General features: G+C 69.1%; 44 protein-coding genes. 18 read left to right on the forward strand and 26 right to left on the reverse strand.

Translation table 11 applies throughout. The features are described 5' to 3' along the window. Positions 1–348: 348 nt before the first annotated feature. Positions 349–564, reverse strand: coding sequence for a hypothetical protein (locus HXX10_RS25990; RefSeq protein ID WP_296526220.1), 216 nt, complete (start codon positions 562–564; stop codon positions 349–351). Positions 565–975: 411 nt separating this feature from the next. Here HXX10_RS25990 and HXX10_RS25995 point away from each other — a divergent pair, with 411 nt between their 5' ends. Further along, positions 976–1,473: a peptide deformylase gene (locus HXX10_RS25995; protein ID WP_296526221.1), complete on the forward strand. Its 498-nt coding sequence runs from the start codon at positions 976–978 to the stop codon at positions 1,471–1,473. 158 nt (positions 1,474–1,631) lie between these two features. Then, positions 1,632–2,135 carry a YgjV family protein gene (locus HXX10_RS26000; protein ID WP_296526222.1) on the forward strand — a complete coding sequence of 168 codons (504 nt, stop codon included), beginning with the start codon at positions 1,632–1,634 and terminating at the stop codon, positions 2,133–2,135. A 380-nt stretch (positions 2,136–2,515) separates the two neighbouring features. On the opposite strand, the gene HXX10_RS26005 is transcribed toward HXX10_RS26000, so the two are convergent. Then, complete coding sequence (locus HXX10_RS26005; RefSeq protein WP_296526223.1) at positions 2,516–2,878, reverse strand: ArsC family reductase; 363 nt, start codon at positions 2,876–2,878, stop codon at positions 2,516–2,518. Positions 2,879–2,892: 14 nt separating this feature from the next. After that, positions 2,893–3,318, reverse strand: coding sequence for a helix-turn-helix domain-containing protein (locus tag HXX10_RS26010; protein ID WP_296526224.1), 426 nt, complete (start codon positions 3,316–3,318; stop codon positions 2,893–2,895). Between the two features lie 110 nt (positions 3,319–3,428). Here HXX10_RS26010 and HXX10_RS26015 point away from each other — a divergent pair, with 110 nt between their 5' ends. After that, positions 3,429–4,442: a zinc-binding alcohol dehydrogenase family protein gene (locus HXX10_RS26015; protein ID WP_296526225.1), complete on the forward strand. Its 1,014-nt coding sequence runs from the start codon at positions 3,429–3,431 to the stop codon at positions 4,440–4,442. A gap of 15 nt (positions 4,443–4,457) precedes the next feature. Here the strand turns inward: HXX10_RS26015 and fabF are convergent, their stop codons facing one another. Together fabF and HXX10_RS26025 are read right to left on the reverse strand one after the other, a co-directional pair. Continuing rightward, positions 4,458–5,720, reverse strand: coding sequence for a beta-ketoacyl-ACP synthase II (gene fabF / locus HXX10_RS26020; protein ID WP_296526226.1), 1,263 nt, complete (start codon positions 5,718–5,720; stop codon positions 4,458–4,460). 6 nt (positions 5,721–5,726) lie between these two features. Beyond that, positions 5,727–6,272, reverse strand: coding sequence for a helix-turn-helix domain-containing protein (locus HXX10_RS26025; protein WP_296526227.1), 546 nt, complete (start codon positions 6,270–6,272; stop codon positions 5,727–5,729). Positions 6,273–6,703: 431 nt separating this feature from the next. Here HXX10_RS26025 and HXX10_RS26030 point away from each other — a divergent pair, with 431 nt between their 5' ends. After that, positions 6,704–8,338, forward strand: a complete 1,635-nt coding sequence (locus HXX10_RS26030) for a Na+/H+ antiporter (protein ID WP_296526228.1) — start codon at positions 6,704–6,706, stop codon at positions 8,336–8,338. Between the two features lie 97 nt (positions 8,339–8,435). On the opposite strand, the gene HXX10_RS26035 is transcribed toward HXX10_RS26030, so the two are convergent. From HXX10_RS26035 to HXX10_RS26060, 6 genes are all read right to left on the reverse strand, one after another. Further along, on the reverse strand, positions 8,436–9,716 hold the full coding sequence (locus HXX10_RS26035) for an amidase (RefSeq protein WP_296526229.1): 1,281 nt from the start codon (positions 9,714–9,716) through the stop codon (positions 8,436–8,438). Between the two features lie 5 nt (positions 9,717–9,721). Further along, positions 9,722–11,287, reverse strand: coding sequence for a TRAP transporter large permease subunit (locus HXX10_RS26040; RefSeq protein ID WP_296526230.1), 1,566 nt, complete (start codon positions 11,285–11,287; stop codon positions 9,722–9,724). Positions 11,288–11,290: 3 nt separating this feature from the next. Next, the gene (locus HXX10_RS26045; protein WP_296526232.1) at positions 11,291–11,821 is read right to left on the reverse strand and encodes a hypothetical protein; all 531 of its coding nucleotides are present in this window, start codon (positions 11,819–11,821) and stop codon (positions 11,291–11,293) included. A gap of 93 nt (positions 11,822–11,914) precedes the next feature. Next, positions 11,915–13,009, reverse strand: a complete 1,095-nt coding sequence (locus HXX10_RS26050) for a TRAP transporter substrate-binding protein (protein ID WP_296526233.1) — start codon at positions 13,007–13,009, stop codon at positions 11,915–11,917. A 382-nt stretch (positions 13,010–13,391) separates the two neighbouring features. Beyond that, entirely contained in the window at positions 13,392–14,939 is a 1,548-nt protein-coding gene (locus HXX10_RS26055) for an NAD(P)H-dependent oxidoreductase (protein ID WP_296526234.1), read from the reverse strand. 706 nt (positions 14,940–15,645) lie between these two features. Next, the gene (locus HXX10_RS26060; RefSeq protein WP_296526236.1) at positions 15,646–16,947 is read right to left on the reverse strand and encodes an MFS transporter; all 1,302 of its coding nucleotides are present in this window, start codon (positions 16,945–16,947) and stop codon (positions 15,646–15,648) included. Between the two features lie 621 nt (positions 16,948–17,568). On the opposite strand from HXX10_RS26060, the gene HXX10_RS26065 reads away from it, so the two are divergent. The 4 genes from HXX10_RS26065 to HXX10_RS26080 all read left to right on the forward strand — a co-directional run bounded on the left by HXX10_RS26065 (position 17,569) and on the right by HXX10_RS26080 (position 20,030). Continuing rightward, positions 17,569–18,684: an isocitrate/isopropylmalate family dehydrogenase gene (locus tag HXX10_RS26065; RefSeq protein ID WP_296526237.1), complete on the forward strand. Its 1,116-nt coding sequence runs from the start codon at positions 17,569–17,571 to the stop codon at positions 18,682–18,684. A 135-nt stretch (positions 18,685–18,819) separates the two neighbouring features. Beyond that, entirely contained in the window at positions 18,820–19,110 is a 291-nt protein-coding gene (locus HXX10_RS26070; RefSeq protein WP_296526239.1) for a putative quinol monooxygenase, read from the forward strand. After that, entirely contained in the window at positions 19,103–19,882 is a 780-nt protein-coding gene (locus HXX10_RS26075) for a GntR family transcriptional regulator (protein ID WP_296526240.1), read from the forward strand. The genes HXX10_RS26070 and HXX10_RS26075 overlap by 8 nt, the downstream gene beginning before the upstream one ends. 25 nt (positions 19,883–19,907) lie before the next feature. Continuing rightward, positions 19,908–20,030 carry a hypothetical protein gene (locus tag HXX10_RS26080; protein ID WP_296526241.1) on the forward strand — a complete coding sequence of 41 codons (123 nt, stop codon included), beginning with the start codon at positions 19,908–19,910 and terminating at the stop codon, positions 20,028–20,030. Between the two features lie 39 nt (positions 20,031–20,069). On the opposite strand, the gene HXX10_RS26085 is transcribed toward HXX10_RS26080, so the two are convergent. From HXX10_RS26085 to HXX10_RS26100, 4 genes are all read right to left on the reverse strand, one after another. Then, the gene (locus tag HXX10_RS26085) at positions 20,070–20,288 is read right to left on the reverse strand and encodes a type II toxin-antitoxin system HicB family antitoxin (protein WP_296526242.1); all 219 of its coding nucleotides are present in this window, start codon (positions 20,286–20,288) and stop codon (positions 20,070–20,072) included. A gap of 119 nt (positions 20,289–20,407) precedes the next feature. Beyond that, positions 20,408–20,911, reverse strand: a complete 504-nt coding sequence (locus HXX10_RS26090; protein WP_296526243.1) for a hypothetical protein — start codon at positions 20,909–20,911, stop codon at positions 20,408–20,410. 56 nt (positions 20,912–20,967) lie between these two features. After that, positions 20,968–22,518 carry a glutamine-hydrolyzing GMP synthase gene (guaA, locus tag HXX10_RS26095; protein WP_296526244.1) on the reverse strand — a complete coding sequence of 517 codons (1,551 nt, stop codon included), beginning with the start codon at positions 22,516–22,518 and terminating at the stop codon, positions 20,968–20,970. A gap of 210 nt (positions 22,519–22,728) precedes the next feature. Next, positions 22,729–24,036: an RsmB/NOP family class I SAM-dependent RNA methyltransferase gene (locus tag HXX10_RS26100; RefSeq protein ID WP_296526245.1), complete on the reverse strand. Its 1,308-nt coding sequence runs from the start codon at positions 24,034–24,036 to the stop codon at positions 22,729–22,731. A 139-nt stretch (positions 24,037–24,175) separates the two neighbouring features. Between HXX10_RS26100 and HXX10_RS26105 the strand changes: the two genes are divergently transcribed. Beyond that, a complete protein-coding gene (locus HXX10_RS26105) occupies positions 24,176–24,652 on the forward strand; it encodes a MarR family transcriptional regulator (RefSeq protein WP_296526246.1) in 477 nt (158 codons plus the stop codon). A 39-nt stretch (positions 24,653–24,691) separates the two neighbouring features. Then, positions 24,692–25,168, forward strand: coding sequence for a hypothetical protein (locus HXX10_RS26110; protein ID WP_296526248.1), 477 nt, complete (start codon positions 24,692–24,694; stop codon positions 25,166–25,168). A 56-nt stretch (positions 25,169–25,224) separates the two neighbouring features. On the opposite strand, the gene HXX10_RS26115 is transcribed toward HXX10_RS26110, so the two are convergent. Next, a complete protein-coding gene (locus HXX10_RS26115; protein WP_296526249.1) occupies positions 25,225–27,096 on the reverse strand; it encodes a hypothetical protein in 1,872 nt (623 codons plus the stop codon). A 65-nt stretch (positions 27,097–27,161) separates the two neighbouring features. Then, on the reverse strand, positions 27,162–27,545 hold the full coding sequence (locus HXX10_RS26120; RefSeq protein ID WP_296526250.1) for a hypothetical protein: 384 nt from the start codon (positions 27,543–27,545) through the stop codon (positions 27,162–27,164). A gap of 299 nt (positions 27,546–27,844) precedes the next feature. On the opposite strand from HXX10_RS26120, the gene HXX10_RS26125 reads away from it, so the two are divergent. Next, positions 27,845–29,038, forward strand: a complete 1,194-nt coding sequence (locus HXX10_RS26125; protein WP_296526251.1) for an amidase — start codon at positions 27,845–27,847, stop codon at positions 29,036–29,038. Positions 29,039–29,368: 330 nt separating this feature from the next. Then, on the forward strand, positions 29,369–29,545 hold the full coding sequence (locus HXX10_RS26130; RefSeq protein WP_296526252.1) for a hypothetical protein: 177 nt from the start codon (positions 29,369–29,371) through the stop codon (positions 29,543–29,545). A gap of 275 nt (positions 29,546–29,820) precedes the next feature. On the opposite strand, the gene ppk2 is transcribed toward HXX10_RS26130, so the two are convergent. The 6 genes from ppk2 to HXX10_RS26160 all read right to left on the reverse strand — a co-directional run bounded on the left by ppk2 (position 29,821) and on the right by HXX10_RS26160 (position 34,051). Next, on the reverse strand, positions 29,821–30,741 hold the full coding sequence (ppk2, locus tag HXX10_RS26135; RefSeq protein ID WP_296526253.1) for a polyphosphate kinase 2: 921 nt from the start codon (positions 30,739–30,741) through the stop codon (positions 29,821–29,823). Between the two features lie 154 nt (positions 30,742–30,895). Then, on the reverse strand, positions 30,896–32,386 hold the full coding sequence (gene guaB, locus HXX10_RS26140; protein ID WP_296526254.1) for an IMP dehydrogenase: 1,491 nt from the start codon (positions 32,384–32,386) through the stop codon (positions 30,896–30,898). Positions 32,387–32,670: 284 nt separating this feature from the next. Beyond that, complete coding sequence (locus tag HXX10_RS26145) at positions 32,671–33,060, reverse strand: hypothetical protein (protein ID WP_296526255.1); 390 nt, start codon at positions 33,058–33,060, stop codon at positions 32,671–32,673. 41 nt (positions 33,061–33,101) lie between these two features. Beyond that, positions 33,102–33,395 (reverse strand): hypothetical protein, encoded by a 294-nt coding sequence (locus HXX10_RS26150; RefSeq protein WP_296526256.1) that lies wholly within the window; start codon positions 33,393–33,395, stop codon positions 33,102–33,104. A 131-nt stretch (positions 33,396–33,526) separates the two neighbouring features. Further along, positions 33,527–33,703, reverse strand: coding sequence for a hypothetical protein (locus tag HXX10_RS26155; protein WP_296526257.1), 177 nt, complete (start codon positions 33,701–33,703; stop codon positions 33,527–33,529). 87 nt (positions 33,704–33,790) lie between these two features. Further along, a complete protein-coding gene (locus tag HXX10_RS26160) occupies positions 33,791–34,051 on the reverse strand; it encodes a hypothetical protein (protein ID WP_296526258.1) in 261 nt (86 codons plus the stop codon). Positions 34,052–34,273: 222 nt separating this feature from the next. Here HXX10_RS26160 and HXX10_RS26165 point away from each other — a divergent pair, with 222 nt between their 5' ends. Both HXX10_RS26165 and HXX10_RS26170 read left to right on the forward strand, forming a co-directional pair. Then, positions 34,274–35,662: a DHA2 family efflux MFS transporter permease subunit gene (locus HXX10_RS26165; RefSeq protein ID WP_296526267.1), complete on the forward strand. Its 1,389-nt coding sequence runs from the start codon at positions 34,274–34,276 to the stop codon at positions 35,660–35,662. Positions 35,663–35,836: 174 nt separating this feature from the next. After that, on the forward strand, positions 35,837–36,289 hold the full coding sequence (locus tag HXX10_RS26170; RefSeq protein ID WP_296526259.1) for a hypothetical protein: 453 nt from the start codon (positions 35,837–35,839) through the stop codon (positions 36,287–36,289). A 135-nt stretch (positions 36,290–36,424) separates the two neighbouring features. On the opposite strand, the gene HXX10_RS26175 is transcribed toward HXX10_RS26170, so the two are convergent. The 3 genes from HXX10_RS26175 to HXX10_RS26185 form a co-directional block, all read right to left on the reverse strand. Then, positions 36,425–37,114, reverse strand: coding sequence for an RlmE family RNA methyltransferase (locus HXX10_RS26175; RefSeq protein WP_296526260.1), 690 nt, complete (start codon positions 37,112–37,114; stop codon positions 36,425–36,427). 132 nt (positions 37,115–37,246) lie between these two features. Then, positions 37,247–38,053, reverse strand: coding sequence for a fumarylacetoacetate hydrolase family protein (locus HXX10_RS26180; protein WP_296526261.1), 807 nt, complete (start codon positions 38,051–38,053; stop codon positions 37,247–37,249). 148 nt (positions 38,054–38,201) lie between these two features. Further along, positions 38,202–39,308, reverse strand: coding sequence for a Ppx/GppA phosphatase family protein (locus tag HXX10_RS26185; RefSeq protein WP_296526262.1), 1,107 nt, complete (start codon positions 39,306–39,308; stop codon positions 38,202–38,204). A 258-nt stretch (positions 39,309–39,566) separates the two neighbouring features. Between HXX10_RS26185 and HXX10_RS26190 the strand changes: the two genes are divergently transcribed. From HXX10_RS26190 to HXX10_RS26205, 4 genes are all read left to right on the forward strand, one after another. Further along, on the forward strand, positions 39,567–41,936 hold the full coding sequence (locus HXX10_RS26190; protein WP_296526263.1) for a xanthine dehydrogenase family protein molybdopterin-binding subunit: 2,370 nt from the start codon (positions 39,567–39,569) through the stop codon (positions 41,934–41,936). Between the two features lie 227 nt (positions 41,937–42,163). Then, positions 42,164–43,384, forward strand: coding sequence for an MFS transporter (locus HXX10_RS26195; protein WP_296526264.1), 1,221 nt, complete (start codon positions 42,164–42,166; stop codon positions 43,382–43,384). 429 nt (positions 43,385–43,813) lie between these two features. Beyond that, positions 43,814–44,287, forward strand: coding sequence for a DUF992 domain-containing protein (locus tag HXX10_RS26200; RefSeq protein WP_296526265.1), 474 nt, complete (start codon positions 43,814–43,816; stop codon positions 44,285–44,287). A gap of 296 nt (positions 44,288–44,583) precedes the next feature. Further along, positions 44,584–45,779, forward strand: a 1,196-nt coding sequence (locus HXX10_RS26205; RefSeq protein ID WP_296526266.1) for a DUF3300 domain-containing protein, incomplete at its 3' end; no start/stop codon positions are given.

Here is a 45,779-nt window from a genome sequence, read left to right on the forward strand (position 1 = left end):
ACATCGCGGTGCGATGTCCCTCATACGCAAAGGGACATCGCGGTGCGATGTCCCTCATACGCAAAGGGACATCGCGGTGCGATGTCCCTTGGTCCCCGCCGCCCGGAGCTGACCCGCAACCACCGTCGGCTTTCGCCTGGGGCTCGGGTCGGTTCGGACAGCGGGTCGAACAAAATAATACCGCCGAACTGCAGTCCGCACAGCCGCGGTTTCACGGAGGGGGTTTTGCGGACCTCGTTCGAAAATTGTCTCACGGCAATAAAAACGCGGCTGTCGACAAGATTACAAACAACATGAGAAGCGGGCTGCTCCGGCTAACCCGGAGCAGCCCGCGCTTGTGTCGACAGATCACGCGACCTGCAGGCCGTCCCGGCCGCCGCGCGCGGGCTTGACCGGCTCGGCCACCCAGGCCTCCTTGGCGAACCACTCGTGCGTGACCCGGCAGTGCGGGCAGAATGTTCGGCTGAAGAAGACCGGCATCGCAGCGAACGCCTCACGGCTCACAGGAATGTCGGTCGAGATGGCTCGCCCGGTCTCGGGGCAACGGATCATCAGCCTGCTCATCGCGAATCCTTTGTCTTGCGGGGGAAGCGACCAAGTACACGGCGCTTGCGAAGGAGAGACGAAAACCCCGTGACCATTTCGCGGCGTTGCGGCGGCAGGTGGCAGACGCCCCGATCGACACGGCGCGGCAGCAACGCCGCGCCGCGCCGGTGGCGCATCGATCATCGCCTTCATGGGTCGACAGGAATGACGGCGAAGCACCTGACGCGACCCGCCCGGTCGTGAGAACCGCGACCGAAAGAAGGCTCGGTTGCGCTGCTCGTGTGACGGCGCGCGGATCCGCGCGAGAAAGTGAGCGCCGGAAGCCTCGCCGAGACACCACGACGCGCGGCGGCGGCGACACCGAACTTTGTTCGATGCCTGCGCCGGCGGTAGAGTCGTTCGCGACTCGACTCCCTGCGAGGTGATGCCGTGACGGTGCGGCCGATCGTAAAATTCCCAGATTCGCGGCTTCGTGCCCGTGCCACGGATGTCGAAGCGTTCGACGACGATCTCCGCATTCTCGCGGCCGATCTCACCGACACCATGCGGGCGGCGCCCGGCATCGGCATCACGGCGCCCCATGTCGGCGTCCTGCAGCGCGTCGTGGTGCTCGAGCTGTCGGCCGCCGACGGCGTTCGCATCTACGTCAATCCGGTGATCCTGTGGTCGTCGCCGGAGACACGTCCGTACATGGAAGGCAGCGTCTCCATGCCGGGCGTCAGCGAGGAGATCGAGCGGCCGGTCCGCGTAAAAGTGCGCTGGCAGGACCTCGACGGCGCCTCGCGGACCGAGGAGGCCGATGGCCTCCTCGCCGTATGCCTGCAGCACGAGATCGATCAGCTCGACGGGCGCTTCTGGATCGACCGACTGTCGCGGCTGAAGCGCGAGCGCGTCGTCAAGCGATACGAGAAGCTGCAGAAGCGCTGACGCGGACACAGCCAGGCGATGCATCCGTCGGAGACGATCATCCGGCCGTGCGAACGCCGGCCAGCCATTCGCCCCCGCCGTGTTGACCCGACCGGATGCCGGACTATGGTGCGGCGCACCGCAACCGATGCGCGGCACCCGTCACCCGGATCTCCGACATGGACTACCTCTCGCCCGCTCAGTTGGCCGGATACGTCGCGTTCGTCTTCGGAATCGCCGCTTTTTCGCAGAAGGTGGATCGCCGCCTGAAGGTCCTCAACGGGGCCCAGTGCGTCGCCTACGCGCTGCATTTCATGCTGCTCGGCAACGTCCCGGCGTCGGCGATCTCGGCCGTCGCGGCGGCTCGCTCGTTTCTCGCTTTGCGCTTTTCCTCGCCGCTGCTGGCGGGCGCGATCGTCGCCGTCAATCTGGCGATCGGCGCCCAGGTCGTGACGAGCTGGACCGGCTGGCTGCCGGTCGCGGCCTCGAGCCTGGGGACGGTCGCGTTCGTCATGATGCGCGGCATCCCGATGCGGGTCGTGATGCTGATCTGCTGCCTGATGTGGCTCGCCAACAACATCCTGTCCGGGTCGATCGGCGGCACCATGCTCGAGAGCGCCATCGCGCTCGCCATGATCTCGACCATCGTCCGCATGGCGAGGACGCCGGCGCCGGCGACGTGACGCCTGATGCCAGTCTTCGTCGGCTTCGGCCTTCATCGTCATCGCCGGGCCTTGACCCCATAGGCGCTGACTTGACGAGTGAGGCGATGTCCCCCGGTCTTGGTCGTTCCGGGGCGCGGCCGGCAGGCCGCGAGCCCGGAACCCATAACCCCGGTCTGTGTGTATGGATTCCGGGCTCGCCGCTGCGCGGCGCCCCGGAATGACGGAGAATTGGCGGCTCGCAGAACCTTGACTTAGCGCCTATGGGGGCATGACCCGGCAATCCATCGAACTTCGAAAGAAGATCTTTTCAGGCGATGGATGCGCGGGTCGATCCGGCGCATGACGAGTCGGAGCTTGTGAAGACTGGAATGAAGCGACGCGCCGCGCCGACCGGGTGTTCAGCGCAGCGTCGTCTCGTACGCCTCGGGCTTGAAGCCGACCAGCAGCGTGGCGCCGGTATCGAGCACCGGGCGCTTGATCATCGACGGCTGCGCCAGCATCAGGCCGATGGCCTTCGCTTCGGTCAGGCCGATCTTGTCGGCGTCGGGCAGCTTGCGGAACGTCGTGCCGGCGCGGTTGAGCAGCGTTTCCCAGCCGACCGTCGCGGCCCAGCCGGCGAGCGTCGCGCGATCGATGCCCTTCGCCTTGTAGTCGTGGAACGCGTAGGCGACGCCGCGCCGGTCGAGCCAGGCACGCGCCTTCTTCATCGTCTCGCACGCCTTGATGCCGTAGAGCGTGATGGGTCGCGATATGCCGGCCATGGACCCCGACCTCGTCATGCGACGGCGCGCTTCGGCGAGTGCGCGGAACGCTTCGGCGGCGTGCCGGCCCCCTTCGCCACGGCACCTTTCGCCACGGCACCTTTCACCACGACATGGGCGTCACCCCACGCCTTCAGCGCGCGGATGACCGGCTCCAGGCTGCGGCCACGCGCCGACAGCCGGTATTCCACCTTGGGCGGAATCTCCGGATAGATCTTTCGCAGGACGAAGCCGTCCGCCTCCAATTCGCGGAGCTGGCTGGTGAGCATGCGCTGGGTGACGTTGGGAAGCCGGCGCCGCATCTCGTTGAAGCGCAGCACCTCCTCCTCGAACAGGTGATAGAGCACGAGCCCCTTCCACTTGCCGCCGATGAGGGCGAGCGTCGCCTCCACCGGACAGCCCGGACTGCAGTCCAGCGACACGTGATGGATGCGCGGCATGGCGGGCTCCCGACGGTATACTTTTCGACACTATGGGCAATTTATGTGCGTTCTTGCGGGCAGGATCAATAGGTGTCACATCGTCGCCACCATCGAGCAGGAGATGCACCATGCGCGCGATCGTCTCGAACAAACCCGCCCCGATCGAGAGCCCGGAGGCTCTGGTCGACATCGAGCTGCCGCGTCCGGTTCCGGGACCGCGGGACCTGCTGGTGAAGATCGAGGCCATCTCGGTCAATCCGGTCGACACCAAGGTGCGCCTCCGCCCCCGCGCGTCCGCCGGGCCGCTGGTCCTCGGCTGGGACGCCGCGGGCGTCGTGGTCGGCGTCGGCGCCGAGGTGGTGCGCTTCAAGGAGGGTGACCAGGTCTTCTATGCGGGCGACATCACGCGCCCCGGCACCAACGCCGAGTTTCACGTCGTCGACGAGCGGATCGTCGGGCACAAGCCGCGCTCGCTCGGCTGGGCCGAGGCGGCGGCGCTGCCGCTGACCTCGATCACGGCCTGGGAAATGCTGTTCGACCGGCTCGACGTGAAACGGCCCGTGCCCGGCGCCTCCGGCATCCTGATCATCGGCGGCGCCGGCGGAGTCGCGTCGATCGCCGTCCAGCTCGCCCGCCGGCTGACCGACCTCGGCGTGATCGCCACCGCGTCGCGGCCGGAGACCCGCGCCTGGATCGCCGAGCTCGGCGCCCACCACGTGCTCGACCATTCGCGGCCGCTGTCCGAACAGATCGCCGCCGCCGGGCTCGCGCCTCCGGGCTTCGTCTTCTCGACCACCCACACGGATGCCCATATCCGCGACATCGTCGCGCTGATCGCGCCGCAAGGGCGCTTCGGCCTGATCGACGATCCGCCGACGCTCGACATCATGCCGTTCAAGCGCAAGGCCGTGTCGGCGCATTGGGAGTCGATGTTCACGCGACCGATTTTCTCCACCGCCGACATCGACCAGCAGGGCGTGCTGCTCGACGAGGTGGCGCGCCTGGTCGACGCCGGCACGCTGCGGACCACGCTGGCCGAACGGTTCGGAACCATCGACGCCGCAAACCTGCGGCGGGCTCACGCCCTGCTCGAGAGCGGCCAGGCGCGCGGCAAGATCGTGCTCGAAGGCTTTCCGGCCTGATCGCGGCCACGGCCGTCAGTTCCAGCGACGGAACACGACGCTGGCATTGACGCCGCCGAAACCGAGGCCGTTGGAGATCGCGTGCTCCATCGGCATGCGCCGCGCTTCGCTCCCGACCAGATCGACACCGTCCGCCGCCTCGTCGGGATGGTCCAGATTGAGGGTCGGCGGCGCCACCTGATCGCGCAGCGCCAGGATCGTGAACACGGCTTCCAGCCCACCGGCGGCGCCGAGCAGGTGGCCGGTCGCCGACTTGGTGGCGCTGACCGCGATGCCGCCGTCGCGGCCGAACAGCGCCGTCACGGCGGCGAGCTCGCCATGATCGCCGACCGGCGTCGAGGTCGCGTGGGCGTTGAGATGCTGGATATCGCCCGGCGCCAGCCCGGCCTGCCGCAGCGCCACCGCCATGGCGCGCCGCGCGCCCTCGCCGTCCTCCGGACCCGACGTCATGTGATAGGCGTCGGCCGTGGTGCCGTACCCCAGAAGCTCGGCGAGCGGCGTGGCGCCGCGGGCGCGCGCATGCTCCAGCGCCTCGATCACCAGGACGCCGGCGCCCTCCCCCATGACGAAGCCGTCGCGGTCGCGGTCGAACGGCCGCGACGCGTGCGACGGCGTCTCGTTGAAGCCGGTCGACAGCGCCCGGGCAGCCGCGAAGCTGCCGAGGCTGACGAGATCGATGCAGGCCTCCGCGCCGCCGCACACCGCGACATCCGCCTCGCCGGCGCGGACGAGCCGTGCGGCGTCGCCGATCGCCTGGACGCCCGCCGCGCAGGCCGTGACGGGCGCGCCGATCGGCCCCTTGAAGCCGTGCCTCATGGTGACATGGCCGGCCGCGAGATTGGGCAGGAAGGACGGCACCGTGAAGGGCGACAGCCGGCGCACGCCGCGCCGATCGGTGGTGCGCACCGCCTCGACGATCGCCGGGAAGCCACCGATGCCCGAGGCGATGATGGTCGCGGTCCGTTCGGCGGCGTGCGCATCGGCCGGCGCCCAGCCGGCCTGGGTGACCGCCTCGGCCGCGGCGACCAGCGCGAACAGGATGAAGCGATCCATCTTGCGCTGCTCCTTCGCCGGTGCCCCGAGGCCGGGATCGAAGCCGCCCTCGGCATCCTCCGCCTTGCCGGGCACGATGCCGGCGACCCTGGCCGGCAGCGCCGCCGCCCAGGCCGGCAGCGCCGCGAGGCCCGAGCGGCCGGCCAGCAGGCGCGACCACGCGGTCTCGACGCCGCAGCCGAGCGGCGACACCACTCCGAGGCCGGTGACGACGATGCGGCGCATGGCGATCTATCCTTCTGCGGGGATCGGTTCTGCGGGGGAGGGGTCCGGGCGCAGCGCCCGGATGGTGGCGAGGCGCTCGCGCATCTTTCGGCTGGCGCGCGGGCCGGGAACGAGCGCGACATTTTGGGGCGTCAGCAGCATGAGGCTCGCGGCGTCGACCACGATCGGATCGAGCGGCCGCGCGGTGTCGTGGTCGGCGAGCAGGAGGCGCTTGCCGTCCGGCGTGAGGTGCTTGTTGCCCCAGGCGAACATCGCCACCAGGACCGGGAAGAAGTCGCGGCCCTTCTCGGTGAGGACGTAGTCGTGGCGCGGCGGCCGCTCGCTGTAGCGGCGGCGCGCGAACAGCCCGGCCTCGGTGAGATGCGCGAGGCGGCGCGACAGCATGTTCGGCGCGATGCCGAGGCTCTTCTGGAACTCGTCGAAGCGCGTGAAGCCCTGGAAGGCGTCGCGCAGGATGAGGATGCTCCACCACTCGCCGACGCATTCGATCGCGCGGGCGGCCGGGCATTCCGGGCTCGCTTGCTTTTTCGGCTGCGGTGTCTTGGCTCGCATGGCGACAGTGATCTAGCTTTGTCACTATTGTTTTGCAAGTTACTTCGATCCGCCCGACCTTCAGGGCAGCCCCGCCGCCGACTCGCCCACGAGGGCGCCCGAAGCCGTCGATGCTCGTCCTGGTCGAACCGGCGCCGCCGCACCATCGTCCCTGCCCGGTTCCCGTTCGTTCGTCGCACCCTCAGCATCGACCTGTGCGCCTGACCGAGCGTCCCGGTACGGCGGTGCCCACTCCCTGCCCTTATCGGCGGCAAAACTCGTTTGACGCTTCCCAGCGGTTCCGTGCTCGTGGCACATCGAGGGGCCGGGGCGGACGTGTCCGGCGATGTCCGGCCGCCACCGCCGGCAGGCGACCGGAACCTCCCGTGACGGCGACCCCGCCGTGCCGGTCGGCCCGGACGACGATCGGAGAGCGAGCGAGGCCACCCGGATTGAGTGCCGTCACCACCGTTCTGATTCTCCTGCTCGTCGTCGTGGTCTCCAGCGGCGCCTCGCGCATGCTGCCGATCGCCGTCCCGCGGCCGCTCGTGCAGATCGCCTTCGGCGCCGCCATCGGGCTGGCCTCGGACATTCGCGTCGAGTTCGACCCCGAGCTGTTCTTTCTGCTGCTCCTCCCGCCCCTGCTGTTCCTGGACGGATGGCGGATCCCGAACGACGAGCTGTTCAAGGACCGCAGCGCCGTTCTCGAGCTGGCCCTCGGCCTCGTGGTGTTCACGGTGCTGGGCATGGGCCTGCTCATCAACTGGATGATCCCGGCGATGCCGCTCGGCGTCGCCTTCGCGCTCGCGGCCGTGCTGTCCCCCACGGATCCCATCGCCGTGTCGGCTATCGCCCGGCGGGTGCCGATCCCCCGGCGCATGAGGCACATCCTCGAAGGCGAATCGCTGCTCAACGACGCCTCGGGCCTGGTGTGCTTCCGGTTCGCCGTCGCCGCCGTCGTGACCGGCACGTTCTCGCTGGCCGACGCGGCCCTCACCTTCATGTGGATGGCGGCAGGCGGCCTGCTCATCGGCGTCAGCGTCACCATGGCGATCATGCGGACCAAGGAGCATATCGGCCGCCGCTTCGGCGAGGACTCCGGCTCCAACATCCTGGTCAGCCTGCTGATTCCGTTCGCCGCCTATCTCGCCTCGGAGGAGGCGGGATGCTCCGGCATTCTCGCCGCGGTCGGCGCCGGCGTCACGATGAGCTTCGCCGAGGCCACCGGCCAGGCGCTGGCCGCGACGCGGGTTCGCCGTCGCGCCGTGTGGGACATGATCCAGTTCGCCTCCAACGGCGTCGTCTTCGTGCTGCTCGGCGAGCAGCTCCCGGCCATCCTGCCGAAGGCGCAGGCCACGGTGGGGCTCACCGGCCATTCGAGCCCGCTCTGGCTCGCCGGCTACGTGCTGGCGATCGCCGCCGCGCTCACGGTGCTGCGCTTCGTCTGGGCGGGGCTTTCGCTGAGCCTCACCTGGTTCCGGGCGTGGCGTCGCCAGGGCATTCCGGTGCATCCGAGCCTGTTCAGGCTGGTCCTCGCCATGTCGTGCGCCGGCGCCCGCGGCGCCGTGACGCTGGCCGGCGTGCTGACGCTGCCCCTGGCACTGCCCGGCGGCGAGCCGTTTCCGGCCCGCGACCTCGCCATCTTCCTGGCCATGGGCGTGATCGTCGCCTCCCTGCTCATCGCCAGCATCGGCCTGCCGCTGGCACTGCGCGGCCTCGAGCTGCCGACCGAGCCCTCGCGCGACGCCGAGGACGACCTCGCCCGGGTCGCCGCCGCGGAGGCCGCGATCGCCCGCATCGAGGAGGTGCAGCACGCCATGGCGGAGGGCCGGCCGGACGCCGACCGCTATGTCGAGATCGCCTCGCGCATCATGGACATCTACCGCACCCGCATCGAGACCCGATCCGGAGACGACACCGCGCGGGCTCGCGAGGACGAGGCGATCGAGAATCGCATGCGGGTGGCGGCCGTGCGGGCCTCGCGCGACGCCGTGCTCGGGCTCTTGCGCGAACGAAAGATCGGCAGCGTGGTCGCCGACAAGCTCGTCCACGAGCTCGATCTGCTCGAGGCGCGCTATGTCGCGTGACGGTTCTTGCGGCCGACGTTACCGGCGTGCGGGACATGGTCCCGGCACGGCCCTCGCACAGGCCCTGATCGCGCGGCTGCGCTGAGGCTGTTTCGCACTAGACGCGCCACCCTTCGAAGAGTCGCGCACAGGCGAGCAGCAGCGGATCGTTTCCGCGCGCCGCGATCACCTGGACGCCGATCGGCAGACCGCTCGGGCCCCTCAGAAGCGGCAGCGCCACGGTCGGCAGGCCGCACAGGCTCCACGGCATGGTGAGGACGCCGGACCCGGGCCCCTCCTCCAGGCGCGTCGCCTCGCCGAGCGCCGCCAGCGTGACCAGCACGTCGTGGTCCGCGAACAGGCGGTCCGCAGCGTCGCGGATGGCGTCCGCGGCCCGATCGAGCTCGTCCACGGTCGACGGCGCCAGGCGCTGCCCCCGCTCGATGCAACTCCGGAGCGGCGCGCAGAGCATCGCGATCTCGCCCTCCGGGAGACTGCCGAAGCGGCGCGCCATATGAGCGTCGAGCAGGCCCGTGACGGTCGCGATGCTGCGCTCGAACACCGGCGGCAGGCGCAGCTCGGTCGAGGCGATCGGCAACCGGTCGAGCCAGCGGTCGAACGCCGCCGCTGCGGCTGCCGAAACCTCGTGCCATCCTGGCCCGCGCACCACGGCCACACGCAGCACCGGCGGCGGCGCCAAAAGGGCCAGCCGCGGATCGAACACACTCGCGACCAGCGCGACGTCGTCCACGGTCCGCGCCAGCAGGCCGAGCTGGGCGAGGCGCGGCACCAGGATGTTCGAGCCCGCCATGTCGGCGGTGCCGAACGACGGCTTGAACCCGACGGCACCGCAGAACGAGGCCGGCAACAGGGTCGAGGCCGTGTGCTGGGTGCCGATGCCGAGCGGCACCATGGCGTCGACCACCGCGGCGGCGGAGCCGGAGGACGACACGCCCGGCGATCGGTCCAGATCCAGCGGATTGCGCGTCGGGCTCGGGTGATACATGCCGAACTCGGAGGTCGCGGTCTTGCCGAGCACGATGGCGCCCGCCTCGCGCAGGCGGGCGACGACGGCGGCGTCGGTCGCGGGCCGCCGGCCGTGGTGGAGCGTGCTGCCGAACGCGGTCGGCATGTCGGCCGTGTCGAAGACGTCCTTCACGCCCACCGGAAGGCCGTGCAGCGGTCCCGTGACCGCGCCGGCGGTCCGCCGCGCGTCGGCCGCCCGTGCCGCCGCCCGCGCGCCGTCCGGATCGAGATGCGCCCAGGCCCGCACCGTGTCGTCCCGCAACGCGATGCGGGCGAGGCAGGCCTCCACGAGCGCGGCCGAGGTGAGCCGGCCGTCGCGGAGCGCAGCGGCCAGCGCGCATGCGGTCGGGAGGTCTTCGGCGGGGCCGAGCATGTCCGTCACCGCGGCAGCAGGCTGGGCAGCCAGGTCGACAGCCGCGGCTCGATCAGGAGGATCGCCATCACGACGAGCTGGATGCCCAGGAACGGCAGCGCCCCCCGCCAGATCGTCGCCGTGGTGATCGACGGCGGCACCACGTTGCGCAGATAGAACAGGGCGAAGCCGACCGGCGGCGAGATGTAGGAGGTCTGCAGGTTGACGGCCGTCACCACCCCGAACCAGATGGGATCGACGGTCTGCAGCAGGCTCGGTGCCAGGATCGGCACCGCGATCGAGATGATCTCGGTGTTCTCGAGCGGGAACCCGAGCACGAAGATCACCGCCTGGACGAAGATCATGCCGCCGAACGATCCGCCCGGCACCAGCTTGAACAGATCGGCGACCAGACGGTCGCCGCCCAGCCCGTAGAAGACCAGCGAAAAGAACGACGCGCCGAGCAGGATGCCATAGACCATGCCGGTGATCTCGATGGTCTGCAGCACGGCCGGCCGCAGCAGACCGCGCCGCGCGATCTCGACGACACCGCGCCCGAACGCCCAGGCGAAGGCGGCGACGCAAAGTCCCGTCGTGGCGATCGCCCCGACATCCACGCTGCTCCATGCCGCCCGGGTGATCCGCACATCGAAGACGTTGACGACGACCAGGGCCGAGGTGACGCCGGCGAGGCCGGCGCCGACCGCCCGCCGAAAGCCCGAGCCCTCCTTCAGCCCGGCCAGCACCACGGCCCCGGCGACGCCGATCCCGGCCCCTTCGGTCGGGGTCGCGACACCGAAGACGATCGAGCCGAGCACCGCCACCAGCAGCAGCAGCGGCGCCACCATGGCGTGCCAGATCTCGCGGGCCGTCGGCCGCCGGGCGGTGTCGACGCCCGCCGCCGGCACGAACCTGTCGCGGCGGACGACCGCATAGACCATCACGTAAGCGGCATAGCTGCCGGCGAGGAGCAGACCGGGGATCATCGCGCCGGCATAGAGGTCGACGACCGACACGGGCGACGCAGACCAGTTGCCGATCATCCGCTGCGCCTCCGCATAGGCGTTGCCGATCTGGTCGCCGAGCAGGATCAGCACGGTCGCGGGCGGGATCACCTGGGTGAGCGCGCCCGACGCGCAGATCAGCCCGCAGGCCAGCGCCGGCGGATAGCCGTGCCGCAGCATGGTCGGCAACGAGATGAGCGCCATGGTCACGACGGTGGCGCCGATGACGCCGGTCGCCGCGCCCAGCAGCGCGCCGACCAGGCACACCGAGACGCCGACGCCGCCGGGGATGCGGCCGAAGGCACGGCCCATGGTCTCCAGCAGCTCGCTGGCGATCCGGGTGCGGTCCAGGATCGTGCCCATCAGCACGAACAGCGGGATCGAGATCAGCGTATCGTCGGCGAACAGAGAGTAGATGCGGGACGGCATGGCGAGCAGCAGCCGCGGCTCGAAGGCGCCGGCGAGCGAGGCCGCGCCGGCGAACAGCAGCGAGCCACCGGCGAGCGTGAACGCCACCGGCCAGCCGGCGAACAACGCGCCGAACACCGCGAGCAGAAACAGGATGGGAAGCAGCGACACCATGTCCATGGTCTATCCGTCCACCGGTCCTTCGGCACCGTGCGGGTAGGGATCGGTCCGCAGCACGGCGACGCGGATCAGGACGGCCACCGCCTGGAGAACCAGGACGACCGCCATCAGCAGGAGCACGCTCTTGACGAGGTAGATGCCGCCGAGCCCGCCGACATTGCGGGAGCCCTCCAGCGTCGCCCAGGCCTGCGTCGCATACGGGGTGGTGGCGAGGACGAGGAAGACGGCGGTCGGCAGCAGCAGGACGAGCGCCCCGAGCGCCTCCCAGGCGGCGCCGGCGGAGTCCGACCACCCGGCGCCGACGATGTCGACGCGGGTGTGGACGTTGCGAAGCACGCCGAAACACACGGCGAGCGCGACGACGACGACATTGAGATTGAGGATCGCCTCCTGGAGGAGGATCGAGCCGTACGAGAAGAAGTATCGCATCAGCGACACGCAGACCTGAATCGCCGCGATCGCCAGCACCAGATGGCCGGCGAGCAGTCCGGCTCGCTGCACGGCGGCGTCGATCGCGTCGCAGAATTGGCGCATGGCAGGCGTCGTCCGAGGATGGGTCGTCCAAAGAGAAGTCGTCCGGAACTTCGTGCCGGCGCCGATCAGGGCGCCGGCCGTGCCGGCGCCGGATCAGGCCTCGTAGGCCAAGGAACGGGCCCGCAGATAGGCGAGGTCGCTCGCCTCGGTGACCCGTCGCACGCGCTCGTGGAAGCCCATGTAGCTGTCGTGCACCCGGCGGGTGAGCGGATCCTTCTGGCCCGCCTCGGCCACCACCTCGCGGGAGGCACGGCCGAGCGCGCGCAGGACGTCGTCCGAGAAGACGCGAAGCTGAACGCCGTGCTCGCGCACCAGCTTGTCGAGCGCGATCGTGTCGTTGAACTTGAACTCGCTCTCCATCACGTCGTTCTCGGCGTGGCACGCCGTCTTGATGATCTCGCGGTCGCTCGCCGAGAGCGTGCTCCAGACCTTCAGACCGATGCCGGCGCTGCAGTTCGACGAGGGCTCGTGCCAACCGGGTGCGTAATAGAACTTGGCGACGCGATAGAAGCCCATCGCGAGATCGTTCCACGGCCCGACCCATTCGGTCGCGTCGATGGTGCCGGACTGCAGGGCCGGAAAGATGTCGCCGCCCGGCAACAGCACGGCGCTGGCGCCGACGCGGCGCAGCACCTCGCCGCCGAAGCCACCCATCCGCATCTTGACGCCGCGGAAGTCGTCGAGCGAACTGATCTCGCGGCGGAACCAGCCGCCGGCCTGGACACCCGGATTACCGACCAGGAACGACTTGACGCCGTATTGGGCCGCGAGCTCGTCCCACAGCGCCTGGCCGCCGCCGAACTCCACCCAGGTCTTGATCTCGGTGGGGGTGAGACCGAACGGCGTCGTGGTGTAGAAATTGAAGGCGGGCGACTTGCCCTGCCACCAGAACTCGACGCCGTGATACATGTCGGCCACCCCGTTGGCGACCGCGTCGTAGATCTCGAACGCCGGCACCAGCTCGCCGGCGGCGAAGACCCGCACCGTGATGCGGCCGTCCGTCATGTCGGAGATGCGTTTCGCCAGCCGCTCGACCGCGGTGCCGAAACCCGGAAAATTGCGGGCCCAGCCGCTGGCGAGCCGAAGCTCGCGCCGGTTCTGCGCGATCGCCGGCGCCGCCGGTCCGGCCGCCGCCAGTCCGACCGCGGCCGCAGCCGATGCGAGCAAGCGTTTACGGGTCAGCAGCATGACGCTCTCCGTTGGTGGACCGGTCGCGATGTCCGTGGCGGCGCGACGCCGGCCGCCGGCCAGGGAGATCGAGCCCGAGACGGCGCGCCGACGGGTACATTTGTGCCCGCACGAACACAGATGAGCTTTCGTAGCACCCGTTCATTTCATCGGTGTGACAGCACGCGCTGCCCGGCCGGCATCGCGCCCGGGTATCGATCGCTGCGGATCGCCGCGGATCGCTGGGGGGGGGGGGGGGGGGGGGGGGGGGGGGGGTGGAAACGGGCGGGACCGCCCCCGTCCCGCGCAGGGCGGGCGAGGACGGCAGGACCCGGCGCCGGCACCGCCGACACGGGCGGGCAGCCCAGGATGCGCCTGGGCGAGGCGGCTGTGCGCGAGCCGATCAGCCGGCTTCGGTGTTGCTCACCATGGGCTCGGCGTCGGATGTCTCGGCCATCAGCCGCGTGCGCGCCTCGGCGAGCAGATGACGGGTGCGGTCTTCCATCATGTCGTGATGCTGCCGCGCCTTGCGGTCGCCCGCATCCTTGGCGGCGCTCAGAATGTAGCCGACCGGATTGTAGCTCGTGTCGTGGCGCCGCGCGTCGACCAGCCGGCCCGCGGTGGCGCGCTCCGCCACCGACAGGAACGACCCGAGATCGGCGAGGAGCTCGTCCGCATTGCCCAAGACGCCGCCGACCAGATGGCCGACCAGCGGCTTGGTCATGATGGTGTGATGGCGCAGGAACGAGGTCAGCATGCGGATCGGATAGGAGTCGAAGCCGGCCTGGTCGACGAAGCTCAGCGGCGCGACGACGAGATCGGACCAGACATAGTCGCCGCGGCGCAGATAGCGGCTGCGCTCGATGAAGGTCTGGTAGTTGCCGACAATGCGCGCGCGGTCGCGCGGCGAGGCGACGACCGGCACCAGGGCGTCGTGGTGCAGCAGCGCCGGATGCAGGTCCGCCATGGCGTCGCCGCTGGCGCTGATGACGCAGCGATAGACGTCGTCGCGGTCGACCGCCTTCGGACAGATATCGCAGGCGATGCAGCGCTTGATGGTCTCGTCGCTGACGTCGAGGATGGTCGCGGCGATGCGCGGCCCGAGCCGGGCGACGATCGCCTTCGTCTCGCGCAGCGCCACGCCGTCGGCATCCTGCAGAATCAGGAACAGCACGTGCGGCACGTCGGCGAGCTTCGGCGCGTCCGCGAGCGCGCCCAACACCTTGGCCATGCGCCGGCCGACCCCCATCGAGGTGTCGATGCCGTACTTGTCCTTGTGCATGGTGCCGACATCGCCGGCGTGTCCGGTGCCGCCGTACTGGGCCGTGGTCTCGCTGTCGTTGCCGACCGCGATCAGGCCGAGGCCGAGCATGTCGATCATCTGATAGATCAGCGTCGTCTCCTGCCCACCGTTGCGCTTGGCGCCGACCGAGATGCCGCCGTAGAGCCGACCCGTCAGCGCGGCGCGCAGATCCGCGTCCGTGGCGATGAGCTGGACGAGGCTTTCGGCGAGACTGCCGCGGTCGCCGAAATAGACCGGGCCGGAGACCAGCAGGCCATCGGCCGCGACCAGCTTGGCGCGCAGCTCGTCGCCACGCCGCAGATCGCCGTTCGCGGAAAAGTATTCCGAGAGCGAGAGATGATCGACCGCGACGCCGTCCTTCTCGGCGGCCCACAGGGCGGCGGCGAGCGCCACCTCGGAGTTGCTGAGACCCACCTCGCCATTGGATTTCTTGAGGTTGCGATAGATCTCGTCGAACGCCTTGCCGTCGCGCCGGCCGGCCTGGATGAAGTTCTCGAGATGCAGCTCGGACTCGCGGGCCAGGAACGCATCGAGCGCCGGCCGATCGGGCAGCGCCGCGAGCGCCTCGATCAGCAGGCGGTTGCCGGCGCCCCAGCGGGCATTGCGAAGGCTCGCGGCGATGCCGAGAAGTCTTGGACGTGATGCCATGCGGTGATCTCCGGCTGAACGTCAGACGCGTGAGGCGACGTGTTCACGCCGCGTGGGCGCAACGCCGTACGCTGCGCCGGCGCGGCGACACGCCCGGCGACATTTGCAGACGTTTGGATCGTGCGACGATCTCGGTCGTGCGGCCGCCTTGCCGACGGCCTGGCGCCAAGCGTGCAGCGCGTTCGCATCCCCGATCGGCAACGCGATTCGCCGCCCTCGAAACAGCATCGGATCGACGCGAGCGCGGCGGACCTGTCACGTCCCCGCCAGCGGTCGGCGCGCACGATGGCCCGCACCCGTATGGTCGCGGCAAAACGGCGATACGCTAGTCCAGTCGCCTGCGTCGACCCCCCGGGTCATGCCGACCGCCGGCGACGTGCCTCGATAGAAATCCATTATAGGAGAAACCGCCGGCACCACCAGAGGGTAGTTCTTCGTACAGTTTACAGCTTCAGATAGCATTTATGCACTTCCTGGGAAATCATCGCGTCGGACGCCGGTCGGAGCCCGTGGTGGCGGCGCGATCTCGTGTGGCGCCCGCGCTTGCGAAAATGCTCGCCGATCCCCCGCAGGCGCCTTCACGCGTCCGCGCGAGCGACCCTGTCCGCGGCTCCCGCGCGATCGCGACGGCGTCGGGCGTTGCGAGGGCTCGCTGTCACCAAGATGTCCTGTCCGAGGCGGGCGCGCCCGCCTCGGACACGATCGATCAGGCCGCCACGGCCGGGGCCCTGGCCCCACGCTTGTGCCGATATCCGAGAACGAGCACCACGATGCAGCCGACGAATTCGAGCACCACGAGCGGCAGCACGGCCAGCGGGTAGCTCCCGGTCGCATCGCGAATGACGCCGATCAGGTAGGTGCCGCCGAAGCCACCCAGATTGCCGATGGCATTGATCTGCGCCAGCCCCGCCGCCGCCGCGCCGACCGAGAGCGTCTCGGTGGACAAGGCCCAGAACGGCGCCTTGAACGAGTAGGTCCCGATCAGCGTCAGGCTCAACAACATGACGGTCGGCAGCAACGAGGTGGTGAACAGGCAGGAGCCCAGCGCCACCGCCGACAGCCCGAGCGGCAGCGTGGTGCTCCAGATCCGTTCGCGGTGCGAGTCGGAATAGCGGCCCCACAGGATCATCACGACGCAGGCGAGCGCGAACGGCACGGAGTTCACGAGTCCGACCTGCATGTTGGTCAGGCCGAAGCTCTTGAGGATCTGGGGCTGCCACAGCGACAGACCATTGCTGGCGGCGGAACTGCCGGCATAGACCATGGCGAGAAGCAGCACCTGGGGATGGAACAGCACACGCCAAATCCGGACAGCCTGGACCGGGCGGGCCTGCCGCGCCTCGTCGGCGAGGCGCTGGGTCAGCCAGGCACGCTGCTCGGCGGACAGCCAACGGGCTCCCTCCGGGCGATCAGGCAGCGCCAGCAACGTGGCGAATCCGAGCAGCACCGCCGGCGCACCTTCGATCAGGAACACCCACTGCCAGCCGTGCAGTCCGAGCCAGCCCTCGAGCTCGAGCAGCGAGGCCGATATCGGCGAGCCGACGAAACTGGACAGCGGAACCGCGATGTAGAACATGCTGACGATGCGGGCCCGATACTCGGCCGGAAACCAGTATGTCAGATAGAGGATGACGCCGGGAAAGAACCCGGCTTCGGCAGCGCCCAGAACCAGTCGCACGCTGTAGAACGACCATGGCCCCACGACGAACGCGGTGCAGGCCGAAACCAGCCCCCAACTGATCATGATGCGGGCCAGCCATCGGCGCGCACCAAAGCGCTCCAGAGCCAGGTTGCTGGGCACCTCGAATATAAAGTAAGTCAGGAAGAACAACCCGCTGCCGAGCCCGAAGACCGAGGCGGTCAGGCCGAGATCCTTGTTCATCTGAAACGCCGCGAACCCGACATTGACGCGGTCGATGAACGAGACGAGGTAGCAAATCATCAGAAACGGGACGAGGACCATCATGGTCCGCCGGATCGTGCCGGTTTCAATGGCCGATTTATCCATCACACCCCCCTCGGCGTGTCACGCAGGAGATACGAATTCATCAGCGTCCGCATTGGAGTATCGATTAATGAATGCATTATGAACCGAGTCAAGGCCGAATATTTGCGCCATTCTGCGGGAGACCGGCCGGTCTGCGCGGATCGGATCGAGAACGCCTGCACGGCGCCTTCCGTGGCCGGATCGACGGGCGACCAGACGATCGGATAATCCAGTTATAATTGGTTTTTGTCACGCTCGGGGGCCCGTCCCACTTCCGCCGAGGACCGACGATCGGGCCGAAGGCGATGTCGGACAGCGTCGGTTGCGCCCCGATCCCTTGACATCATCGGCCATTGCGAATTTATTATTGCATACGATAATGGCTGGATATCGAGGTCCACAATTGCCGTCGTCAGCAGCCAGAATGGTGGCCCGAGAGATGCTTGAGGATGGTCATCCCGCGCGTCCGGGTCGGATCGGACGGACCGTCATGAGCGGCAGGCTGCAATCGCGCCGATCCGAACCGAATCGGCAGGCCGTCCCGATCGTCGGCCGAGCGGACGCACCAGTGCGCGCGCCTCGGCAGTCCACGCCTGCCGCCGGCCGCCCCTTCCCGCAAACTCCGAGATCATGGATACGCGCATGAGCAAGCATCTCTTCCAGGTCGCCGTGCTTCCCGGCGACGGCATCGGCACCGAGATCATGGATGCCTGTCTTCGCGTGCTCGATCGTCTGCTGGCCGACGAGCCGGCGTTCGGGCTGAGCTACGTGCGTTGTGCCGGCGGTGCTCAGCACTATGCCGACACCGGGATCGCGCTGCCCGACGCCACCATGCGGGCCTGCGAGAGCGCCGACGCGATCCTGTTCGGCTCCATGGGCCTGCCCCACATCCGCTATCCGGACGGAACGGAAATCAATCCCCAGGTGGGCCTGCGCAAGGAACTGGATCTGTATGCGGGCATCCGACCGATCCGCTCCATCCCCGGAGTGCCTTCGGTTCTTGCCGATCCCCGCGCGACCCAGATCGACTTCGTTCTGGTCCGGGAGCAGTCCGAAGGACTTTTCTACGGCTGCCTCAATCCGGACAAGCAGCCGCCCGCCAACGATCACGAAGCGTTCGACCTCGGTCGGGTCACGCGGAGCGGATCGGAGCGGCTCTTCGATTTCGCCTTCCGGCTGGCGCGGCAGCGGCGCGAGCACAACCCCGCCAAGGGGCGCGTGACCTGCGTCGACAAGGCCAATGTGCTGACCAGCATGGCCTTCTTCCACAAGATCTACTGGGAGCGCGCCAGGCTCAATCCCGACATCCCGGCCGACCATTGCTACGTGGACGCGATGGCGTTGAACCTGGTCAAGCGCCCGTGGGAGTACGACGTCGTCCCGACCGAGAACCAGTTCGGCGACATCCTTTCGGATCTCGGCGGTGGGCTGATCGGTGGCCTGGGGATGGCGCCGTCGGGCGACATCGGCGACTCGCATGCGCTGTTCCAGCCGAGCCACGGCACGGCGCCCGACATCGCCGGCCAGGGAAAGGCCAACCCGACCGCCATGATCCTGTCCGCCGCCATGATGCTGGACTGGCTCGGGCAGCGGCACGGATTGCCGGCGGCGACCGCGGCCGGCGACCGCATCACCCGCGCCGTCGACAACGCGTTCGGCAGCCGCCGGATCCGCACCTGCGAGATCGGCGGCAACGACGGCTCGGCCGCGGTCACGACGGCTATTCTGGACGTCCTGACCAAAGCCGACGCGGCCTGAAGCGGTGGGGTCGGCGCCGCGCCGCCATGCGATCGGCCAGGGCGATGCCCTGTCACCGCCGCGGTCGTCCAGCGTCGCCGAGACCCGGTCTGTTCGCCGTCCACGCCGCCTCCCAGCCAGCCAGAGCCGCATCCCATGTACGTCGTCCTCGTCGACTTCACGATTCGCCCCGCACACCTCGCCGCCTTCACGCCGCTGATGATCGAGAATGCGCGGATGTCGCTGGAGAGCGAGCCCGGATGCCGCCAGTTCGACGTCTGTCGTGATCCGGCGCACCCGGAGCTGATCTCGCTCTACGAGGTCTACGACAGCCCCGCCGCCTTTCAGCAGCATCTGGACAGCCGGCATTTCCGGGCGTTCGACCATGCGGTGCGTGATATGATCGCGGCCAAGCAGGTTCGCACCCTCGAGCGCCTCGATGAATGACGACCCCGACGCCTCCGCTGCCGTCAACGATGCCGATGTGACGACGCCGCCCGCCGGACGGTCGCCGCGTCCGCGCGTCCGGCGTGCGTCGACGTCGACCGAACGGCGCAAGGGCCGCAAGTCGCTGGCCGAGGGCGCCTACGCCAATCTGCGGGCCCGCATCCTCGACAACCGCATGATGCCCGGCGATCAGTTCACCGAGGGGGAGCTGGCGTCGATCCTGAACATGAGCCGCACGCCGATCCGCGAGGCCATGCTGCGGCTCGCCAGCGAAGGGCTGGTCGAGGTTCGTCCGCGCCACGGCATGCGGGTCAAGCCGATATCCGTGACCGACATGCGCGAGATCTACGACGTGCTGATGGCGCTGGAATCGGAAGCTGCCGCGCTCGCCGCCCTGCGCGAGGATCGCGGCGACGCCATCGAGCGCATGCGCGAGGCGATCCGGGACATGGACCGGGCGTTGGAGCGCGACGATCGCAAGGCCTGGGCGGCGGCGGACGAGCGCTTCCACATGCTGCTGGTGGAGGCCGGCGGCAATTCGCGCATCCGCGATCTGGTGCAGACCTTCGTGGGCCAGTCCCATCGCGTGCGGATGCTGACGCTGTCGCTGCGCCCGCTGCCGACCGCCTCCACCCGCGATCACGAGGCGGTGGTCGACGCCGTCGCGGCCCGCGACCCCGAGCGTGCCCGACACATTCATCATGAGCATCGCCGCACGAGCGGCCAGTTGCTGGTGGACCTGCTGGCCCACCACGGCCTGATCCGCCTGTGACGGCGGCGGCCCGACCGCCGGCGACATGCCCGACACGCCCTGCCCGCCGCCCCTGCTCCGCTCGATCGTGCCGGGCGTCCCGCTCGTCACGGCGTCGTCGACGCGGCTGACGCACTTCGCCTCGTCGACCATGCAGGTGGCGGCGTGACGGTCCGTCCCGGCCCGGACCATGAGGACGAAGTCGGTGCTACTCCGCAGCCGCCGTTCCCGGCCGGTAGCGCGCCGGCGGGATGGGCAGGCCGCTCTCGCGCGCCACGGCGAGCCATGCCTGCATGGCGACGCGCAGTTCCGCGACGGCCGCCTCCGGCGTCGGGCCGTGCGCTGCGCACGGGTCGAGGTCCGGCGCCTCGGCGATCCAGACGCCGTCCTCGTCCGACCAGGTGACGACGATGGCGTAGGTGTTCATTCGCGCGGGCTCAGGGTGAGAGATCGTAGGGCGGGTTAGCGTGTCAGCGCGTAACCCGCCGTTCGGAAGCTCGGCGGATTACGGCGCTGCGCGCCTGATCCACCCTACGTGTGCAATAACTAATCAAGGCCCTTCGGGTTATCGAGACTGATAACACACCCGGTCCCTGTTTCTTCGAACGTCAGCGGCCCAGATGCCGTGCTGTCTCTCCCTTTCGAGAGGACACATGCGCCGCCAAAAAGCGCCAATATGTCGTTTTCCTTCTGTGTCTTCACGATTGTGGTGGACAGGAAAAAGGCATTTATAGCTCGACCAATATCTTTCTCGTTTTTTATTTTTTCACGCGAAAGTATTAATTGAACTTGGAAAATCCTATTTTTCTTCGTCAGCACGGAAAAGAATATACCATCAACAAATTTCCCGATACATTGCCTCGCCGACCCAAATGCCGAGCACGTAATTTCGTGAACGCCTATCTTTGCATCGACTTCGAACTTATCTTGCTTCAAGGCAGCGATTTTCTCAATCTTCCGCAGCGCGTCTTCGCCCAATTCAGCAAGAGAAATTCCAACGCTGCCCAGCAAGAAAAATAAAGCTAGGGATACTCGGCCGACGCCGTTCACGTGACATATCTTCATTCGGATGCTTTCAAGCATAGGAAGGATAAATAGATTTCCCCCTACTCCCACTCGATCGTGCCGGGCGGCTTCGACGTCACGTCGTAGACCACCCGGTTCACGCCCTTCACCTCGTTGATGATGCGGGTGGCGGCGTGGCCGAGGAATTTCATGTCGAAGGGGTAGAAGTCGGCCGTCATGCCGTCCGTCGAGGTGACGGCGCGCAGCGCGACGACGTAGTCGTAGGTGCGGCTGTCGCCCATCACGCCGACGGTCTTGACCGGCAGCAGCACGGCAAAAGCCTGCCAGATGTCGTCGTAGAGGCCGGCGCGGCGGATTTCCTCGATGTAGATCTCGTCGGCGTAGCGCAGGATCTCCAGCTTCTCGGCCGTGATGGCGCCCGGGCAGCGGATGGCGAGGCCGGGCCCCGGGAACGGGTGGCGGCCGACGAACGCGTCGGGCAGGCCGAGCTCGCGGCCGAGCGCCCGCACCTCGTCCTTGAACAGCTCGCGCAGCGGCTCGACGAGCTTCATGTTCATGCGCTCGGGCAGGCCGCCGACATTGTGGTGCGACTTGATCGTCACCGAGGGGCCACCGGTCGCCGAGATGCTCTCGATCACGTCCGGATAGAGCGTGCCCTGCGCCAGATACTCGGCGCCGCCGAGCTTCTTGGCCTCCTCCTCGAAGATGTCGATGAAGGCCTTGCCGATGATCTTGCGCTTGTCCTCGGGGTCGGAGACGCCGTCGAGCGCGGTCAAAAACTGCTCGCGGGCCTTCACGTGCACCAGCGGGATGTTGTAGCTGCCGCGGAACAGCGCGATGACGCGCTTGGCCTCGCCGCGGCGCAGCAGGCCGTGGTCGACGAACACGCAGGTGAGCTGGTTGCCGATCGCCTCGTGCAGCAGCACGGCGGCGACGGCGGAATCGACGCCGCCCGACAGCCCGCAGACCACCTTGGCCGAGCCGATCTGGGCGCGCAGCTTCTCGATCGCCTCCTCCTTGAAGGTGCGCATCGTCCAGTCGCCCTGGCAGCCCGCCACCTTGCGGACGAAGTTGCGCAGCAGCAGCGCGCCGTGCGGCGTGTGCATCACCTCGAGGTGGAACTGGGTGCCGTAGAAGTGCCGCGTCTCGTCGGCGATGATCGAGATCGGCGCATTGGCCGAGGTCCCGACCACCCGAAAGCCGTCCGGCACCTTGGTGACCCGGTCGCCGTGGCTCATCCACACCGGGTACTTTTCGCCGACGGCCCAGATGCCGTCGAACAGCAGGCTCTCGTCGGTGACCTGCACCTCGGCGCTGCCGTACTCGCCGGCATGGCCGCCCTCGACCTCGCCGCCGAGCTGCTTGGCCATCGCCTGCTCGCCGTAGCAGATGCCGAGAATCGGCACGCCGGCCTCGTAGAGCGATTTCGGCGGCAGCGGCGCCCCGGGCTCCAGCACCGAAGCCGGGCCGCCCGACAGGATCACGCCCTTCGGCCGCATGGCCGCGTAGGCCTCGGCGGCTTTCTGGTAGGGCACGATCTCGGAGTAGACCCCCTCTTCCCGGACGCGGCGGGCGATGAGCTGGGTGACTTGCGAACCGAAGTCGACGATGAGGATTTTGTCGTGTTTCATGCGCCCGGGGTTAGCGGATCGCGCGCCTCGCTGCAATCCGGAGGGCCCGCAACCCACGCTGAAATCGGCAGCGACCGCCGGTCGCGGGGTCGACACCGGCCGCGCCGGCCGCGGCCCCTCGCCGGCGGATACCCCGCGCCGCCGGGCGCAACTGGAGGCCCGGGTCATCCGCCTGCCCGGGCGACCCCGGCACCAGAGGTCCGCGCGCCCTCACCCGTCCGCGCGGCGCAGCACGGCGACGTAAAAGCCGTCCGTGCCGGTGCGGCGCGGGGTCATCAACAGGCCTTCGGGGAAGACCAGCACCGAGTCGAGAAACGCCGGCGCCGCGTCGCCGAGCACGGCGGCCACCTCGGCGGGCGGCACCGGGGCGAAGCCGGCATGGCGGGCGACAAAAGCCTGGACCTGGTCGGCGTTCTCGTCGGCGAGCAGCGAGCAGGTGACGTAGACGATGCGGCCGCCGGGCCGCACCAGGTCGGCGGCGCGGTCCAGCACGATCGCCTGCTGGGACAGGCGCTCGGCCAGCGAGCCGGGACGGATCCGCCACTTGGCGTCCGGGTTGCGGCGCCAGGTGCCCGTGCCGGTGCAGGGTGCATCGACCAGAACGAGATCGGCGCGGCCGGTGAGGTCGGCCAGCACGTCTGTATCGCGGCCGGGGGTGCGGATCTGGACGTTGCGGACGCCGGCCCGCTCCAGCCGGGCGTGGATCGGGGCGAGGCGGCGCTTGTCGAGGTCGGTGGCGTAGAGCTGGCCCTTGTTCTCCATGCTGGCGGCGAGCGCCAGGGTCTTGCCGCCGCCGCCGGCGCACAGATCGATCACCTGCTCGCCCGGACGGGCCGCCGCCATCAGCGACGCGACCTGCGAGCCCTCGTCCTGGATCTCGATCTGGCCCTTGATGTAGGCCGGCTCGGCATGGACGGGCGGGCTTTTGCCCTCCGCCCCGATCGTCACGCGCAGCCCGGACGGTGACCAGCGGGTCGACTCCGGATGCAGGTGCGACAGCCCGGCTGCGACCTTGTCGCGGTCCGTGCCGGCCAGCGTGTTGACCCGCAGGTCGAGCGGGGCACGGTGCGCCAGGGCGCGGCCCTCCTCGACCCGGTCGTCGCCGAAAACCCGGGCGAGCGGCAGGTCGAGCCACTCCGGATAGTCGCCGGCGATATGGGCAGGCGCCTCCTCGCGACCTTCGGCGGCCAGCGCGGCACGTTCTTTCTCGGTCAGAGGATCCGGGGCGAAACGGCTGCCATCGAACAGCTTTTCGATCTGGTCGGCGGCCAGGCCGCGGTCGAGCGCCAGCATGCCCAGCAGCACGGCCCGCGGCGTCGCCTCACCCAAAAGATGCGCGGCCGAGGCCTTGCGGCGCAGGGCGTCGTAGACGAGGCCGGCGATGGCGGCGCGGTCGCCCGAGCCGGCGAAGCGGCGGGAGAGGCCCCAGTCCTTGAGGGCGTCGGTGGCGGGGCGGCGGCGGGCCTCGATGTCGGCGAGGACCTCGATGGCGGCGGACAGGCGGGCGGAGGGAGTCATGCGCCCCTGTCCCACACCGGCGCCGGAATATCCAGCGCCGGCTCTGCCCCCGCCCGTCCGGCGGCTGCAGGCGGTGGGTTTCCGCGGTGGGTTTCACACATGAATTGACAGTACACTGTCATTATGGCTCAATGCTGTCATGTCAGGACGAATTCACGAGACCCAGACGGCTGCCGGCGACGCCCTCACCGCGCTGATGCTGGAGACCTTCCGGCTCAACGGCCGCCTGCTCGCCGCCGGCGACCGGCTGGTGGCGCCGCTCGGCCTCACCAGCGCGCGCTGGCAGGTTTTGGGCGCCATCGCCATGGCGGGCCGCGCCGAGCCGGTCGCCCATATCGCCCGCGACATGGGCCTCACCCGCCAGTCGGTGCAGCGGGTCGTCGACGCCATGGCGGCCGAGAACCTGGTCGCCTTCGCCGACAACCCGCACCACCGCCGCGCCAAGCTGGTGGCCCTGACGGAGCGCGGCCGCGCCGCCTACGACGCCGCCATCCTGCAGCATGTCGGCTGGTCGAACGCGCTCGCCGAAACCCTGGCGCCCGACGAGATCGCCCGCGCCACCGCGGTGATGCGGGCGCTGCGGGGAAAGCTCGAAACCGCCGCCGAGACCGACTGACGGACCGGCCGTCCGCCCCCACCCGTTCGGAGAGCCGCGATGAGCGCGACCACAGCCCGCCCCGCCCGCACCGTGCCGCCCCTCGTCCACGGGATCGCCGGCACCACGGCCTTCGTCACCATCCTGGCATTCTGGACGTCGACGGTCGTCTCCGAGCTGCTCGCCGACGCCGCCACGGTGGCGGCCGTGAAGCTCACGATCGCCTGGGGCCTCCTGCTGCTGGTCCCTGCCCTCGCCGTCACGGGCCTGACCGGGTTCCGGCTCGCCGGCGGCAGCGCCGCGCCACTCGTCGCCGGCAAGAAACGCCGCATGCCGGTCATCGCCGCCAACGGCATCCTGGTTCTGGTGCCGTGCGCCCTCACGCTCGCGGTGCTGTCCGCCCGCGGCGACTACGGGCCCACCTTCCAGGCCGTGCAGACGCTGGAGCTGATCGCGGGGCTGACCAATCTGGTGCTGATCGGCAAAAACATCCGCGACGGCCTCACCCTCGCCGGACGGCTCGCCGCGACGGGATGAGGCGGAACGCTGTTTGCGCGCCGAAGCCGGCTCGGCGAACACAATCTCCGCGGTCGTTACAGCTCCGCGCGCAGCGTCGGACCAAAAATTCGTCGCCACGTCTCGGCGACCTCGTGGTCGATTTCGGTCCACCGGTCCTCGAGCTGCGCTCGGACAAAAATGCCGCGCTCACGCTCCCGCTCCAACAGAACCCAGTGGAGCTGCGGCAGCAGATACCGGAAAAAGGCGAGCCACTGGGCGTAGTTCAAGGCGAGAGGATTCCCGGTGACCGCCACTTTGCCGGCATTGACGGCCGAGGCGACACCATGGGCAAGGAACAGCGTCGTACGCAGGCGAGGCTTGGCGCCGACCGGCAGAGCTTGGCGTATCGGCTTGCCATCCGAGATCTCGCCGGCGAGCCACGCGGTCCGGACGATCGCCTCTATCGCGGCGACGCAAACGCCCCCAGCCAGGAAATGGCGAAAGTCGTAGCCGCCGAGATACATGTCACGCGCGATGCTCGCGATGCTCTGTCCGTCGACGACTTCGGCCTGCAGCGTCTGAAGCGCGCCGAACAAGGGAGGAGGCAAGCCCGTCGCGGTCGACATGTCCGAGACCATGTGCCCACCGACCGAGCAGAACGCGCCGGCCAACCGAGCAAAAACGCCTATGCCCCATTCGGGATCGCCACCCCCGAAAATGGTCCTTTGAACGACATAGGATCCGTCCGCACCAATCGTGGACAACTGCCCACCCAAAATATCTCGAACTCCGAAAAACCATCCGAGAATTGGGTCGTGGCCGAGGGAATGGAGGCGGTGCGTCCACGGATTCAGTCCGACGACGGCCTCATCGAGCATAAAATTCGTCGAAGCGTCGTAGGGGACCTTGTAGGCCTGTTCCAGCCTCTGGACCGTGTCGGCAGGCAGGAGCCTGTCGAAACCGTCATTCAAGACGTTCGACAGCCAGCCGCCTTCGCTGGTGGCCGAGCCGAGATATTGCGAATGCCCCGGGACTTTGACCAATAGGATGTCAGCGAGAGCGCCGAGAATTCCCGCCACGCCGGCGACCGCATAATCATAGCTGGTGAGGCGATGGAGCGCTGCGAACTCGTCGTCCCAGCCCGAAAGCCTCGACGAGACGGCGCGCTGTTCCTGCTCTGACAGGACCCGACCGAACGACACCGCCTCGCCGTCACAATCGTTCTTTGCCTCCGACAGAATCTCGTCCCACGGCCTGAGCACCGGCGGCCCAAAGCATACCGATCGGGTGGATGTAGGCCCGGCGTCACGTCGGGCAGCCAGCCCGGCGAGAAGCGCCGTCGCCTTGGCGATATTGGCATCGGCGTGCCCAGCCGCTTGCTCGGTCATCCGAAGCTCGACGTCGAGCCGCTGTCGTTGGGCCGCGAGGACGACGAGGTGGTCCGGGTGGCTCGGCTGCTCGTCCGCGACGAGCCCGCTCATTGCACCTTCGAGCCGGACAAGAAGCTCGTGAAGGTACGCCAGCCGTTCGGAGGACGCCGCGTTCCTGTCCTGAAGCTCACGGATGAGCGCGTCGTGCTTCCGGAGCGCATCCTGCAGCAATGCCTCGGTTTCGGTAGAAGAGCGTCCGCGAACTCCGGACACGAGCGAGTCCCCGTAGCGAGCGATCTCCTCGGCCTGCGATCCGAACCACGACCACCCGAGACGAACGCCATCACGGCCGAGCCGCCCGGCCGTTGCGACGCCGGTCCAGACTGCATCGACCGCAGCGCTGCCGCCGACCGTCAAGGCTCCGAGGCCGACCTGTGTCGGAAGAGAATTTCCGACCTTCCCGGCAATCGCACGAATGGTGTCGGGCACAGTCGACGATGAGAGGGTGCGAGTCCTGTCGAGGATTGCTTCGCCGGCCTCGGACAGGAGGTCCTGCATGGCCTGCAGCGGAGATGGCGAGGTGTTGTCGACTGGCATGCGGGCGACCCATGGATGCACCCGCAAAAGTAGCAGCCCATCACCTCCGGCGTCTACCGGCCCACTCAGAACCCCAGCAGAATCCGCACGGCAAAAACGCCCCAGGCGACGGCGAGAACCAGGGCGCTCGCCACATGCAGCATGGCCGGCGAGGTGCCGCCGCGGCCGCTCACCAGCGCCAGCGCATGGAGCACGCGGAGCGCCACGAACACGAAGGCGAGCAGCACGAAGATCAGATCGGCGTGGCGGGTGGCGAGCGACAGCACGGTCAGCACGTAGAACAGGACCGGCAGCCCATACTGCTCCTGCAGGGCCGCGGCGCAGCCGCTCTGCGACACGGCGGCGCCCCGCTCTCCCACCGCCCCGGAGCGCGAGCCGGCACACAGCATCAGCAGGAAGGCGAGCGCCACCAGCACGAACAGCGGGGTCAGCACCAGAGGGTACGACATGGTCGGCTCCCAACGCGCCGGACCGCCCGGCGCCGTAGTGGTAACCCGGGACGCCCGGCCGTGGTTCCCGCCCGGTGCGGCTCCGGGCCGAGCGGCAGCATGCTGCGCCCTCCCTCTCCCCGGCCGAGAGGGTGCGAGATGATCGCGGCGGCGCCGAGAACCCGAGCCGGATAGCCCGATCCCGGCGGCACGGGCCGCTGCGTTTGCACGGATGCAATGCGGCCGGGCCGTGTTGACAGGCTTCGGTTTCGGGGCCATCGACGAGTCCCCGCCTCGCCAAACCCCTGAAAAGCCCCGCCATGCCGACCGAAACCTTCCGCTCCGCCTTCGTGCCGCACGACCTCGCCGCCCCGGTGACGGGCGCGCCCACCGGGCCGCTGGCCGGCCTGAGCGTGGCCGTGAAGGACATGTACGACATCGCCGGCGAGCGCACCGGCGGCGGCAATCCGGACTGGCTGGCGGCGCATCCGCCGGCGACCGCCCATTCGGCCGTGGTGGCGAAGCTGCTCGCGGCCGGTGCCACCATCACGGGCAAGACCGTGTGCGACGAGTTCTTTTTCAGCGTCGCCGGCGTCAACGCCCATTACGGCACGCCGCTCAATCCGCGCGCACCGGGGAGAATCCCGGGCGGCTCGTCGAGCGGATCGGCCTCGGCGGCCTCGGCCGGCGCCTGCGACGTCGCCATCGGCAGCGACACCGGCGGCTCGGTGCGGGTGCCGTCCGCCTTCTGCGGCCTCTATGGCATGCGGCCGACCCATGGCCGCGTCGACATGACGGGCGCCATGGCGATGGCGCCCTCCTTCGACGTCGGCGGCTGGATGTCGACCGCCCCGGGCGTTTTTCGCGCGCTCGGGCGGGTGCTGCTCGATCACCATGCGGCGCCGGCCCGCCTGGACAAGCTGATCGTGCTCGACGACGCCTTCGCCCAGTCGGATGACGCGGTCGCCTCGTTCCTGCAGGACGCGCTCGACGGCATGTCGGGCGCGCTCCCCGCCATGACGCACGGAGCGATCGCGCCGGACGGCTTCGACCCCTGGCGCGAGGCCTTCCGCCTCATCCAGGGCCGCGAGATCTGGAAGGTCTACGGCCACTTCATCGAGACCAAGCGGCCACGCTTCGGCCCCGGCGTGCGCGAGCGGCTGGAGTTCGCCTCCACGGTGACCGAGAAGGCGGCCGACGAGGCCTATGCGGTCAAGGCGGCGGCGCTCGCCTGGATCCGCAGCGTCGCCAAGCCCGGCACCGTGCTGGTGCTGCCCACCGTGCCGTGCATCGCGCCGCACGCCGACGCCCCGCAGGAGCTGCTCGAGTCGTTCCGGGTGCGGGTGATGCGCCTCACCGTCACGGCCGGGATGGCCGGCCTGCCGCAGGTGACGATTCCGGCCGGCACGCTCGACGGCTGCCCGATCGGCCTGTCCTTCATCGGCTGGCCCGGCGCCGACGAGGCGCTCTTGGAACTCGCGGTGCGGCTCGCGCGGTTCGTCGGGGCGGCGTGAGCGACCGGCACGCAGTCATCACCTAGCATACAAAGCGCTCCCCGCAGCGGCCGTTGTGCGGGCGCAACGGCCGGGCGGATTCGTGCTCGCGGGCTCGTGATCGCGCAGCGGCTTGCTCGGTCGCGTCCATCAACCTGCCGGTAACCACCGTCACCGAGAGTCCACGGCCCTGCGGCGTGAACCAAAACGGCCGCGGCAGCACCTTACTTGCGCCCGATCGACGCGGCACTTGACCACCCCCGCCGCACCGAAACGGACGGCGAAGCACGCCCCCCGGCACGCGACGCCGCCACGGACGGCGCTGCGTGCCCCGACTGGAGACGACCACTGATGCCTCGTTCCGACATGCCCACGCTCGACACCGACGCGTTCGCGCCGGCCCGCCCCTCGGGGCAAGACCGCCGCGCGACCGAGCGCTCCGAGCCGAACCGTCACGCCCGCCGCGACAACACCCCCGCCCCCGACCGCTCGGCGATCGAGTACTGCGTCGACAACGACCTGATCTGATCCCATTCGCTGGGTTTGTCTTCACCTCTCCCCGCCAGAGCACGTTGCATCACTGTAGTCCGTCGTCCCGGGGCGGCCCGCAGGGCCGAGCCCGGGACCCATATCCCCGGTCTTTCGAGGGCAATCGGCACCGGGGTTATGGATTCCGGGCTCGCGAACCTTCGGTTCGCGCCCCGGAATGACTCGCTCTACATCCCGCCGGCGGAGCTAGGTCATCGCGCCGCGGTAGCTCACGCATCAGACAGCCGTCGTGGCGACCCTGATCAGCCCATCGCTCAATACTTCGGCGGCACGTAGAGCTCGTGCGGCAGCGTGCGCCGCTCGTAGTCGGGATTGAACACCCGGTCGGGCAGCGTGATCGGGTCATGAGGAACAGGCCGGTAGGGAATCTGCGCCAGCAGGTGATCGATGCAGTTCAGCCGCGCCCGCTTCTTGTCGTTGCCCTCGACGATGTACCACGGCGCCTCGGGAATGTTGGTGCGCAGCAGCATGTCTTCCTTGGCCCGCGTATAGGCCTCCCAGCGCACCCGCGACTGCAGGTCCATCGGTGAGAGCTTCCACTGCTTCATCGGGTCGTGGATGCGCATCAGGAAGCGCATCTGCTGCTCCTGGTCGGTGATCGAGAACCAGTACTTGACCAGCAGGATGCCGGAGCGGACCAGCATGCGCTCGAACTCCGGCACGTCGCGGAAGAACTCCTCGACCTGATCCGGGGTGGCGAAGCCGATCACCCGCTCGACGCCGGCGCGGTTGTACCAGGAGCGGTCGAACAGCACGATCTCGCCGCCCGCCGGCAGATGCGTCACGTAGCGCTGGAAGTACCACTGGGACTTTTCGCGCTCGGTCGGGGCCGGCAGGGCGGCGACGCGGCAGATGCGCGGGTTGAGGCGCTGGGTGATGCGCTTGATCACGCCGCCCTTGCCGGCGGCGTCGCGCCCCTCGAAGACCACGACGATCTTCGCCTTGGTGTGCGACACCCAGTCCTGCAGCTTGATCAGCTCGGTCTGCAGCGTGAGCAGGGTGCGCAGATACACGCGGCGGTCGATCGAGGGGGGATGCTGCTCCTTGTAGATCCGGCGCAGCTCGTCCGAGAGGGCCGGCTCGGACAGCTCGAGCTCGTAGTCCTCGTCGAGCGCATCCTCGAGCTCGGCCTCGAGCCAGTCCAGTCCACCATTGCCCTGCTTCCGGTCGTCCATCGTCTCGCTCCGCTCCTCGTGACGGTCGGGTATTCTCCCGATGGATACGAGGCTTGCATCGCTTTTGCGATGGTTCGATGACGGCGGCGCAGGGGCGGTCCGGCGCCACTGCGCCGCCCCCACACGGCCCGGTTGCCATGGGCCGCCTTCGCCCTCACACCCTGGTCGGATAGTTCGGGCTCTCGCGCGTGATGGTGACGTCGTGGACATGGCTCTCGCGCAGGCCGGCGGCCGAGATGCGCACGAACTGCGCCTTCTCGTGCAGCTCGGCGAGCGTGGCGGCCCCGACATAGCCCATGGCGGCGCGAAGCCCGCCGGTGAGCTGGTGGAGCACGGCGCTGGCCGGCCCCTTGTAGGGCACCTGGCCCTCGACGCCCTCGGGCACGAGCTTGAGCGAATCCTTGATGTCCTGCTGGAAGTAGCGGTCGGCCGAGCCGCGCGCCATGGCGCCGACCGAGCCCATGCCCCGATAGGTCTTGTACGACCGGCCCTGATACAGAAACACCTCGCCGGGGCTCTCGTCGGTGCCGGCGAGCAGCGAGCCGATCATGGCGCAGTCGGCGCCGGCGGCGAGCGCCTTGGCGAGGTCGCCCGAATACTTGATGCCGCCGTCGGCGATGACGGCCACCTTGGCGTCGCGGGCGACCGACACGGCGTTCATGATGGCGGTGAGCTGCGGCACGCCGACGCCGGCCACCACGCGGGTGGTGCAGATCGAGCCCGGGCCGATGCCGACCTTGACGGCGTCGGCGCCGGCGTCGATCAGCGCCTTGGCGCCGTCGGCGGTGGCGACATTGCCGGCCGCGACCTGCACGACGTTGGACAGCTTCTTGATGCGGGCGACCGAGTCGAGCACGTGGCGCGAATGACCGTGCGCCGTGTCGACCACCACGAGGTCGACGCCGGCCTCGATCAGCCGCTCGGTGCGCTCGTAGCCGCTCTCGCCGACCGTCGTGGCCGCCGCGACCCGCAGGCGCCCCTGCGAATCCTTGCAGGCATTGGGGTTCGCCACCGCCTTCTCGATGTCCTTGACGGTGATCAGGCCGACGCAGCGGAACTGGTCGTCGACGACGAGAAGCTTCTCGATACGGAACTGGTGCAGCAGCCGCTTCGCCTCCTGCTGGCTGACGCCCTCGCGCACCGTCACCAGGCGCTCCTTGGTCATCAGCTCGGAGACCCGCTGGCTCGGGTCGGTGGCGAAGCGGACGTCGCGGTTGGTGAGGATGCCGACCAGCTTGCCGTCGACCCCGCCCGTCGCGGTGACGACCGGGATGCCGGAGATGCGGTTGTCCGCCATCATCCGCAGCGCCTCGGCGAGCGGCGCATCGGGCCCGATGGTGAGCGGGTTCACCACCATGCCGGACTCGAACTTCTTCACCTGCCGCACCTGGGCGGCCTGAATCACCGGATCGAGATTGCGGTGGACCACGCCGATGCCGCCGGCCTGGGCCATGGCGATCGCCATGGCGGATTCCGTCACGGTGTCCATGGCGGAGGCGATGATCGGAATGTTGAGGATGATCTCGCGGGTGAGATGCGTGCGGATGTCGGCCTGGGACGGCAGCACGTCGGACAGGCCGGGCTGCAGCAGCACGTCGTCGAAGGTGAGGGCCTCGCGCGGGGAGGCGTCGGACAATGCGGCCATGCCAAGCTCCTAGTCGCCGCAGGGGCCGGGTAGACGCCGGCTCCCCGGTCGAATACGGCCGGTGAAAGACTCGGGGCTGCCCCTGTACGGAGTTGGCGAGGGTGGTTATCACGCAGATGCGACGATGGGAAGGCGGAAGCGGGCATGCGCGGGCGGAGGAGCCCGGCTGGCGGCAGATCCAAGGGTCAGGCCGGGACGTCAGCCTCGGCGCAGCGGCGGGCCGACAGCATTCGGTGTTCCAGTCGGCACATGATGGGTCGCCCGCGTGATCACCTCAGGCGGCCTCACTGCCCGCCTTGGTCGGCGCACAGGGATTGCCAGCGGGTGAGGGCCGACGGCCGCACCGAGGCGCCCTCGCGATCCCGGAAGATCAGGACGGCCTGCATGACCCGGCCGCGCCAGTCCGGGTGGACGGCCAACGGAAAGAGATTGGGCCACGGCCACCGGCCGATGTGCACGAGCACCGCCTCCCAGTCCGGCAGCCACCCACTCGCCACCTCGGCCTCGTCCAGGACGCTCTCGGACACGATGACCTGAAACTCCAGCGAGCCCTGGTCGCCCTCGCGCGCATGCACGGCGAACGAACCGCCCTCGGCGCCGACCTTCAGGATGCGGAACGGCTGTCGTCCGGGGTCCGCCTGCAGCGCAGGCGATTGTCGCGGATGCGTGGTCATGGCCAGAGCGAAAACTCGACGACGCTCAACAATAACATGGACTATTCCTTTTTCGGCGCAGGATCGCCCCAGGCAGGTACCAGCTTGATCTCACCCGGCTTCATTCCACCGATATGGTCCAGGATCTCTTTGTAGTTGGGATGGCTGGTCGGGTATCTGACGATGCCGCTGACGTTAATGCCGTCGGCTGTGCGTCGCAGGTTGACGACGATGGTGCCGTCGTCCTGCATTTGCGCGTCGCCGATAATCACGGGCTCCTTCGAATGTCCGTTGCCGGAGAAGCCTATCCAGGCCGCGATGGCGAGTGCAACCAGCGCTTTCGTGTTTCCCGGCATGTCGCGGTGTCCTGACTTGCGCGGCTTGTTGTGGGTGTCGTGTCGTCCGGTTCGATGGAGATCGGCCCTGGAGGCGAGCGGCTCCGCTTGTTCGAACGACGCAACCTTAACGACGCCGAGAGCCGGTGCACCTAAACGCAGGGCCAGGAACGGGCTAGCCCGGACCGATGCGGCTTGGCGACCTTGCCATCCTGATCGAAGAAGCCCTCGTCCTCGAGGAACCGGCGCGGCCTCTCGGGTGTCGCCGCATGCTCGGCGGTGACCCGGTCTATCGCCACCACCAGATCCTGCAACTCTTGCGCGGTCATGGCCGTCCAGCCCCCGAAAACCGTGCAATTATGAGCAGCCGCCGCGGCAGGGTCAACCAACGCCGATGACGAGCGACCGTCCGGGCCTCACGGCCGCCAACCGGGCGGCGGGCCGTGGCGCTCGATCGCCTCGACGATCTCGCGGTGGCGGCGCTGCTCGCGGGTCATGTAGACGCTGATCACGGCGTGGGCGGAGGGGATCAGCATGAGGAACGGGAACGAGAAGATCGTCAGCACCGTCAGGACCAGGCAAACCGCCAGCAAGAGCAGGTTGAACAGCGCCGCGAAGGGCTGCCCGTTGAGCAGCAGCCCGAGGGGAGGCAGGAAGACCGCCAGGATGTAGATCATCGCCGCATCGCTCCGTGCGCGGGTGGATGGCCCCGCGTGAACGAAGCATATGTGGGGGCTCGCGTCCGGCGCGCAATGACGCTCCCCGCGGCGCGCCGGCGCACCCTCGGGCGCCGGGCGGTCCTGCGCGATTCCCGATTCACCGTGGGCCGATATGGTCTATTCTCGCCGCCCCGGCCGCTCCGGCGGGACCCCTCGAGCCACCCTGCCCGCCCCATGCCCCTGACCCGCGAGCGCCTGGTCCCGTACATCGTCGCGGTCGCGCTGTTCATGGAGAACATGGACTCGACCGTGATCGCCACGGCGCTGCCGGCGATCGCGGCCGACATCGGCACCTCGCCGATCGAGCTCAAGCTCGCCATCACGTCCTACCTCTTGGCGCTCGCCATCTTCATCCCGATGAGCGGCTGGATGGCCGACCGCTTCGGCGCCCGCACCATCTTCCGCAGCGCCATCCTGGTGTTCGTCGCCGGCTCGATCCTATGCGCGATCTCGGGCGCCCTGTCGCATTTCGTGCTGGCCCGCTTCCTCCAGGGCATGGGCGGCGCCATGATGAGCCCGGTCGGCCGGCTGGTGCTGATCCGCTCGGTCGACAAGAGCAAGCTGGTCGACGCCATGGCGCTGGTCACCATGCCGGCCCTGATCGGCCCGCTGCTCGGGCCGCCGCTCGGCGGCTTCATCACCACCTTCGCGAGCTGGCACTGGATCTTCATCATCAACGTGCCGATCGGGATCGTCGGCTTCGCCCTGGTGACCCGGTTCGTCGAGAACGTGAAGAGCGACGTGCCGGAGCCGTTCGACTTCACCGGCATGACCCTGGTGGCCCTCGGCATCGGCGGGCTCGCCTTCGGTTGCACGGTGCTGACCGTGAAGTTCGTGCCGTTTGCCGTGTCCATCATGCTGCTCGTCGTCGGAACGGCCGCGACCTTCGCCTACGTGCTCTATGCGCGGCGGACCGCGAGCCCGGTGATCGACCTGTCGCTGTTCGCCCTGCCGACCTTCCGGGCCGGCGTCGCCGGCGGCTTCGTGTTCCGGGTCGGGGCCGGCGCGCTGCCGTTCCTGCTGCCGCTGCTGCTGCAGATCGGCTTCGGCATGACGCCGTTCGAGTCCGGCATGGTGACGTTCGCCACCGCCTTCGGCGCCATGGTGATGAAGGCGCTGGTGCCGCGCGTCCTGCGCCGCTTCGGCTTCCGCCTCACTATGACGGTGAACGCCCTGCTCGCCGCGACGACCATCGGGGCCTGCGCGCTGTTCCGGCCTGGCACGCCCGTGTGGGCGATGATCTCGGTGCTGCTGGTCGGCGGGCTGTTCCGCTCGCTGCAGTTCACCAGCGTCAACACCATCGCGTTCGCCGATGTCGAGCCGCGCCGGATGAGCCGGGCGACCTCGCTCGCCAGCGTCTCGCAGCAATTGTCGGTGTCGACCGGCGTCACGGTCGGGGCGCTGGCGCTGGAGACCGTGATGGCGGTGCGGGGCGACGCCGACCTGTCGGCAGCCGCCTTCCCGCCGGCCTTCATGGTGATCGCCCTGATCTCGGCCTCGGCCACCGTGCTGTTCGCCCTGATGCCGAAGGACGCCGGCGCCGAGATGGCGCAAAGGAAGAAATCGTAGCCGGAGCGCAGCGACATCCGGGAGCAGCGCCGCGAGAATCCCGGATCTCGCTTCGCTCGATCGAGGCTACGCTTGCTACGGGCCGTCGATACTCGCCTCTCGACCGGCATGAACCTTCCGTTCCATCCCGGAAACCAAGGGTCCGGGGAAGGACCCCTGATCGAGATGCGCGCCATGACGAGCACCGCCGATAAACCGCGCCGGCTTGGACTGATCGGCAGCATCGTGGGCCTGCTGGCCCTGGTCGCGGCCGTGCTGCCGCATTGGGTCGTTCCGGTGATGTTCCCGCCGCCGCCGACGGACCAGATCATCGTCGACACCGGGCGACGCGTGAAGGAGCGCCTCGCCGCGCACGTGAAAGGCATCGAGTATCAGGCGCCGCGCCGCGAGCCGTCGCCCGGCGATCGCCTGAGCCGCGGATTGTCCATCACGGCCGTCTCGCTCGGACTGCTCGCCATCGCGATGGCGGTGCTGTCGATCGCGTTCCGCGAAGAGAAGCTCATGGCCGGCGTCGCGGTGACGCTCGGCATCGTCGCCCTCGCCGTCGAGATCTCGCTGTTCCTGATCGGCGCGCTGATCCTCGTCGCGATCATCAAGATCGTGTTGGATCACATCGAGCTGTTCTGACCCGCAGGCGTCGCGCGGCCTGTCGCGGACGCTTCCGCTCGTTCAGAGCCGTAGGGTGGGTTGAGCGCAGCGAAACCCACCGTCCAACCGGGTGGAAGAGATGGGTTTCGCTGGCGCTCAACCCATCCTACGAAGCTACGCGGCCGAAGAGACCTGCCGGAACCCCGTCGCCAGCACGTAGAGCTCGGCCGAGTCGGCGCGGCTGGCGGCCGGCTTGACGTGCTTCACCTTGGCGAAGTCGCGCTTGAGATCGGCCAAAAGGTCGCCCTCTGTGCCCCCGCGAAGAACCTTGCAGAGGAAGGCGCCGCCGGGGTCCAGGACCTCGCGGGCGAAGTGCGCCGCGGTCTCGGCCAGCGCCATGATCTTCAGGTGGTCGGTCTGGCGGTGGCCGGTGGCGTTCGCCGCCATGTCGGACAGGACGATGTCGGCGCGCCCGCGCAGCAGCGCCTTCAGCTTGTCGGGGGCGGTAGGATCGAGGAAGTCGAGATGCAGCGCGTCGACGCCGGAAATCGGCGGCATGTCGAGAATGTCGATCGCCACCACGCGGCCCTGACCGGTTTCGGCGCCGACCCGCTTGGCCGCCACCTGGCTCCAGCCGCCCGGCGCAGCGCCGAGATCGACGACGCGGGATCCCGGCCGCAGCAGATGGAAGCGGTCGTCGAGCTCGATCAGCTTGTAGGCGGCGCGCGAGCGGTAGCCGTCGCGCTTCGCCTGCGCCACGTAGGGGTCGTTGAGCTGGCGGTCGAGCCACAGTTTTTGCGCCAGCGTGCGGCCCTTGCGGACCTTGACGCGGACTTTCAGGGGGCGGTTGCGTTCGGTGGTCATGTCTCACGCTCTTGGTCATTCCGGGGCGCGGGCGAAGCCCGCGAGCCCGGAATCCATAGCCCCTGTCAGTGAATATGGATTCCGGGCTCGCCGCTGCGCGGCGCCCCGGAATGACTGGGTTGTCTTCGGGCCTCACGCCCCCGCCTGCACCACCTTCACCTTGATCTCGCCGAGCTTGTCGATGACGCCGACCATCAGGTCGCCGGGCTTCACCGGGCCGACATTCTCGGGCGTGCCCGAATAGATGATGTCGCCCGGCATCAGCTCGTAAAAGGTCGACAGGTTGGCGATCTGCTCGGCGACGCTCCACATCATCATATTGAGGTCGGCCTTCTGCTTGACCTCGCCGTTGACGGTGAGCTGGATCAGGCCCTCCTTGAGGTGCCCGACCTGCGCGGCCGGATGCAGCGGGCCGATGACGGCGGCATGGTCGAAGGATTTTCCGATTTCCCACGGCTTCTTCTGGTCGCCCATCATGCGCTGCAGGTCGCGCCGGGTCATGTCGAGGCCGATGGCGTAGCCGAAGACCAGATCGAGCGCCTTCTCGACCGGCACGTCCTTGCCGCCCTTGTCGAGCGCCGCCACCAGCTCGAGCTCGTAGTGATAGTTCTTGGTCATCGGCGGATAGGGGTGGTCGGCCACCTGGCCGGGCGTGACGTTCTGGATCGCGTCGGTCGGCTTCTGGAAGAAGAACGGCGGCTCGCGGGTCGGATCGGATCCCATCTCGCGCGCATGCGCCGCGTAGTTGCGGCCGACGCAGTAGATGCGGCGCACCGGAAACACCTTGTCGCTGCCGAGCACCGGGATGGTCGCGCCGGCGACCTCGAACAGCGCCGCCGGAGCGGCCGGCGCCGCCCGGGCGGCCTCGGCAGCGGCGAGCGTTCCGGCACCGAGCGCCGTGCCGGCGATGATCAGGGTGCGACGATCGAGATCGGTCATGCGGGCTCCTGGGCGGGTACGCGGTCTGGCGCCGCGGTGGGGATGGGGGGCGCGAACGCATCGGGTCGCAACGGGTTGCGTGACGGGCCTTGCGGAGGAATCCGTAGTCCCGCACGGGGCCGAGCGCCAGCCTCCCGGAAATATCGGCTCAGCGCCGCTCCCACACCCCGTCGGCCCGCATCATCTTGACCAGCATGCCTTCGCGAAGCCCGCGGTCGGCGACCCGCAGGCGCGGGCACGGGAAGGCGTGGCGGATCGCCTCCAGGATGGCGCAGCCGGCCAGCACCAGGTCGGCCCGCTCGGCGCCGATGCAGGGGTTCGCCACCCGGTCGTCGTAGCTCATCGCCATCAACCGGTCGATCACGCCGGTGATCTCGTGCGCCCGCAGCCAGCAGCCGTCGACCCGCCGGCGATCGTAGCGCGGCAGCTCGAGATGGACGCCCGCGATGGTCGTCACGGTTCCCGACGTGCCGAGCATGTGCAGGCCACCGAGATCGTCGCCATGGGCCCGCGAGAAGTCGGCGAGCGCCCGCGTCACCTCGGCCACCATGGCGTCGAAGACGGCCCGGTCGACCGCAACCCCGCCGAACCGCTCGGCCAGCGTCACCACGCCGAGCGGCAGCGACACCCAGCCCTGGATCACCGGCTTGGGAGGACCGCGCCCGGCCGCCTCGGAGCGGCCGAGCCGCACCAGCTCGGACGAGCCGCCGCCGATGTCGAACAGGATGGCGCCGCGCGAATCCGGATCCATCAAGGGGGTGCAGCCGGTGGCGGCGAGCTCCGCCTCGGTGCCGTGGTCGACGATCTCGAGGTCGAGCCCCACCACCTCGCTGATGCGGGCCTGGAACTCGGTGCCGTTCTCGGCCGCCCGGCAGGCCTCGGTGGCGATCAGCCGCGCCCGGCCGACGCCGCGCGAGCGCATCTTGTCCCGGCACACCGCGAGCGCATCGACGGCCCGGACGATCGCCGCCTCGCCGATCCGCCCGGTCAGCGACACCCCCTCGCCGAGCCGGATGATGCGCGAGAACGCGTCCACCACGCGAAAGCTGCTACCGGTCGGCCGCGCCACCAGGAGCCGGCAATTGTTGGTGCCGAGATCGAGGGCCGCATAGGTCGCAGGATGCGCCGCAGCCGTCCGCAGACTCCCGGCGCCGCCCGCCGTTTCGGGCCAGGCTAACCCGGGCTGCTCGGACCCCCCCTGCTTCCCCAGACGCGTCGCGTCGAGGAGGCCGGTGGTGTGGGCCTCTTGATCCATCAATCGCCTTCGCGCCGGCCGCCACGAAGGCGCCAGCCGTCATCACGATGTGTTGTTTCGTCGACTCGAAGTGTAACAGGCCTGTCAAAGGACGCAATTGGCAAGCAGCGCCAAGACTTACACCAGCCACCTTATTGCGTTGCGATACCGCAGGCTGTACGTGAATCCGAACTCACTTCATTGCGGGGCGTTTGTACCGAACGCCGCGATGGTCTAGTTCTGTTGTCCCACAGAGCCCGCGATACTGCAGATTCCGCCATGACATCATCCGACGAGACCCACGCCGACGACCTCGGTGACTGGGCGACCACCCGCTTCGCCGTCGGCCAGCCGGTGCCCCGCACCGAGGATCCGGTGCTGGTGCGCGGGACGGGCCGCTACACCGACGACGTCGCCCTGCCCGGCCAAGCCTATGCCGCCATGGTGCGCAGCCCGCACGCCCACGGGCTTCTGCGCGGGATCGACGCGGAGGTCGCACGAAAAATGCCGGGCGTGCTGGCCGTCTACACGGCCGCCGATCTGGCCGGCTACGGCACGCTGCGCTGCGCCCCGCCGCTCGCCAATCACGACGGCTCGGCCATGACCAAGCCGCCGCGGCCGGCGCTCGCCGCCGAGCGGGTGCGCTTCGTCGGCGACCCGGTGGCGGTCGTCGTCGCCGAGACGGCGTTTCAGGCGCGCGACGCGGCCGAAAGCGTGACGCTCGACATCGAGCCGCTGCCGGCCGTCACCACGACCACGCAGGCGCTGGCGCCCGATGCGCCGCGGCTCTACGACGAGGCGCCCGGCAATGTCGCGCTCGACTGGCGCTCGGGCGATGTCGCCAAGGTCGCCGAGGCTTTCGCCGGCGCCACCCATGTGGTGCGGCTCGACCTCACGATCAGCCGCGTCGTGGTGGTGGCGATGGAGCCGCGCGCCGCCGTCGCGGCATATGACGGCGACAGCGGCCGCTACACCCTGCATCTCGCCTGCCAGGGCGCCTTCGGCATGCGCGGCCAGATCGCCGAGCTGATGAAGGTGCCGGCCGACAAGGTCCGCATCCTCACCGGCCATGTCGGCGGCTCGTTCGGCATGAAGTCGGCGGCCTTCCCGGAATATGTCTGCGTGCTGCATGCGGCGCGCGCGCTCGGCCGGTCGGTCAAGTGGACCGAGGACCGCAGCGCCAGCTTCCTGTCCGACACCCATGGCCGCGACCAGGAGCGCACCGCCGAGCTGGCGCTCGACGCCGACGGCCGTTTCCTGGCGCTGCGGCTCACCGGGCATGCCGACATGGGCGCCTATCTGGGCCTGATCTCGCCGCTGCCGCCGACCGTGAACGCGCTGAAGAACGTCGCCAGCGTCTACCGCACGCCGCTGATCGAGGTGCGCACGCTGTGCTGCTTCACCAACACGACGCCGGTCGCGGCCTATCGGGGCGCCGGCCGGCCCGAGGGCAACTACATCATGGAGCGGCTGATCGATGTCGCGGCACGCGACACCGGCATCGACCGCCTGACGCTGCGCCGACGCAACCATATTCGGCCGAAGGATCTGCCCTTCGCCGCCGCCTCCGCCATGACCTACGACAGCGGCGACTTTCCGGCCGTGTTCAAGCGCGCGCTGGACGCCGCCGACTGGGCCGGTTTCGCGGCCCGCAGGCGGGCGAGCCGCAAGGTGGGCAAGCTGCGCGGCATCGGCATCGGCAGCTATCTCGAGGTGACGGCGCCGCCGAGCCCGGAGATGGGCGGCCTTCGTTTCGAGCCGGACGGGACCGTGACGTTCACGACCGGCACGCTCGACTACGGCCAGGGCCACGCCACCTCGTTCGCCCAGGTGATCGCCCAAAAGCTCGGGATCCCGTTCGAGCGCATCCGCCTGAAACAGGGCGACAGCGACCTCTTGATCGCCGGCGGCGGCACCGGCGGCTCGCGGTCGAGCGCGGCGAGCGGCACGGCCGCGGTCGACGCCTGCCTGCAGGTGATCGAGCAGGGCCGCGCGATCGCCGCCGCCGTGCTGGAGGCCGGCGTCGCCGACATCGAGTTCCTGGACGGGCGCTTCACGGTGGCCGGCACGGATGTCGGCATCGCTCTGCTCGACATCGCCGAGCGCCTGCACGGCGGCCTCGCCCTGCCGGAGGGCGTGCCCCAAAACCTCGACGTCGCACTGGTCAACAAGGGCGTGCCGTCGACATTTCCCAACGGCTGCCACGTCGCCGAGGTGGAGATCGATCCCGACACCGGCACGGCCGCGGTGGTGCGCTACGTCTCGGTGAACGACTTCGGCACCCTGCTCAACCCGATGCTGGTCGACGGCCAGATCCATGGCGGCGTCGTCCAGGGCATCGGCCAGGCGCTGTGGGAGCGCGTCGTCTACGACGCCGAGGGCCAGCTCCTCACCGGCTCGCTGACCGACTACGCGCTGCCGCGCGCCGCCGACGTGCCGTCCTTCGACACCGCCTATCATCCGGTGCCGACCGCCACCAACCCGCTCGGCGTCAAGGGCTGCGGCGAGGCCGGCTGCGCCGGCGCGCTGGTGTCGGTGATCAATGCCGCCGTCGACGCGCTGTCGGATTACGGCGTGCGCCATGTCGACATGCCGCTGACCTCGGAAAAGATTTGGCGGATTCTTCAGGGCGAGCCTGCCGTGGGGTGACCTCTGATCCCTACACTGGCACGCCGCCGGTGCTCCCTCTCCCCGCTTGCGGGGAGAGGGTCGGGGTGAGGGGGCGCTTCCGTATCCACGAGGCGCCCCCTCACCCGGATCGCTTCGCGATCCGACCTCTCCCCGCGCGCGGGGAGAGGCGAAGACGCAGCGCCTCCGCCTGAACTGGAATTAAAGCGGCGGCCATGCGAGCGTCGTCGGGAAGTCCGAGGCCCCTGATGACCGAGACCCGCCTGCCGCTCGCCGCCGCCCCCACGGGGGACACGCGCGTCATCGCCGCGGTGAGCGCTGCGCATTTCGTCTCGCACTATTTCATCCTGATCCTGCCGCCCGTGTTCGAGATGGTGCGGACCGAGTTCAAGGTGAGCTACACCGAGCTCGGCTTCGCGCTGGTCGCCTTCAACGTGATGTGCGCCGCCTTCCAGACGCCGGCCGGCTTCCTGGTCGATCGCATCGGCGCGCGCCGCGTGCTGGTGTTCGGGCTCGTGACCGGCGCGCTGGCGCTGGCGGCCGCCGGCCTCGTCCACTCGTTCTGGCTGTTCGTCGTGCTGTTCGGGCTCGGCGGCCTGGGCAATTCGGTCTATCACCCGGCCGACTACGCGGCGCTGTCGGATCGCGTCGCGGCCGAGCGGATCGGACGCGCCTACTCGGTCCACACCTTCTCGGGCATGCTGGGAGGCGCCGCGGCGCCCGCGACGATGCTGTTCCTGGAATCGCAGATCGGCTGGCGCGGCGCCTTCGTCGCCTCCGCCCTGCCCGGGCTGGCGCTCGCCGCCTGGCTCGCTCTTCCGGGCCGCGACGTTCTGCCGGCACGGCCGCGAGCGGCGCACGACCGCGCCGCCGCAGCGGACAGCTCGGTCCGACTGCTGACCTCGCCCGTGATCCTGCTCAACTTCGTGTTCTTCGCCCTGTTCGCCGTGTTCCAGCTCGGCCTGCAGAACTACTCGGCGGTGGCGCTCGCGGCCGGATACGGCCTGCCGCTCGCCGCCGCCAGCGTCGCGCTGACCGCCTATCTGCTGCTCAGCGCCATCGGGGTGCTGCTCGGCGGCTTCCCGGTGGGCAGGATCAGCCCGGCACTGCTCACCGCCGCCGGCATGCTGGTCGTGGCCGTCTGCACGGCGCTTCTCGCCACCGTCGATCTCGGCACGGTCGGTGCCGTGCTGGCACTCGGCATCGCCGGTCTCGCCGGCGGCATCGCCATGCCGGCCCGCGACATGATCGTCCGCGCCGTCACGCCGCCGGGCCAGTTCGGAAAAGTGTTCGGCTTCGTCACCACCGGCTTCAACATCGCCGGCGTGGTGGCGCCCGTGATCTTCGGCCTGCTGATGGACCACGGGCGTCCCGGCGGCGTTTTCCTGGTGGTGGCGGCCGCCTGCCTGTTGTCGATCGCGACCGTCGTCGGCGGCCGAACGCCGGCGCTGGCCCGCCCACGCGACTAGGGCCGGAGGAGATCCGGGCCCCCTCCGCCGATCTCTCGGCACGACCCATCGAGTCTTCTCGCTCATACGGGTCTTCTCGATCATATCGACGGCCTATCACCCGAAGGTCTAGACCGTCCTGGCTGGGCATCGGCGAGCGACAGCGCCTCCACCGAGATCATGCACTGCAGCGATCGCTCGCCCTTGAAGTGATGTGCCCACTCGGATAATCGTCTCACGCAACGATCTGATCGACCGGCGCGGGCGACAGCCGCCTGCATGGGATGTGTGGCCCTGCCTCACGCAGGGTTGGCGAACGATCCGCATCCGGCCGAATTTACGGCGGGGCCTTCACGACGAGCTTCGACCCGGTCCAACCGCAGCCGGGCTTTCTTTCGACCGTGAGCCATCGACGAGCCGCGGCCAGGCCGCAACACAACGGGGAATCTGATGTCGCGACTGACAGGTGTCTTGGTTTTCGCAGCACTCGCAGCCGTCGCCCTGCCGGCGCCCGCCTCGGCGCAATCCAGCGTCGAGGTCGGCACGCTGTCGTGCCGGCTCGCGCCGAGCGTCGGCCTGCTGGTCGGCTCGCGTCAGCGGATGAGCTGCGTGTTCACGCTGGCGAACACGAACCGAAAAGAGACCTACAGCGGCGCGATCACGCGGCTCGGCCTCGATGTCGGCATCACGGCCGGCGGCCGGCTCGTCTGGGCCGTGCGCTCCAAGACGAACCTGCCGATCGGCAAGCGCACGCTCGCCGGCACCTATGTGGGCGCCAGCGGCGAGATCGCCCTCGGCCTCGGCGTCGGGGCGAACGCGCTGGTCGGCGGCACCAACCGAACCATCGCCCTGCAGCCGCTGTCGGTGGAGGGATCCGTGGGCGTCAGTCTCGCGGTCGGCGTCGCCGGACTGCGGCTTCAGTGACATCAGCGTGATGTGAAAGCGTGATGTGAAAGAGTGATGTGAAAGAGTGATGTGAACAGCGCCGGGCCCCGCTCGCGGGTTCCGGGAGCTCGACTGAAGGACCGGCGCCAAGGCGCCCGTCCCGACCAAGTGAGAGCACCGATACCATTCCGCTTCGGCCGGGCCATCGAGTCGAGCCCTTCCGATCGACGGGACCTCGATCACAGGAGAGCCTTTTGCGCCTCTCGGTCCTTCATCTGACATCCAGTATCGTTCGTTGCCGCTTCGGCCGGACGGCCTGCCTGACGGGCCTCTCCGTGCTGCTCGGGATAGGGACCGCCGTGCTCGGCGACCCCGCTCTCGCCCAGACTGCCGCGCCGGCGACCACGACCGCCGCGCCCGCGCCGGCGCAGTCGGCTTTGTCGCGCGAGCAGATCGAGGCGCTGGTCGCCCCGATCGCGCTCTATTCCGACGACCTGCTCGCCCAGGTGCTGATGGCCTCGACCTATCCGCTCGACGTCGTGCAGGCGGCACGCTGGCAGCAGGCGAATGCGAAGCTGACCGGCAAGCCGCTCGACGACGCGCTGCTGCAGCAGCCCTGGGATCCCAGCGTCAAGTCGCTGGTCGCGATGCCGCAGGTGCTGACGATGCTCAACGACAAGCTCGACTGGACCCAGAAGCTCGGCGACGCCTTCCTGGCCCAGCAGGCCGACGTGCTCGACGCCGTGCAGCGCCTGCGGGCGCGCGCGCAGGCCGCCGGTACGCTGAAGACCACCAAGGAGCAGAAGGTCACGCAGCAGACGACCGCGGGCAAAACCGTCTTTGTGATCGAGCAGGCCAATCCCCAGGTCGTCTTCGTGCCGAGCTACAATCCGACCGCCGTCTTCGGCGCCTGGCCGTATCCGGCCTATCCGCCCGTCTCGTTTTATCCGCCCGGCTACCTGGCCGGCAACGCGATCTCGTTCGGGCTCGGCATGGCGGCCGGCGCGGCCCTGTGGGGCGGCATGAACTGGGGCGCCGGCAACGTCAACGTCAACGTCAACCGCTTCAATTCCTTCAACAACACCAACATCTCGAACAACAACTGGCAGCACAATCCCGCGCGGCGCGGCGGCGTGCCCTACGGCAATGCCGCGGTGGCACAGCAGTTCGGCCGCGGCAATCTGGACAATGCCTCGCGCGACGCGTTCCGCGGCCGCATGGACTCGCAGGGAGCGGCAGCCGCGCTCGGCGATCGCGGCGGTCTCGGTGATCGCGGCGGTCTCGGTGATCGCGGCGGTCTCGGGGACCGTGGGGGTCTCGGGGACCGTGGTGGACTTGGTGATCGCGGCGGCATCGGCGACCGCGGTGGAGCCGGCAACCGGGGCGGAGCCGGCAACCGGGGCAACATCGGTGATCGCGGCGGCGCAGCCGGTCGGGCTGGTGCCGGCGCCGCGGCCCGTGACGGCGTGCGCGGCGGCGGCGGCGGTGCATTCGACGGCGTCGGCCGCGGCGGGGACGTCCGCCGCGAGGG

The sequence above is a fragment of the Rhodoplanes sp. genome (assembly GCF_013377085.1).
In the GTDB taxonomy this organism is placed as follows: Bacteria; Pseudomonadota; Alphaproteobacteria; order Rhizobiales; family Xanthobacteraceae; genus Rhodoplanes.

Coding starts and splice junctions, on each gene's coding strand:
- HXX10_RS25990 (WP_296526220.1), bottom strand. CDS start 564: ATGAGCAGGCTGATGATCCGTTGCCCCGAGACCGGGCGAGCCATCTCG.
- HXX10_RS26000 (WP_296526222.1), top strand. CDS start 1,632: ATGGACTACCTCTCGCCCGCTCAGTTGGCCGGATACGTCGCGTTCGTC.
- HXX10_RS26005 (WP_296526223.1), bottom strand. CDS start 2,878: ATGGCCGGCATATCGCGACCCATCACGCTCTACGGCATCAAGGCGTGC.
- HXX10_RS26010 (WP_296526224.1), bottom strand. CDS start 3,318: ATGCCGCGCATCCATCACGTGTCGCTGGACTGCAGTCCGGGCTGTCCG.
- HXX10_RS26015 (WP_296526225.1), top strand. CDS start 3,429: ATGCGCGCGATCGTCTCGAACAAACCCGCCCCGATCGAGAGCCCGGAG.
- fabF (WP_296526226.1), bottom strand. CDS start 5,720: ATGCGCCGCATCGTCGTCACCGGCCTCGGAGTGGTGTCGCCGCTCGGC.
- HXX10_RS26025 (WP_296526227.1), bottom strand. CDS start 6,272: ATGCGAGCCAAGACACCGCAGCCGAAAAAGCAAGCGAGCCCGGAATGC.
- HXX10_RS26035 (WP_296526229.1), bottom strand. CDS start 9,716: ATGCTCGGCCCCGCCGAAGACCTCCCGACCGCATGCGCGCTGGCCGCT.
- HXX10_RS26040 (WP_296526230.1), bottom strand. CDS start 11,287: ATGGACATGGTGTCGCTGCTTCCCATCCTGTTTCTGCTCGCGGTGTTC.
- HXX10_RS26045 (WP_296526232.1), bottom strand. CDS start 11,821: ATGCGCCAATTCTGCGACGCGATCGACGCCGCCGTGCAGCGAGCCGGA.
- HXX10_RS26050 (WP_296526233.1), bottom strand. CDS start 13,009: ATGCTGCTGACCCGTAAACGCTTGCTCGCATCGGCTGCGGCCGCGGTC.
- HXX10_RS26055 (WP_296526234.1), bottom strand. CDS start 14,939: ATGGCATCACGTCCAAGACTTCTCGGCATCGCCGCGAGCCTTCGCAAT.
- HXX10_RS26060 (WP_296526236.1), bottom strand. CDS start 16,947: ATGGATAAATCGGCCATTGAAACCGGCACGATCCGGCGGACCATGATG.
- HXX10_RS26065 (WP_296526237.1), top strand. CDS start 17,569: ATGAGCAAGCATCTCTTCCAGGTCGCCGTGCTTCCCGGCGACGGCATC.
- HXX10_RS26070 (WP_296526239.1), top strand. CDS start 18,820: ATGTACGTCGTCCTCGTCGACTTCACGATTCGCCCCGCACACCTCGCC.
- HXX10_RS26075 (WP_296526240.1), top strand. CDS start 19,103: ATGAATGACGACCCCGACGCCTCCGCTGCCGTCAACGATGCCGATGTG.
- HXX10_RS26080 (WP_296526241.1), top strand. CDS start 19,908: ATGCCCGACACGCCCTGCCCGCCGCCCCTGCTCCGCTCGATCGTGCCG.
- HXX10_RS26085 (WP_296526242.1), bottom strand. CDS start 20,288: ATGAACACCTACGCCATCGTCGTCACCTGGTCGGACGAGGACGGCGTC.
- guaA (WP_296526244.1), bottom strand. CDS start 22,518: ATGAAACACGACAAAATCCTCATCGTCGACTTCGGTTCGCAAGTCACC.
- HXX10_RS26100 (WP_296526245.1), bottom strand. CDS start 24,036: ATGACTCCCTCCGCCCGCCTGTCCGCCGCCATCGAGGTCCTCGCCGAC.
- HXX10_RS26105 (WP_296526246.1), top strand. CDS start 24,176: ATGTCAGGACGAATTCACGAGACCCAGACGGCTGCCGGCGACGCCCTC.
- HXX10_RS26110 (WP_296526248.1), top strand. CDS start 24,692: ATGAGCGCGACCACAGCCCGCCCCGCCCGCACCGTGCCGCCCCTCGTC.
- HXX10_RS26115 (WP_296526249.1), bottom strand. CDS start 27,096: ATGCCAGTCGACAACACCTCGCCATCTCCGCTGCAGGCCATGCAGGAC.
- HXX10_RS26120 (WP_296526250.1), bottom strand. CDS start 27,545: ATGTCGTACCCTCTGGTGCTGACCCCGCTGTTCGTGCTGGTGGCGCTC.
- HXX10_RS26125 (WP_296526251.1), top strand. CDS start 27,845: ATGCCGACCGAAACCTTCCGCTCCGCCTTCGTGCCGCACGACCTCGCC.
- HXX10_RS26130 (WP_296526252.1), top strand. CDS start 29,369: ATGCCTCGTTCCGACATGCCCACGCTCGACACCGACGCGTTCGCGCCG.
- ppk2 (WP_296526253.1), bottom strand. CDS start 30,741: ATGGACGACCGGAAGCAGGGCAATGGTGGACTGGACTGGCTCGAGGCC.
- guaB (WP_296526254.1), bottom strand. CDS start 32,386: ATGGCCGCATTGTCCGACGCCTCCCCGCGCGAGGCCCTCACCTTCGAC.
- HXX10_RS26145 (WP_296526255.1), bottom strand. CDS start 33,060: ATGACCACGCATCCGCGACAATCGCCTGCGCTGCAGGCGGACCCCGGA.
- HXX10_RS26150 (WP_296526256.1), bottom strand. CDS start 33,395: ATGCCGGGAAACACGAAAGCGCTGGTTGCACTCGCCATCGCGGCCTGG.
- HXX10_RS26155 (WP_296526257.1), bottom strand. CDS start 33,703: ATGACCGCGCAAGAGTTGCAGGATCTGGTGGTGGCGATAGACCGGGTC.
- HXX10_RS26160 (WP_296526258.1), bottom strand. CDS start 34,051: ATGATCTACATCCTGGCGGTCTTCCTGCCTCCCCTCGGGCTGCTGCTC.
- HXX10_RS26170 (WP_296526259.1), top strand. CDS start 35,837: ATGACGAGCACCGCCGATAAACCGCGCCGGCTTGGACTGATCGGCAGC.
- HXX10_RS26175 (WP_296526260.1), bottom strand. CDS start 37,114: ATGACCACCGAACGCAACCGCCCCCTGAAAGTCCGCGTCAAGGTCCGC.
- HXX10_RS26180 (WP_296526261.1), bottom strand. CDS start 38,053: ATGACCGATCTCGATCGTCGCACCCTGATCATCGCCGGCACGGCGCTC.
- HXX10_RS26185 (WP_296526262.1), bottom strand. CDS start 39,308: ATGGATCAAGAGGCCCACACCACCGGCCTCCTCGACGCGACGCGTCTG.
- HXX10_RS26190 (WP_296526263.1), top strand. CDS start 39,567: ATGACATCATCCGACGAGACCCACGCCGACGACCTCGGTGACTGGGCG.
- HXX10_RS26195 (WP_296526264.1), top strand. CDS start 42,164: ATGACCGAGACCCGCCTGCCGCTCGCCGCCGCCCCCACGGGGGACACG.
- HXX10_RS26200 (WP_296526265.1), top strand. CDS start 43,814: ATGTCGCGACTGACAGGTGTCTTGGTTTTCGCAGCACTCGCAGCCGTC.